This is a genomic window from Paraburkholderia sp. JPY419, from assembly GCF_050435705.1.
GTDB classification, from domain to species: Bacteria; Pseudomonadota; Gammaproteobacteria; order Burkholderiales; family Burkholderiaceae; genus Paraburkholderia; species Paraburkholderia youngii.
In genome coordinates this window covers 3,435,536-3,493,206 of sequence record NZ_JBNDKV010000002.1, presented here as the reverse complement: position 1 = coordinate 3,493,206, position 57,671 = coordinate 3,435,536, and the positions used below count along the sequence as shown (strand labels likewise).

At 64.3% G+C, this 57,671-nt stretch carries 47 protein-coding genes and 1 pseudogene (2 of these 48 running past the window's edge); 9 read left to right on the top strand and 39 right to left on the bottom strand.

Translation table 11 applies throughout. The features are described 5' to 3' along the window. Both QFZ91_RS22235 and QFZ91_RS22230 read right to left on the bottom strand, forming a co-directional pair. Positions 1-112 carry the beginning of an electron transfer flavoprotein subunit alpha/FixB family protein gene (locus QFZ91_RS22235; protein ID WP_429568431.1) on the bottom strand. Its footprint begins 836 nt before the window's first position, so 112 of the gene's 948 nt are visible here — the first part of the coding sequence; the start codon lies at positions 110-112; the stop codon falls past the left edge of the window. Between the two features lie 24 nt (positions 113-136). Next, a complete protein-coding gene (locus QFZ91_RS22230) occupies positions 137-886 on the bottom strand; it encodes an electron transfer flavoprotein subunit beta/FixA family protein (RefSeq protein WP_429568430.1) in 750 nt (249 codons plus the stop codon). A gap of 266 nt (positions 887-1,152) precedes the next feature. On the opposite strand from QFZ91_RS22230, the gene QFZ91_RS22225 reads away from it, so the two are divergent. After that, a complete protein-coding gene (locus tag QFZ91_RS22225) occupies positions 1,153-3,921 on the top strand; it encodes a LuxR C-terminal-related transcriptional regulator (protein ID WP_429568429.1) in 2,769 nt (922 codons plus the stop codon). Positions 3,922-3,933: 12 nt separating this feature from the next. On the opposite strand, the gene QFZ91_RS22220 is transcribed toward QFZ91_RS22225, so the two are convergent. The 6 genes from QFZ91_RS22220 to QFZ91_RS22195 all read right to left on the bottom strand — a co-directional run bounded on the left by QFZ91_RS22220 (position 3,934) and on the right by QFZ91_RS22195 (position 10,569). Continuing rightward, positions 3,934-5,256 (bottom strand): DUF445 domain-containing protein, encoded by a 1,323-nt coding sequence (locus QFZ91_RS22220; protein ID WP_429568428.1) that lies wholly within the window; start codon positions 5,254-5,256, stop codon positions 3,934-3,936. Further along, positions 5,253-6,104, bottom strand: a complete 852-nt coding sequence (phaZ, locus tag QFZ91_RS22215) for a poly(3-hydroxyalkanoate) depolymerase (RefSeq protein ID WP_429568671.1) — start codon at positions 6,102-6,104, stop codon at positions 5,253-5,255. Before phaZ ends, QFZ91_RS22220 begins: the two co-directional genes overlap by 4 nt. 78 nt (positions 6,105-6,182) lie before the next feature. Continuing rightward, the gene (phaP, locus tag QFZ91_RS22210) at positions 6,183-6,605 is read right to left on the bottom strand and encodes a TIGR01841 family phasin (RefSeq protein ID WP_176365821.1); all 423 of its coding nucleotides are present in this window, start codon (positions 6,603-6,605) and stop codon (positions 6,183-6,185) included. A 65-nt stretch (positions 6,606-6,670) separates the two neighbouring features. After that, positions 6,671-8,377 (bottom strand): alpha/beta fold hydrolase, encoded by a 1,707-nt coding sequence (locus QFZ91_RS22205; protein ID WP_429568427.1) that lies wholly within the window; start codon positions 8,375-8,377, stop codon positions 6,671-6,673. 46 nt (positions 8,378-8,423) lie between these two features. Further along, entirely contained in the window at positions 8,424-8,888 is a 465-nt protein-coding gene (locus QFZ91_RS22200; protein ID WP_429568426.1) for a MaoC family dehydratase, read from the bottom strand. A 37-nt stretch (positions 8,889-8,925) separates the two neighbouring features. Next, complete coding sequence (locus QFZ91_RS22195) at positions 8,926-10,569, bottom strand: fatty acid--CoA ligase (protein WP_429568425.1); 1,644 nt, start codon at positions 10,567-10,569, stop codon at positions 8,926-8,928. A gap of 260 nt (positions 10,570-10,829) precedes the next feature. On the opposite strand from QFZ91_RS22195, the pseudogene QFZ91_RS22190 reads away from it, so the two are divergent. Together QFZ91_RS22190 and QFZ91_RS22185 are read left to right on the top strand one after the other, a co-directional pair. After that, a pseudogene (locus QFZ91_RS22190) lies at positions 10,830-11,009 on the top strand (integrase); the annotation flags it as partial. 150 nt (positions 11,010-11,159) lie between these two features. After that, entirely contained in the window at positions 11,160-11,429 is a 270-nt protein-coding gene (locus QFZ91_RS22185) for a DUF1488 family protein (protein ID WP_368716122.1), read from the top strand. A gap of 1,822 nt (positions 11,430-13,251) precedes the next feature. On the opposite strand, the gene QFZ91_RS22180 is transcribed toward QFZ91_RS22185, so the two are convergent. The 5 genes from QFZ91_RS22180 to QFZ91_RS22160 all read right to left on the bottom strand — a co-directional run bounded on the left by QFZ91_RS22180 (position 13,252) and on the right by QFZ91_RS22160 (position 18,940). Then, positions 13,252-14,535 carry a tyrosine-type recombinase/integrase gene (locus tag QFZ91_RS22180; RefSeq protein WP_429568424.1) on the bottom strand — a complete coding sequence of 428 codons (1,284 nt, stop codon included), beginning with the start codon at positions 14,533-14,535 and terminating at the stop codon, positions 13,252-13,254. A gap of 221 nt (positions 14,536-14,756) precedes the next feature. Further along, the gene (gene guaA / locus QFZ91_RS22175) at positions 14,757-16,340 is read right to left on the bottom strand and encodes a glutamine-hydrolyzing GMP synthase (protein ID WP_429568423.1); all 1,584 of its coding nucleotides are present in this window, start codon (positions 16,338-16,340) and stop codon (positions 14,757-14,759) included. Between the two features lie 215 nt (positions 16,341-16,555). After that, entirely contained in the window at positions 16,556-17,275 is a 720-nt protein-coding gene (locus QFZ91_RS22170; RefSeq protein WP_429568422.1) for a hypothetical protein, read from the bottom strand. Between the two features lie 6 nt (positions 17,276-17,281). Next, the gene (gene guaB / locus QFZ91_RS22165) at positions 17,282-18,742 is read right to left on the bottom strand and encodes an IMP dehydrogenase (RefSeq protein ID WP_176368962.1); all 1,461 of its coding nucleotides are present in this window, start codon (positions 18,740-18,742) and stop codon (positions 17,282-17,284) included. A 51-nt stretch (positions 18,743-18,793) separates the two neighbouring features. Beyond that, positions 18,794-18,940, bottom strand: a complete 147-nt coding sequence (locus QFZ91_RS22160; protein ID WP_429548423.1) for a hypothetical protein — start codon at positions 18,938-18,940, stop codon at positions 18,794-18,796. A gap of 98 nt (positions 18,941-19,038) precedes the next feature. On the opposite strand from QFZ91_RS22160, the gene QFZ91_RS22155 reads away from it, so the two are divergent. Beyond that, positions 19,039-20,025, top strand: coding sequence for a DMT family transporter (locus QFZ91_RS22155; RefSeq protein WP_429568421.1), 987 nt, complete (start codon positions 19,039-19,041; stop codon positions 20,023-20,025). Positions 20,026-20,095: 70 nt separating this feature from the next. Here QFZ91_RS22155 and QFZ91_RS22150 read toward each other — a convergent pair whose 3' ends face one another. Beyond that, positions 20,096-20,428, bottom strand: a complete 333-nt coding sequence (locus QFZ91_RS22150; RefSeq protein ID WP_018435533.1) for an RnfH family protein — start codon at positions 20,426-20,428, stop codon at positions 20,096-20,098. Then, complete coding sequence (locus QFZ91_RS22145) at positions 20,425-20,862, bottom strand: type II toxin-antitoxin system RatA family toxin (protein ID WP_013089685.1); 438 nt, start codon at positions 20,860-20,862, stop codon at positions 20,425-20,427. Before QFZ91_RS22145 ends, QFZ91_RS22150 begins: the two co-directional genes overlap by 4 nt. 100 nt (positions 20,863-20,962) lie before the next feature. Between QFZ91_RS22145 and smpB the strand changes: the two genes are divergently transcribed. Beyond that, entirely contained in the window at positions 20,963-21,409 is a 447-nt protein-coding gene (gene smpB / locus QFZ91_RS22140; RefSeq protein WP_013089686.1) for an SsrA-binding protein SmpB, read from the top strand. 102 nt (positions 21,410-21,511) lie between these two features. On the opposite strand, the gene QFZ91_RS22135 is transcribed toward smpB, so the two are convergent. The 3 genes from QFZ91_RS22135 to ppsA form a co-directional block, all read right to left on the bottom strand. Continuing rightward, the gene (locus QFZ91_RS22135; RefSeq protein WP_176379224.1) at positions 21,512-22,459 is read right to left on the bottom strand and encodes an SPFH domain-containing protein; all 948 of its coding nucleotides are present in this window, start codon (positions 22,457-22,459) and stop codon (positions 21,512-21,514) included. 147 nt (positions 22,460-22,606) lie between these two features. Then, complete coding sequence (locus QFZ91_RS22130; RefSeq protein ID WP_176124981.1) at positions 22,607-23,062, bottom strand: NfeD family protein; 456 nt, start codon at positions 23,060-23,062, stop codon at positions 22,607-22,609. A 117-nt stretch (positions 23,063-23,179) separates the two neighbouring features. Continuing rightward, positions 23,180-25,582, bottom strand: coding sequence for a phosphoenolpyruvate synthase (gene ppsA / locus QFZ91_RS22125; RefSeq protein WP_176108300.1), 2,403 nt, complete (start codon positions 25,580-25,582; stop codon positions 23,180-23,182). A gap of 498 nt (positions 25,583-26,080) precedes the next feature. Here ppsA and ppsR point away from each other — a divergent pair, with 498 nt between their 5' ends. After that, positions 26,081-26,896, top strand: coding sequence for a posphoenolpyruvate synthetase regulatory kinase/phosphorylase PpsR (gene ppsR, locus QFZ91_RS22120; RefSeq protein WP_013089690.1), 816 nt, complete (start codon positions 26,081-26,083; stop codon positions 26,894-26,896). Between the two features lie 57 nt (positions 26,897-26,953). Here the strand turns inward: ppsR and QFZ91_RS22115 are convergent, their stop codons facing one another. From QFZ91_RS22115 to rpsB, 16 genes are all read right to left on the bottom strand, one after another. Further along, positions 26,954-27,742 (bottom strand): TrmH family RNA methyltransferase, encoded by a 789-nt coding sequence (locus tag QFZ91_RS22115; protein WP_429568420.1) that lies wholly within the window; start codon positions 27,740-27,742, stop codon positions 26,954-26,956. Between the two features lie 116 nt (positions 27,743-27,858). Continuing rightward, positions 27,859-28,608 (bottom strand): ribonuclease HII, encoded by a 750-nt coding sequence (gene rnhB, locus QFZ91_RS22110; RefSeq protein ID WP_429568419.1) that lies wholly within the window; start codon positions 28,606-28,608, stop codon positions 27,859-27,861. Beyond that, positions 28,605-29,774: a lipid-A-disaccharide synthase gene (lpxB, locus tag QFZ91_RS22105; RefSeq protein ID WP_176124977.1), complete on the bottom strand. Its 1,170-nt coding sequence runs from the start codon at positions 29,772-29,774 to the stop codon at positions 28,605-28,607. Before lpxB ends, rnhB begins: the two co-directional genes overlap by 4 nt. Before the next feature lie 3 nt (positions 29,775-29,777). Then, entirely contained in the window at positions 29,778-30,566 is a 789-nt protein-coding gene (gene lpxA / locus QFZ91_RS22100; RefSeq protein WP_176108295.1) for an acyl-ACP--UDP-N-acetylglucosamine O-acyltransferase, read from the bottom strand. 96 nt (positions 30,567-30,662) lie between these two features. Next, on the bottom strand, positions 30,663-31,127 hold the full coding sequence (gene fabZ, locus QFZ91_RS22095) for a 3-hydroxyacyl-ACP dehydratase FabZ (protein WP_176108294.1): 465 nt from the start codon (positions 31,125-31,127) through the stop codon (positions 30,663-30,665). 185 nt (positions 31,128-31,312) lie between these two features. Beyond that, complete coding sequence (gene lpxD / locus QFZ91_RS22090; RefSeq protein ID WP_429568418.1) at positions 31,313-32,425, bottom strand: UDP-3-O-(3-hydroxymyristoyl)glucosamine N-acyltransferase; 1,113 nt, start codon at positions 32,423-32,425, stop codon at positions 31,313-31,315. 85 nt (positions 32,426-32,510) lie between these two features. Continuing rightward, positions 32,511-33,032 carry an OmpH family outer membrane protein gene (locus tag QFZ91_RS22085; protein WP_026225318.1) on the bottom strand — a complete coding sequence of 174 codons (522 nt, stop codon included), beginning with the start codon at positions 33,030-33,032 and terminating at the stop codon, positions 32,511-32,513. An 89-nt stretch (positions 33,033-33,121) separates the two neighbouring features. Then, on the bottom strand, positions 33,122-35,434 hold the full coding sequence (gene bamA / locus QFZ91_RS22080) for an outer membrane protein assembly factor BamA (RefSeq protein ID WP_176108292.1): 2,313 nt from the start codon (positions 35,432-35,434) through the stop codon (positions 33,122-33,124). 67 nt (positions 35,435-35,501) lie between these two features. Further along, positions 35,502-36,896 carry an RIP metalloprotease RseP gene (rseP, locus tag QFZ91_RS22075; protein ID WP_429568417.1) on the bottom strand — a complete coding sequence of 465 codons (1,395 nt, stop codon included), beginning with the start codon at positions 36,894-36,896 and terminating at the stop codon, positions 35,502-35,504. Positions 36,897-36,903: 7 nt separating this feature from the next. Continuing rightward, positions 36,904-38,109 carry a 1-deoxy-D-xylulose-5-phosphate reductoisomerase gene (locus tag QFZ91_RS22070; RefSeq protein WP_429568416.1) on the bottom strand — a complete coding sequence of 402 codons (1,206 nt, stop codon included), beginning with the start codon at positions 38,107-38,109 and terminating at the stop codon, positions 36,904-36,906. 11 nt (positions 38,110-38,120) lie between these two features. After that, positions 38,121-38,942, bottom strand: a complete 822-nt coding sequence (locus tag QFZ91_RS22065; protein WP_176124972.1) for a phosphatidate cytidylyltransferase — start codon at positions 38,940-38,942, stop codon at positions 38,121-38,123. Continuing rightward, positions 38,936-39,718, bottom strand: a complete 783-nt coding sequence (gene uppS, locus QFZ91_RS22060) for a polyprenyl diphosphate synthase (RefSeq protein WP_176108288.1) — start codon at positions 39,716-39,718, stop codon at positions 38,936-38,938. The genes QFZ91_RS22065 and uppS overlap by 7 nt, the downstream gene beginning before the upstream one ends. Before the next feature lie 61 nt (positions 39,719-39,779). After that, a complete protein-coding gene (frr, locus tag QFZ91_RS22055) occupies positions 39,780-40,340 on the bottom strand; it encodes a ribosome recycling factor (RefSeq protein WP_013089702.1) in 561 nt (186 codons plus the stop codon). A 97-nt stretch (positions 40,341-40,437) separates the two neighbouring features. Continuing rightward, a complete protein-coding gene (pyrH, locus tag QFZ91_RS22050; RefSeq protein ID WP_013089703.1) occupies positions 40,438-41,151 on the bottom strand; it encodes a UMP kinase in 714 nt (237 codons plus the stop codon). A gap of 222 nt (positions 41,152-41,373) precedes the next feature. Beyond that, a complete protein-coding gene (tsf, locus tag QFZ91_RS22045) occupies positions 41,374-42,255 on the bottom strand; it encodes a translation elongation factor Ts (RefSeq protein ID WP_176108287.1) in 882 nt (293 codons plus the stop codon). 217 nt (positions 42,256-42,472) lie between these two features. Next, positions 42,473-43,225, bottom strand: coding sequence for a 30S ribosomal protein S2 (rpsB, locus tag QFZ91_RS22040; protein WP_013089705.1), 753 nt, complete (start codon positions 43,223-43,225; stop codon positions 42,473-42,475). Between the two features lie 482 nt (positions 43,226-43,707). Between rpsB and map the strand changes: the two genes are divergently transcribed. The 3 genes from map to QFZ91_RS22025 are packed head-to-tail and all read left to right on the top strand — an operon-like array spanning position 43,708 to position 49,232. Further along, on the top strand, positions 43,708-44,592 hold the full coding sequence (gene map / locus QFZ91_RS22035) for a type I methionyl aminopeptidase (protein WP_368595108.1): 885 nt from the start codon (positions 43,708-43,710) through the stop codon (positions 44,590-44,592). Positions 44,593-44,621: 29 nt separating this feature from the next. After that, entirely contained in the window at positions 44,622-47,201 is a 2,580-nt protein-coding gene (locus QFZ91_RS22030) for a [protein-PII] uridylyltransferase (RefSeq protein WP_429568415.1), read from the top strand. Positions 47,202-47,207: 6 nt separating this feature from the next. Then, the gene (locus tag QFZ91_RS22025) at positions 47,208-49,232 is read left to right on the top strand and encodes a pseudouridine synthase (RefSeq protein ID WP_429568414.1); all 2,025 of its coding nucleotides are present in this window, start codon (positions 47,208-47,210) and stop codon (positions 49,230-49,232) included. 96 nt (positions 49,233-49,328) lie between these two features. Here the strand turns inward: QFZ91_RS22025 and def are convergent, their stop codons facing one another. From def to QFZ91_RS22000, 5 genes are all read right to left on the bottom strand, one after another. After that, the gene (gene def, locus QFZ91_RS22020) at positions 49,329-49,862 is read right to left on the bottom strand and encodes a peptide deformylase (RefSeq protein WP_429568413.1); all 534 of its coding nucleotides are present in this window, start codon (positions 49,860-49,862) and stop codon (positions 49,329-49,331) included. Further along, complete coding sequence (ligA, locus tag QFZ91_RS22015; RefSeq protein WP_429568412.1) at positions 49,862-51,925, bottom strand: NAD-dependent DNA ligase LigA; 2,064 nt, start codon at positions 51,923-51,925, stop codon at positions 49,862-49,864. Before ligA ends, def begins: the two co-directional genes overlap by 1 nt. Positions 51,926-52,092: 167 nt before the next feature. Next, positions 52,093-53,409: a cell division protein ZipA C-terminal FtsZ-binding domain-containing protein gene (locus QFZ91_RS22010; protein WP_429568411.1), complete on the bottom strand. Its 1,317-nt coding sequence runs from the start codon at positions 53,407-53,409 to the stop codon at positions 52,093-52,095. A gap of 113 nt (positions 53,410-53,522) precedes the next feature. Beyond that, positions 53,523-57,041 (bottom strand): chromosome segregation protein SMC, encoded by a 3,519-nt coding sequence (smc, locus tag QFZ91_RS22005; RefSeq protein ID WP_429568410.1) that lies wholly within the window; start codon positions 57,039-57,041, stop codon positions 53,523-53,525. A 179-nt stretch (positions 57,042-57,220) separates the two neighbouring features. After that, positions 57,221-57,671, bottom strand: the end of a protein-coding gene (locus QFZ91_RS22000; RefSeq protein ID WP_429568409.1) for a DMT family transporter. It continues 599 nt past the right edge of the window; the window shows 451 of its 1,050 coding nt (coding positions 600-1,050); the start codon falls outside the window, past its right edge; the stop codon is at positions 57,221-57,223.

The following is a 57,671-nucleotide window of genomic DNA, read 5'->3' as shown; positions in this document are numbered from 1 at the left end:
CGGCCACGAGCACATGGATGTCGTCTGAGAGACGCGCGGCGGCGGTCACGGCGTTCAGAGTCGCTGCCTTGAGCACCTGATTGTCGTGCTCTGCAATGATGAGGACTGTCATTTCTGTTTCCTTTTCCTTGGCGTATCAGATCACTTGGGCCACGCTGCGCAGCTTCGCCACGAGTTCCGCGGCGTCGGCCACGCGCACGCCGGGTTCGCGCTTCGGCGGTTCGGTGACCTTCAGTGTTTGCAGTCGCGGCGCGACGTCCACGCCCAGCGCGTCGGGCTTCACCACGTCGAGCGGCTTCTTCTTCGCTTTCATGATGTTGGGCAGGCTCGCGTAGCGCGGCGTATTCAGACGAAGATCGGTGGTAATGACCGCGGGTAGGTCGACCTCGATCGTCTCCAGCCCGCCGTCGATCTCGCGCGTCACGACAGCCTTGCCGTCGCCGATTTCCACCTTCGAGGCGAACGTCGCCTGCGGCCAGTCGAGCAGCGCAGCCAGCATCTGGCCGACCTGGTTCGCGTCGTCGTCGATGGCCTGCTTGCCGAGCATCACCAGCTGCGGCTGCTCCTTGTCCACCAGCGCCTTCAGAAGCCTGGCGACGGCGAGCGGCTGCAGCTCCACATCGGTTTCGACGAGGATGCCGCGGTCGGCGCCCGTCGCCATCGCCGTACGCAGCGTTTCCTGGCAGCCCTGCACGCCGCAGGACACGGCGACCACTTCCGTCGCGGCGCCGGCATCTTTCAGGCGAACGGCCTCCTCCACGCTGATCTCGTCGAAGGGGTTCATCGAGAACTTCACGTTTGCGACATCCGCACCGCTGCCGTCGGCTTTCACGCGCACTCTCACGTTTGCATCGACGACGCGCTTGACCGGTACAAGTACTTTCATTGCCTGCTCCGCTCCTTTAGATCATCCAAATGGTCCGGAGAACGAACTGTTCTCCCTGCTTCCCAAGCTGAGGCCTTGTGCGCTGCAACGTAATTCGTCGCGCTCAACCGCACCAGGTTCGTATCAGTTGGGCTATCATTTTTCCGTCCGCTTCATTAGATGCCATGGTCTCTCAGGCTGACGCGGTGCAATATCCCCCATACAGGGGTGACCCATCGAAAAAAAGGGGACGCAGCCGGGGCGAACCCGCTGACACGGAGCAGCCCATGCACGTGACCGAAGCGTCAGGAGCGGTGACTGGAGGGGCATTCGCGGCCAGACCTCCACTTTTGCTCGCGACGAAGATCTATCCGCCCCGGCTTCCCGCGGGCCTGATTGACCGTCCGCGCCTTGTCTGTCTCGCCGGGGAGGCCGAGAACAAACGTCTCACCGTCATCAAGGCCCCGGCGGGCTTCGGCAAGACCTCGCTTGCGCTGACCTGGCTCGAGCGCTTGCGCAGGGAGGGTGTACTGGTGGCGTGGCTGTCGCTCGACAGCGAAGACGACGAGCCCGCGCGCTTCCTCTATCACCTCGCGCAGGCCCTGCAGCAGGCGTGCGACAACGTCGGCGCGTCGGCCATCGGGCTCACGACAGCGGCGTCGCTGGTGCCCGCGCAGGCGATCGTCTCGACGCTCATCAACGAGCTCGTCGAGGTCGCCGACGAGGTCTGCATCTTCCTCGACGACTTCCATCTGATCAGCCTGCCGGCCATCCACGACGCGGTATCGTTTCTGGTCGAAAACGCGCCGTCGCACGTCCACGTGGTGATCTGCACCCGCACCGACCCACCGCTGCCGCTCGGCCGCCTGCGAGCCCGCAACAGCCTGCTGGAGCTCGACGCCTCCACGTTGCGCTTCGACTTCGACGAAACGCGAAGCTTTGTCGAGCACGAATGCCCGGGCAAGCTGCATCCATCCAGCATCAAGTCGCTCTTTACCCGCACCGAGGGATGGGCCGCCGCATTGCGCATTTCCGCATCGGTGCTGGCGCGCGCCGCTCATAAGCCGTATGCGGAGGTCGCGCCGGCCTCGGGCGCATCGCGCCCGTTTGCGGCTTATCTGGAGGACATGGTCAAGCGCCTGCCGGGCGGCATGGTCGAGTTCATGCTGCGCACCTCGATACTCGAGCGGCTGAGCGCGCCGCTGTGCGAGGCGCTCACCGGCGTCAGGACGAGCCAGGCCATGCTGGAGTCGATCGCCGCGCGCCAGTTGCTGCTCGAACCGCTCGATCTCGACGGCAGCTGGTTCCGCTTCCATCATCTGATGGGCGAATACCTGCACCGTCGCCTGCAAACGCAGCACCGCGACGAGGTCGCCGACCTGCATCGCCGCGCCTGCCAGTGGTACGCGCAGGAGGCGCAATGGACCGACGCGGTCAGGCATGCCATCGCCGCGGGAGATACGGAAGAGGCGGTCTCGCTGATCGGCCGCTGCGCCATGGCGCTGGTGACGAAAGGCGACCTGCTCACGCTGCTCGGCTGGCAGCGGCAGTTCCCGGCGCACCTGATGCGCTCGCAGATCAAGGTCACGCTCGCTATCGCCTGGGGCATGGCGCTCGCCATGCGCTTCGACGAAGCGCTCGCCATGCTCGACACGATCGAGAAAGACGCCGATGCGTCGGGCGCCGATGCATCGACCGATTCCGCGCCAGTTCATTGGGAATGCCAGGCAATCCGCTCCGTCGTGGCCGCCCTTCAGGACGACGCGCACGCGTGCCTCGCGCTTGCGCAAACCTGCCTCGAGCGGCCATCGACCGATATCTGGACCACCAACGTGGCCTCCAACGTCGTGCGCTTCGCGCACTGGAAAACGGGCAATCTGGAAGCGCTCTACGCGGTGCCATGGGTTCCGTATTCGATCGAGGAAGATTCGCGCAACATGTTCGCGTCGGTCTACCGGCTCACGCTGCTGGGCCACGTGGAGATGCAGCAACTGCATTTCCCGCTGGCCGAGCGCTATTTTCAGGGAGCCATGCGGCTCGCGGAGCAGCATGCCGGCCCAAAGTCCATCGCCGTCGCACAGGTCGCGCCGATGATCGGGCAGCTGCGCTACGAGCAAGGCCGGCTGGACGAAGCCGAGGCGCTGGTGAGCGACCTGATGCCCGTGATCGACGCGGCCGTGCTGCTCGACAGCGCCCTGATGGCCTACCGGATGCTGATCCGCACCGCCGGGGCGCGTTCGGAAACCGTGCAGGCCTATGCGTTGATCGATCGGGCGCAGGCATTGGCCTACGCGCGCAAATGGGACCGCCTGAGCGCCGGCGCCCTCGTCGAACGCACGCGGCTCAACCTCGCCGAAGGCCGCATCGTGGAAGCCGCGGCCAGCGTGGCGCAGCTCGACCGGCTCGCGGATGCGGCCAGCGCTGCCGCAACGTCCGCGGCTCCCGAGATCGCCACCTACCGTGGGCTCGCGCGCGCGTATCTCGCGATGGAACAGGGCCGCACGCAGGACGCCGCCGACACATTGACGGCCTCGCTGCAAGCCATCGAGTGCCGGCACGGCTGCTATCTCGCGCTGCGCCTGCGCACGGTGCTCGCGCTCGTCTGGATGGCGGCAGGCGAGCGCGCGCGGGCCGTCGAGACCTTCCGCCAAGTCTTGAAGGCCGCGGCGCCCGCGGGGCTCTACCAGTCCATCGTCGATCAGGGGCCGCAGATCGTGCCGTTGCTACAGGCCGTGCGCGACGCGCTGCGCGGCGAGGCGCAAGCGAAGGCGCTGCTGGCCTACGTCGATCGTCTGCTGGACGGCAGCCGCGCACTGTACCAGCCAGGCGACACGCGGGCGCGCAATGCGGAGCGCGAGGCGCTCAGTGCACGCGAGCGCGACATCATCGGGCTGATTGCGCACGGCCAGTCGAACAAGGAAATCGCACGCACGCTCGGCATCGCGCCGGAGACCGTCAAGTCGCACGTGAAGAGCATCTTCGTAAAGCTCTCGGTGGACAAGCGCGCGCAGGCGGTGGCGCGGGCACAATCGCTGGGACTGGTGGGGACCGTCTGAATCGCACCGGCGTCACCTCACGATCACGAGCGCGAGCCCATGCAGCAGCACGCCGACCATCCCGTCCACCAGCGTGCCGTTGATCCGCACGTATTGCAGATCGTGGCCGATCTCCGCCTCGATCTTGCCGCTGACCTCCCGCGCGTTCCAGCCCTTCACGACGTCGGTGATCAGCGCCGAGAGTCGATGGCGATAGCGCACCACCAGCTCGCGCGCCAGTTCCAGCCACCACGCGTTGAGCTTGTGCTGGATCGCGCTCTCCTCGCTCACGCTCTTGCCGAGCGTTGCGAGCACGCCTGCCAGCGCGCCGCGCACGATGGAATCGTCACGTTCGACATCGGCGATCACGCGCGCGCGCACGTGGTCCAGCAAGCGCTGTGCATAGGCCTCGTTTCTGAAATGGCGGAGACAGTCGCGCATCAGCGACCGGCCAAAACGCCGGTACACGGGCGAACGCTGTAACTGGACGATCAGGTCCTGCACCGCTGCGTCAAACTGGTGTCGAAGCGCGTGCTCCCGGCTCGCCGCCACTTCATGCAGCAGTGCGACGATGCCCTCGACGAACTTCCTCACGATATACGCGTCGAGCGGCGCGGGCGTGTAGCGCGACGCTTCGCTGAACTTGGCCTTGATGAGGTCCACGTTGGCGGCGAGCCATTGCTCCAGTCCTGCCAGCCCCCGGTCCAGCAGCGGCTGATGATGATTGCCTTCGGTCAGGACCTCGAGGACTTCGCCGATGGCGCGGGAAACGTCGAGCGTGCGCAGTTGCGGCATGGCCACGCGCTCGAAGAATTGGTCGACCTGTGTGTCGTCGATGCCGTTCAGCAGGCGCGGCAGCGAGTCGGCCACCACATCGCCGACGGCGCGGCTATTGCGCGGCTCGGCGAGCCACAGGGCCAGCGCCTGCGCGGCGTTATGACCGCTCAGGCGGCCTGTGATGAGCTCGGGCGCAAGGAAATTGGCCTCGACGAACTTGCCGAGGCTCTCCGCAATGCGCTGCTGGTTTTGTGGAATGATCGCGCTATGCGGAACCGGCAGGCCGAACGGCCGCCGGAACAGCGCGACCACCGCATACCAGTCGGCGATGGCACCCACCGTGCCGGCTTCAGCGAATGCCCTGAGCCAGGGAAGCCCGGCCAGCCACGGATATTTCGCCTGCAGGAAAACGCATGCGAGCAGCACCGCGAACACGACCGCGAGCAGACTTGTCGCGGTGCGCTGCATGCGTTTGAGACGCCGCGTCTTGCGTGCTGCCAGCGCCCGGTCAGCCGCATTCAGCGGGCTTTCGTCGCCGTCGGTCATCGCGCTGACTTGTTCGCTGATTGACTCGTTCACGCCAGTTCCTCGCGCAGGAAACGGCGCACTACGGGCGCGACTTCCTTCGCACGCGCGATCAGGAACAGGTGACCGTCGTCGATCACGTAGAGCGTCGAGTTGCGGATGCGGGCCGCCAGGATTTTCGCGTTGGTCAGCGGCACGACGGGGTCGTCGTTGCCGTGCATCACGAGCGTGGGCTGACGCAGCGCACCGAGCCACGGCAAGCTGGTCCAGCCGGACGCGGCCAGCAGCTGATAGAGGTAGCCGCGGCCGCGCGGCGGATGGATATGCCGGCTATGCTCCTCCAGCAACCTGGGATCGCGCCGGTAAGCACCGCCATAAATTTCGGCGCCCACCTGCTTCATATAGCTGCGGTCGGTGTAGCGGCGCGGTCCGATCATCTTCGCGAGCACCGAGAGCCGCGCCGGCACCATGATGACGCCCGGCGACGTCGCCGCAAGAATGAGCCTGCGGCAACGCGTGGGGTAGAGACGCGCGAACTGCTGGGCGAGCGCCCCGCCCCACGAGACCCCGAGCACATCGACCGGACCGTCGTAGCCGAGCCGCGTCAGGAGCTTGTCCGCAAGCACGGAAAGCGTCGAGAAGCGGTACGGCACGAGCGGCACGGGCGACCCGCCGACACCGGGCACGTCGAAGATGACGACGCCCACGTCCCCCAGCGCCTCGACGAACGGCTCCACCAGCTCGAGATTCGCGCCGATGCCGTTGAAGAGGAGCAGCGGCGGGGAAGCGTCGCTGCCGTGACGGACGCCCACGCGCAGGACCTGACCGTCAATGTCGACGGTCTGGATCTGCATGCTGGCCGAGCCACCGCTCGAATCGGGACTGCAAGCCGCTGCTCTCATCTGCTCGACCTCTTGCACGGGTGTCTCGCTGCGGGGCGCGTCATTGGAAACATCGGCGTTTTGCATCGCCGTACCCTCTTACTTCTTCGGCTGCAGGAGCGCCTTCAGCTCCTCGACGTGCTCGGCCACACGCTTCGTCACGACCGCGATGCTGTCCGACTGCGCACGGTAAGCCGTATCCGCGAGTTCCTGCATGTCGACGAGCGCCTTATGCAGCGCCTGCTGCACGACTTCGCCGGCATTCGCACCGGGCGCCGCGCCTTGCGCGCCCAGCTTCGCCACGAGCGATTGCAGCTCGGTCATGGTCGTGCGCAGGATCTCGGCCTGCTTCAGACCAAGCGACTGCACGCCCGCGAGCGCCGCGCTGTTGGCCTGGGCCAGCGCCTCGATGTCCTTGCGGCGCGATTCGAGAATAGCGGCCACATCGACACCCGGCAGCTTGAACTGGCCGAGAACCTTCGTGTATTCGGCGAAAAGATGAGTCGGATTGGTAGATTCCACGATTAAAGCTCCATTAGTACTACGTTGAAAAAACAATGCACAGCGTAAGAACGACGGGTCGTATATCAGGCCTCGGTCACGTACGTTCCCGGTGCGTCGGCGAGCGCAGCGTGACGCTCGTTGCCGAGCGATGCCGGCGCGCTGCGGCGCTCGCCCGAGCGGCTGGCCAGCCACTCGCGCCAGTTGCCCCACCACGAGTCCTTTTCGGGCGTGGCGCTTGCGAGCCACGCATCCGCCTCCGCAGGCAGTTCCGGGTTCATGAAGTACTTCGCCTTCGGATTGCCCGGCGGGTTGATCAGGCTCTGGATATGACCGCTCGAGCTGAGCACGAAGCGCGTCTTGCCGCCGAACGTCCGCGCCGTGTTGTAAACACCCTTCCACGGTGTGATGTGATCCGTCATGCCCGCCACCACGTAGGTGTCGCACGTGACATCGGAGAGATCGATCGGCGTATCGAGCACCGTAAGCGCGTGGCGCTTGCTGAACAGGTTGCCCGTGAAAATGTCGAGCAGCTGGCCGTGAAAGCGCGCGGGCAAGCGGGTCGTATCGTTGTTCCAGTAGAGGATGTCGAACGCGGGCGGCGCCTTGCCCAGCAGGTAATTGTTGACCCAGTAATTCCACACCAGATCGTTGGGCCGCATCCACGCGAACACGCGCCCCATCTCCTCGCCCGCGAGCACGCCGCGCGCAAGGCTGTTCTGCTTGGCCGCCGCGATCGCTTCGGGCGTGCAGAAGAGGCCAAGCTGGGAATCGGCGGTGCTGTCCAGCACGGCGACCATCAGCGTGGTGGCGTTGACCGTATTTTCGCCGCGGCTCGCGAGATGGCCGAGCAGCGCCGAGATCGTCATCGCGCCGGAACATGCACCGTGCAGGTTCACGTCTTCGCTGCCGGTGATGTCGCGCACCGCTTCGATCGCTTCCAGCAGCGCAGAGACGTAGGTATCCATGTCCCAGTGGCTCTGGGCTGCCGTGGGATTGCGCCAACTCACCGCGAACACCTGGAACTCGTTCTTCACGAGGTAGTCGACCATGCTCTTCCCTTCAGAGAGGTCGAACACGTAGAACTTGTTGATCTGCGGCGGCACGATCAATTGCGGGCGGCCATAGACCTGCTCCGTGGCCGGCTTGTACTGAATCAGCTCCAGCACTTCGTTGCGAAACACCACCGCGCCCGGCGAAGTGCCGAGGTTCTTGCCCACCTCGAAGGCGCTCTTGTCCACCTGAGCGGGCATGCCCTGATTCTTCAGCATGTCGAACATGGCGTTCTTCAGGCCACCAATCAGGCTCGCGCCGCCCGAATCGACGACCTTCTTGAGCGCAGCCGGGTTGCCGAGCAGCGTGTTCGTTGGCGAAAGCGCATCGGTGAAGAGCGACATCACGAATTGCGCGCGTTCCTTGCTCTTCGGGTCCAGTGCAGAGCGGTCGACAAACCCGCTCAGCGCGTCGCGCCATACCAGATAGCCCTGCAGCGCCATGCGATACCACGTGTTGTCCTGCCACGCAGGGTCGGCGAAACGCTTGTCGCCTGCGGGCGGCGTGCTTTTCGCATTGCCGCCCAGCACGGCCAGCAGATTACGCACGAGCGCCGCTTCCTGTTCGACCAGCAGCGCGGGCTGCCGCACGGCCTGCGCGCCGATCTGCTGCGCCGTGGCCAGGATATCGCACGGCCGCAGCCCGACAAACGGATTGGGGCCGAGCATGCCTTCCGTTGCCGACGCCGAGATATCGTCGATCTGTTCGTTATGCGAATTGTCTTTCGGGGTTGCAGCCATTTTCCTGCTCCTTATCCGACGCATGGTGCGTCCCTGAACGCCCGAATTACGCCACGAGCATCGCGAGGGTTTCGGCGACCAGCGCGGGCTTGCCTTCGCCTTCGATCTGCAGTTCGTTCATCGTCTTGACGATGATGCGCCCGCCGCCCTTCTTCTCCACCGACACCAGGCTCACGCGGTTGCGCACCCGGGCGCCCGCCTTCACCGGCGTCATGAAGCGCACCTTGTCCAGCCCATAGTTCAGGCCCGCCGACGCGTCTTCCGGAATCAGGCCGATCTCCATGGCGAGCGCGGCCAGCAGCGAAAGCGTCAGATAGCCGTGCGCGATCGTGCCGCCAAACGGACTCTCGCGTCTGGCGCGCTCGACGTCCACGTGAATCCATTGCCGGTCGCCCGTGCAGTGTGCAAATGCGTCAATGCGTGCCTGATCGACGACGACCCATTCCGATACGCCCAGCTCGCGGCCCACGAAGTCGTCGATCGTTGCGATGCTGTATCCCTTGATGCTCATTGCGAATACTCCTTTTTGTTCCTTGGTGAATGACGTGTCAGGCGAACTGCTCGCGCAGCCATTTCTTGTCGATTTTCCCGACGCTCGTCTTCTTCAAGGCATCGACGAACTTGACGATTTGCGGCACTGCGTACTTCGAGATGTGGCCTGACGTGGCGAACGTCATGACGTGCTGCTTGATCTCGTCCGCGCTCGCTTTGGCGCCGGGTTTGAGCACTACGAGCGCCACCGGGCGCTCGCCCCACTTCTCGTCCTTGATGCCGATGACCGCCACTTCGGCCGCCGCGGAATGCAGCGAAATCAGGCTTTCAATCTCGAGTGACGACACCCACTCGCCGCCCGACTTGATCACATCCTTGATGCGGTCGGTAATCTGCAGATTGCCGGTCGGGTCGATATTGGCGATGTCCTGCGTATGCAGATAGCCGCCGGCCCAGAGCTGCTCCGATGCCTCGGGATTCTTCAAGTAGCCCTGCGTGAGCCAGGGGGTGCGCACGACGATCTCGCCACTGGCCTTGCCGTCGCGCGGGAGGTCGTTCATCTCCTCGTCGACGATGCGCAGATCGACGAGCGGAACCGGGAAGCCCGTCTTGCAGCGCAGACGCACCTGCTCGTCGAGATCGAGCGCCTCGCTGCCCATCGGCAGTTGTGCGAGGCTCAGCACGGGGCCCGTCTCGGACATGCCGTAGCCGGCAAAGATGTCAATGCCGCGTTCGAGGGCGCTGCGCGCAAGGCCCTGCGGCAAGGCTCCGCCGCCAATCACGATCTTCCACTTGCTCAAGTCGACCGACTCGGACTCGGCGTTGTTGAGCAGCATGTGCAAAATCGTGCTCACGCAGTGCGAGAACGTGACGCCTTCGTCGCGCACCAGGTGCAGCAGGCGGTCCGGCATGTAGCGGCCCGGATAAACCTGCTTCACGCCCATGACCGTCGCGATATAGGGCATGCCCCACGCGTGCACATGGAACATCGGCGTGAGCGGCATGTACACGTCGCCGCGATGGAAGCGCTGACCGGACACGGGACTCGCCAGCGCCGCCATCAGCGTGAGCGTATGCAGCACGAGTTGACGATGCGAAAAGTAGACGCCTTTCGGCAGGCCGGTCGTGCCCGTCGTGTAGAACGTCGTGGCGCGGGTGTTCTCGTCGAAGTCGGGAAAGTCGTAGTGCGCTTCGCTCTGCGCCAGCATCGCTTCGTATTCCGCCACGAAGTCGATCGAATGTGCGGCGGCCACACTGTCCGGCTCGTCGATATAGACGAAGGTGTGCACGTTCTCGAGCTTGTCCTTGATCGATTCGACGACCGGCAGAAAGTCGGTGTGCACGAGCAGCACCTCGGCGCCGGCATGGTCGATCGTGTACGCGATTTCATCGGGCGAAAGACGCACATTGACCGTCTGCAGCACGGCGCCCATCATCGGCACGGCGAAGTAGCACTCCAGATAGCGATGGCTGTCCCAGTCCATCACAGCGACCGTGGTGCCATGCTGCACGCCGAGCCCCTTCAGGCCGCTGGCGAGGCGCGAGATGCGCTCACGAAGCGTCGAATAGGTCATCCGCAGTTGCCCGCGGTAGACGATCTCCTGGTCCAGCGCCTGAACGCATGGCGTATGCAGCAGTTGCTTGATCAACAGCGGATAGCCATGGGCCGAAGTCGCCGCTTTCTGCGCGTCGTCCTGCATAAATCTCTCCTTGAGTCTGAAAGTGGATGGCGGGCTGGCACAGATTTGTCGTACTACTTGGTGGACAGTGACATCCCGAATGACGTCATCTTCGGCTCAGACAAGGGGGCGGAACATCCCCTGAACGGGGGAGCGAGGGTTGAGGCGAGAAAGGAAAGGGGCGGACGAGGGCGTCCCACGGGGGACGCGTGCGCAGACGTGCCGCTGTGCTTGCGGCACCCGCGTGCGTTGTAGCCGAAATTGTTGGTGCCTTGCGCCACCCGCACTGGATGCGCCACACCCACGCGACGCATGCGCTCGGGCGCGGTGTGGAACTGACCACCGTGCGGGACAATCTGCGGAACGCGTGGGTATCGACGACGTCGATCTATCTGCACAGTGATGACGTGAAACTGGCCCGACAGATCGGGGAGGCTTTTATTTCCGACAGACGCCGGTAGCGAGGACGCAACCGGCGCTGAGAACCACGGCTTCCACGCAGTTCGAAGCGACGCGCCATCACATGAGCACGCCCGCTTCGCCCAGACCCGAGACGCATAACCTGTGCAAAAATCCTCGTGATCCGGTCAGAAGCGCAGTCCTTTCCAACCATGGAAACCGTCGAACTTGAACCGCAGGTGCTCGCCAGTCGCCTTGGCGTGACATTTTCTCTCGTCTTCCAGAACCGCCCGGTCGAATGCATTGTCACGAAAACTGCGCTGGAAGCGTATTTCTGGCTCGAGGCACGTGCGGACGACGAGCGCATCCTCAAAACCTTTCGCAATGGGTACGGCCGCATCCGGGCGATCGCCGAACGTAAACTGCTCGCCCATCCCGCGGCACCACTTCAGCTGACGCCGGACGATTTCTCGCGCCCCTGAGACTCCTTTTTTCGACTCAGGGGCAATCTTCGGCTCGCCCCAGAATTGACTCCCACCGCGCGTGCATTTCGCCGGAAGTTGGCTGAGCGGTGGATTCGCGGCTTACCCGAAAACCCCTTTTCATCGGGGCGTGACAGCAGGTGCGCGAATCAAGTGCCTCGCGTTGCGACGGCAATCCGGCGTGGCGATCTCTTGCCAGCTGGTTTTTGGGCGAAGCTCCGAGTGGGATGGCGGGCGTGCATGACCGTTAGTCGCGTCGTGAGCGGAACACGTTCAAAGACGGGCCCCGATGCGCTCAGCACCCTCGCTCTTCAGACGCAACGGCCGACGCGCTCGAGGGAAGCAACACCTGCGATCGTGACGAAACCTCCACGGTGTTTATGGATACGTCGCAGCGGACCGGGATCGCACTGCATGCGATGGGCGGCTAAGGGTCGTCATCGAGCACAAGGGTGATTGACTGGCTGCGACGCGCCGCCGCCTCCCGGTGCTCGAAATTGCCAGATTTTCGCCTTTCGCGTGTCTGAAAGATGTGTGATCGGCGGTAGCCGTAGCGGCAACAGCGACCGTCACATGAACTCTACCTGTGCGCTTTACCGGCGCTATCTGCCTTTAACATAGATCAGTACAAAAAACGCACAGCCTATGGCTGTACCACGCGGAGCCCCGACAGTCATTCGTTGGTGTCGTCGACGTGACGCTCTGGTGTCGGATTCGGTCAGCTTCCGGTCGTTCGCTCGACCAAGGAAGACGCTGGGACGCGTCCTCGTCCTTGACTTCACACGACACAATGCAACGGTTTGCACGTTCCGCCTGGAGGGTCGTGGCCCTTGGCGGAGCGATGACCGCGCACCTCGGTTTTCTGCATCGTGCAGCAGGCGCTCACCAACATCAGCCGCCATGCTGATGCAACGAATGATGGGGGGCGTCCTGAATTGCGTACACACCCATATTGAACTCGAGGTCCACGACGTGGTGAACGACTGTCTGCCGGAGGCAAAGGGTTGCCTTCACGCTCGTTACGCGGAATTCGCTGGTCGTGTGCGTTCGAAGCGAATCATGTGGTTGGTGCGTTCCACGGTCGATTCGCGGTGCGCTCGGAGCGGCCCGTCAAAAGCCTCGAAGAGGTTGTTGCCACAGACGTCTTCAAGGTATGGCACGACGCGTATGGCGGGCCGCGTCGCCGTCCAAGGCGAATCTGGCGTAGAGATCCAGTGTCTTTCGCCCTTTTCGATCGCGACATTTGCAGCGCAAGGAGACTATGAAAATAATCCTTCCTATCACAAGCAAGCAACGTGGCAGAGATTCAGTTCGCACTACCTAGAGGCCGAAAGCCGCTGCGGCCTAACTTCGATAAGGCTATTCGCTAGCTTAGTGATTCAATCTTCGGAAAACTGAGGGTGAGCTCGTCGCAAGCGAAATATCGGAATCGTTCCACGCAAGCGATAATGAGCCGCTGCAGTCCTAGGCTTTTTGCGTATACAAGTGCATATACCGCTGTGACCGAGCGTAACTTTCTTGCGACTTGTCAGAAGACTACCCGTTCGATTCGAGTCCTCTCCTGCTCCCACCTAACCAACGCCTGTTATCACTATGCATAACGAACTGTTTGTGACGCGACATTTCCACCAACGACGACTGTTGAAACGATTCGTCAGGAAGTGATGGTCATACCGCGCGACGGACCGACTACGTAGCCAGTCAGCACACACGAAACGCGCCGTATGCGCTTACCGAGATAGGGACTGAGGCAATCCGCGTGCACGCTAACCCAAGTTATGCCTGTTGTAGTCCTATCTATCGCCATGAGATATCTGGCAAACTAAGCCACACCCTCGGCCCTCAACGCAGTAAAGGTCGCACACGCCCCATCTTTGATCCAACGATCCAGCATATCGGCCCAAGCTTGTAGCATCACCCTTCTCTGCTCTGCATATTCGGCTTTGTTGTAAATTGCGCGAACGCCACGCTGCTCATGGGCGAGGCACTTCTCGATCCAGTCCGAGTTGAAACCGGCTTCGTGGAGATGTGTGCTAGCCGTGCGGCGCAGATCATGCACAGTGAGCGGCTCAAATACTTCACCCCTAGCACAGATCAGCTTCACCGTACTGTCAATGACCCGGTTCAGCGTAGCCGCACTGATCGGCGACGCAGTTTCATACCGTCCGGGATGCAGGTACAAGCTCGAGCCAAAACATGTCTTGAACGCAACCAGGATGTCTAGCGCTTGTTCGCTAAGGTAGACGTGATGAGGACGCCTCGCCTTCATGCGCTCCTTGGGAATGGTCCAGGTAGCCGTCTTGAAGTCCACCTCATCCCATGTCGCGTCGATGAACTCTGATTTGCGCACAAGGGTCAACAGCATGAATTTAATGGCGAGCCGCAACGTCGGTGTCGTAGCAGTCTGATCCAACGCATTGAAGAATATGTGTATCTCCTCCGGACTCAGTGCCCTGTCACGCGCCTTGAACGTCGCAATAGCGCTTGGACGAATTGGGACCGCAGGATTGTCGACCTTAATTCCCCGAGCCTCAATGAACCGGAAAACCTGCAGTACGATTTCCCTCGCGTGAACCGCTTGTGCAGCCGCTCCGCGCTCCTTGATTTTTTCGCAGCGCGCCATCAGTCGTGCGGGCGTGATCTCTTCCAACTTCAGTCGCCCAAACTCCGACGCGAGATTGCGGTCGTACACTGATTTACGCATCGCCCTTGTGGAATCCGCAAGGGCGATCTCAGCAAAGTATTTCCCCGCCCATTTTCCAAACGTCAGCGCCTCGGCCGCCTCGACCCGCCGCTCGACTTTCGCACGTGACGGACTTTGTCCGTGCTGGACGCTTCCGTAAGCGTGGTCGCGCAGTAGCCTGGCTTCCGGGAGGCTGACCGCCATTCCAAATTCGAGCTCGCCTGGCTTGCGTACTTTTCGCGCAGAAAGTGATGGATCGTATCGGCCGATAACCAGGGTTTCCCGACGACCGTTTACCCGGTAGTCGTACCGGAAGCTCACCGCGCCTGACGGCATCACCGCCGCATATAGCCCCCGTTGATCGGTGACCTTATAGATTTTTTCGGCAGGCTTTAATGCTCGCAACTGCAGGTCGGTGAGCATAAGAACTCCTCGAACGTGTACCGTCAGCCGATACCGTCACACTGTCGTGACGGTATCGGACGAGGCCGTCCGATGAGGGAATCTCAATACCGTCAACAGTACCGACAATTCCTTCGGGCACTGTCCGGATCACCGCGGATCACGTCGGACAGCAACCATCTGTTTTTAAAGGAGAAACAGGGAAAACCGGAACTCCCGGAACGACTTGGGAGCAGTCTAAATCATTCCCACTCGATCGTCGCAGGCGGCTTGCCCGAGACGTCATAGACAACCCGGTTGATCCCGCGCACTTCGTTGATGATCCGGTTCGACACATGCCCAAGCAGTTCATGCGGCAGATGCGCCCAATGCGCGGTCATGAAGTCGAGCGTTTGCACCGCGCGCAGCGCGACGACGTACTCGTAGGTGCGGCCATCGCCCATCACGCCGACGCTCTTCACCGGCAGGAACACCGCGAACGCCTGGCTCGTCAGGTCGTACCACGACTTGCCGGTTTCCTTGTCGATCGTGTTGCGCAGCGTCTCGATGAAAATCGCGTCCGCGCGGCGCAGCAGGTCCGCGAAATCGCGCTTCACTTCGCCGAGAATCCGCACGCCCAGACCCGGGCCCGGGAACGGATGGCGATACACCATCGAGTGCGGCAGACCGAGCTTCACGCCAAGCTCGCGCACTTCGTCCTTGAACAGCTCGCGCAGCGGCTCGAGCAGCTTCAGGTTCAGCGTCTCCGGCAGACCACCGACGTTATGGTGGCTCTTGATGGTTTGCGCGGCCTTCTTGCCCTTGCCCGCCGATTCGATCACGTCCGGATAGATCGTGCCTTGCGCCAGCCATTTCGCGTCGGTCAGTTTGCCGGCTTCGGCCTGAAACACTTCGACGAACTCCGCGCCGATGATCTTGCGCTTCGCTTCCGGATCGGTCACGCCCGCGAGCTTGCCGAGGAATGCTTCGCTCGCGTCGACGTGAATCACCTTCACGCCGAGGTGATCGGCGAACAGCGCCATCACCTGCTCGGCTTCGTTCAGGCGCAAGAGGCCGTGATCGACGAACACGCAGGTCAGCTGATCGCCGATCGCGCGATGCAGCAGCGCCGCCGCCACCGACGAATCCACGCCGCCCGACAAGCCCAGAATGACGTGCTCGTTACCGACCTGCTCGCGAATCTTCGCGACGGCTTCGTCGATGTAGTGGCCCATTTCCCAATCGGCCTTCGCGCCGCAGATCTGCAGCACGAAGCGCTCGAGCATCGCGCGGCCCTGCACCGTGTGCGTGACTTCCGGATGCCATTGCAGGCCGTAGAAGCGGCGCTGTTCGTCGGCCATCGCGGCGATCGGGCACGATTCCGTCGATGCCATCAACGCGAAGCCCGGCGGCATTTCCAGCACCTTGTCGCCATGGCTCATCCACACCTTGAGCATGCCGTGGCCTTCGGCCGTGGTGAAGTCGCTGATGCCTTCGAGCAGGCTCGTATGGTTGCGCGCGCGCACTTCGGCGTAGCCGAATTCGCGCAGATGGCCGATGTCGACCTTGCCGCCGAGCTGCTGCGCCATCGCCTGCATGCCGTAGCAGATGCCGAGCACCGGCACGCCGAGTTCGAATACGGCTTGCGGCACGCGCGGCGTGTCTTCCTCGGTGACCGAGCTCGGGCCGCCAGACAGAATCACGCCCTTCGGCGCGAAGTCGCGGATGAACGACGCGTCGACGTCGTACGGATGGATTTCCGAATACACGTTGGCTTCGCGAACGCGACGTGCAATCAGTTGGGTGACTTGCGAACCGAAGTCGAGAATCAGGATCTTGTCATGCATGGCAGCGGACGGAATCAGAAGTGAGCGGATACGGAATGCCGCGCACGAGGCGCGGCGATGAATTCAAAGCGGTCCACGCGGCGACGGTCTCGGCGCGGCGCGGACAGCAAACATTACGATGAAGCACAAAGGCGCGACCAATGACGGAACTTGCCGCCTGCGATGCGCGCGAACGAAACCGGGTAGCTTCGGCAAACGGCCTGGCGCGCGGCGCTTCAGCCATGAAACGGCGGGCGCGGTGCGCCGGGCACGTCGTTGCTGGTGTCGCGCGCGGCGCGTTCGGATTCGCTCAGGCCAGGCTCGCTTGCAGCCGGACCAAGCGGCGCGGCAGTGGCAACGGGAGCCGCGCCAGCCGGATTGACGGGTCGCGTGACCGGCACGACGGGCTCTGGCACCGGCTCGGCCTGATAGATCGGAAAGCCCGCTGAGGCACGTGGCTCGCGCTTCTGTACGGCATCCTTTTCGGCTTCTTTCGCGGCACGCCTATCAGCCCGGCTGTCGGCCTTGCTCGACGAGGACTTAACCACGCCCCCCTTCTCGCGCCGCCCCACCACACCCGACAGTCGCACGCCGCCAAGCCCGACCACCACCAGCGCGACACCGGCCAGCACCGCCACCATCTGCCCGAAGCCAGTCAGCGACGGCGTATGCAGCCCCAGCAGCCAGACCAGCATCAGCACGCCGATCAGCCAGTGCACATGACCGACCACCTTCGCGACCGTCGAAGTCAGCGCCCCGTCGAACGACGCATGCAGCGCGAGCCATGCGAGCCCGATCAGCGCGACGCCGAACGCCTGGCCGACCAGCATCGGCTCCGTTGGCACCAGTTGCAGCGCGTCGTACAGTGAGGTCCACGGCGTCAGCACGAACAGCAGGCCGAACGCCAGCAACACCAACGCATCGAGGATCAGTACAACGCGCAGCAGTGGCTTCATGGGCGTTTAGTCCACGTGGTAGTTGGGCGCTTCCTTGGTGATTTGCACGTCATGCACATGCGACTCGCGCAGGCCCGCGCCGGTGATTTGCACGAACTCGGCCTTCTCGTTCATTTCGGCGATGGTGCGGCAACCGCAGTAGCCCATGCTCGCGCGCACGCCGCCGATCAGCTGGAACAGGATCGCGTTGACCGAACCCTTGTACGCGACGCGGCCTTCGATGCCTTCCGGCACCAGCTTGTCGATGTTCGCTGAGTTGTCCTGGAAGTAGCGGTCCGCGGCGCCGTCCTTCATCGCGCCGACGGAGCCCATGCCGCGGTACGACTTGTACTGGCGGCCCTGGAACAGGAACACTTCGCCCGGCGACTCTTCGGTGCCGGCGAACATGCTGCCCATCATGACCGCGCTCGCGCCCGCCGCGAGCGCCTTGCTGACGTCGCCCGAGAAGCGCACGCCGCCGTCGGCGATGACAGGCACGCCGGTGCCGTTCAGCGCTTCGGACACGTTGGAGATCGCGGTGACCTGCGGCACGCCGACGCCGGCGACGATTCGCGTCGTGCAGATCGAGCCCGGGCCGATACCGACCTTGACGCCGTCCGCGCCGTATTCGACGAGCGCCTTGGCAGCCGCGGCGGTCGCGATGTTGCCGCCGATCACCTCGACGTGCGGGAAGTTCTGCTTGACCCACTTGACGCGCTCGAGCACGCCCTTGCTGTGGCCATGCGCGGTATCGACGACGATCACGTCGACACCGGCCTGCACGAGCAGTTCGACGCGCTCTTCGTTGTCCGCGCCGACGCCGACCGCCGCGCCCGCGCGCAGCTTGCCGTGCTCGTCCTTGCACGCGTCCGGATGTTCGGTCTGCTTGGTGATGTCCTTGACGGTCATCAGGCCGCGCAGCTCGAACGAGTCGTTGACGACCAGCACGCGCTCGAGGCGGTGGCTGTGCATCAGCGCCTTCGCCTCGGCGAGCGGCGTGCCTTCCTTGACGGTGACGAGGCGTTCGCGCGGCGTCATGATGTTGCGCACCGGCTCGTCCAGACGCTCTTCGAAGCGCAGGTCGCGGTTCGTCACGATACCGACGAGCTGCGCACCCTCGACGACCGGGAAGCCCGAAATGCCATGCTGGCGCGACAGTGCGATCACGTCGCGCACTTTCATTTGCGGCGGCACGGTGATCGGGTCGCGCACGACGCCCGACTCGAAACGCTTGACCTTGGCGACTTCACGCGCCTGCTCGGCCGGCGTGAGGTTCTTGTGGATGATGCCGACGCCGCCCATTTGCGCCATGGCGATCGCCAGACGTGCTTCGGTGACCGTGTCCATCGCGGCGGACACGAGCGGCATGTTCAGGGAGATGTTGCGGGTCAGCCGGGTCTTGAGGCTGGTGTCGCGCGGCAGAACATCGGAGAAGGCCGGGACGAGGAGCACGTCATCGAACGTGAGTGCTGTTTGGATCAGACGCATGGCAAATCCTATAGGCGCAAAAGCGAATTATACGCGATACCACCCCGGTTTTCACTGCGCGAACAGCAGCTTAGCGAATTTCAGACGATTTTTTACCGCTCCGGCACGCGCCGATTTCGCTTCGCTTTTCGCGTCGAGTTCGATCGGGTTTCGTTTGCGCGTTCGCAGGCAAACGCTGGACCCTTGGCCGGCGGCCATTGGCGATCGAGCGACGCGAATGCAGGATCGAACAAGACGCCCCGTCCGCGAACCCGCTATTCTGCCGCCCATTCCAGTTTATCCAGCAGGGGCAGTCGATGCAGCGCGGTGTCATATATGGGGTCATGGCCGGAGCCTTGTGGGGCATGGTGTTTCTGGTGCCGCGGGTGCTGCCCGACTTCTCCCCTCTGCTGCTCGTCGCCGGCCGCTATTCGATGTACGGCGTGGTGTCGCTCGCCGCGGCGTTGCCAATCGCGCGCTCGCTCGCCAAACGGCTGAGCCGCGAGGACCTGATCGCGCTCGTCAAGCTCGCGCTGGCCGGCAACATCGTCTATTACCTGCTGCTGACGGCCGCCGTGCACCTGATCGGGATCGCGCCGGCCTCGCTGATCGTCGGCGTGCTGCCAGTCACCGTCACGCTGATGGGCCGGCGCGATCACGGCGCCGTGCCGCTCGCGCGCCTCGCATGGCCGCTCGCGACCGTGATGGCGGGCATCGTGTGCATCAATATCGACGTGTTTACGGTGGCCGGTGCGGCGCCGGTGAGCATCGCGACGCGCTTGCTCGGCGTCGCCTGCGCGGTGGGTGCGCTCCTTTGCTGGAGCTGGTTCGCGGTTGAAAACGCCCGCTACCTGCAGCGTCAGACGCATTTCAGCGGCAACGAGTGGTCGGTGCTGTGGGGCGTCGTGACGGGCGCGCTCGGCGGCGCGTTGTGGCTGGTGGTCGCGGTGCTGCCGGCCGGCGGCCAGCAGGGCCAGCTGGCCGATGCCCGCTGGCACACGTTCTGGCTGCTCAACCTGGTGCTCGCGATCGGCGCGTCGTGGCTCGGCAACGGTCTGTGGAATGCCGCGGCAAAACGGCTGCCGCTGACGCTGTCCGGCCAGATGATCGTGTTCGAGACGCTATTCGCGCTGCTCTACGCGTTCATTTACGACGAGCGCCTGCCGCGCCCGCTCGAACTCGCGGCGATCCTGCTGCTGGTGGCGGGGGTCTGGTGGTCGGTGCGCCGACATTCGGACGAAGATTCGTCGGGTACGGCGCGCATCGAGGGCATGGACGAGACGGCGCAAACGGCGGCGCCTTGAGGTGATGTGACGTGATGATGTGACACGGGCGGCGGGCGAAAAAATTCACCGCCCCGCCGACTCGCGCCGCCTAGCGCGAATCCTTGTTCAACCAGCGCCGCCCCTCGATCGACCCAGCCTTGCGCGTCTTTTCGACGCGCCGTTGGCGCGACACCTTCGGATCGACCAATAAAGGCCGGTAAATCTCGACGCGATCATGGTCGGCCAGCACCGTATCGAGCGGCTTGAGCTTGCCGAACACACCCACCTTCTGCGTGTTCAGATCGATAGACGGAAAACGCTGCAGAATCCCGCTTGCGTCGATCGCCTGCTTCAGCGTCGCGCCCGCGGGCAACTCGACCGCAATCAACGCCTGCTCGCCGGCGAGCGCATAGCAGACCTCAACCGTTAGCCGCGCGCTCATGCCTGACCATAGCGCTGATTGGCGCGCTTCACGAAAGATTCGACGAAGGTATTGGCGATGTGATTGAACACCGGCCCGATGATCTTCTCGAGCAGGATGCTGGTGAACTCGTAGTGCAGCGCGAATTCGATCTTGCACGCATCCGCGCGCAGCGGCGTGAAGCGCCAGAAACCGGTGAACTTGCGAAACGGACCGTCGGCGAATTCCATGTCGATGCGCGTGGGGCGCTCCATCGAGTTGCGCGTGGCGAAATGCTGCTTGATGCCCTTGAAGTTGATATCGATCCGCGCCTCCATGCTGGTGTCGTCCCGGTGACGAATTTCGATGCCGCCGCACCATGGCAGGAAGTTGGGGTAATCGTCGACGTCGGTGACGAGGTCGAACATCTGTTCCGCCGAATGGCGAATCAACACGGTTTTCTGGACATCTGCCATAAATTGAACAGCGCGTGGCAAGGGTGGATGAGCGCGGCGGGCTTTCCTTGTCCCGCTTTGCTAAAATCGTAATTTTAAACGAGTTGGGCACTTTCCATTCATGAGCATCATCGACAACAGAAAAGCCTTCTACGACTATTCGGTCGAGGAACGCTATGAGGCCGGCCTCGTGCTCGAAGGATGGGAGGTCAAGGCGTTGCGCGCGGGGCGCGGCCAGATCAAGGAAGGCTACGTGGTGATCCGCAACGGCGAGTTGTTTCTGATCGGCACGCACATCAGCCCGCTGCCCGAAGCGTCGACGCACATCCATCCCGATCCGGTGCGCACGCGCAAGCTGCTGCTGCATAGCGAGGAAATCAGCAAGCTGATCGGCAAGGTCGAGCAGCGCGGCTACACGCTCGTGCCGCTGAATTTTCACTACAAGAACGGTCGCGTCAAATGCGAGATCGGCCTCGCAAAGGGCAAGAAGATGCACGACAAGCGCGAGACTGAGAAGAAGCGCGACTGGGAGCGCGAGAAGGCGCGTTTGATGCGCTCGCCGACGTAAGCGCCATTCGTTTGCGGCTCACGCAGAAAAATGGCCCGCACATCGATGTGCGGGCCATTTGCTTTTTGTCACGCGCTCATTGCGCGCCGATTGCTGAGTTCGTCAGCGCAGGTCGCTTCGCGGCGGCTCCGCTGCCGCCCTTCCCTTGTTCACGATCGTCAGCGCAGACGCGATCATCGAACTAATGTTCGACATGTCGCCCGGCACGATCAGTGTCGTGCCCTGCTTCGCGAGGTTCGAAAACGCGTTCACATACTGTTCGGCCACCTTCAGATTGACCGCGTCCATGCCGCCGTTCAGTTGGATCGCCGCGGCGATCTTCTGGATCGCCTGCGCGTTCGCCTCGGCCACCGCCAGAATCGCCGCGGCCTGGCCCTGCGCCTGGTTGATCGCCGCCTGCCGCTCGCCTTCGGACGTCTGGATCGCCGCCTCGCGGCCGCCCGACGCGATATTGATCTGCTCCTGCTTGCGCCCTTCCGAGGCCGCGATCAGCGCGCGCTTCTCGCGCTCGGCGGTGATCTGCGCCTGCATTGCGTGAAGGATTTCCTTCGGCGGCGTCAAATCCTTGATCTCATAGCGCAGCACTTTTACGCCCCAGTTAGAGGCCGCCTCGTCGAGCGCGGACACGATGCTGTGATTGATGAAATCGCGCTCTTCGAAAGTCCGGTCGAGCTCCAGCTTGCCGATGACCGAGCGCAGCGTGGTCTGCGACAACTGCGTGATCGCGAACACGAAGTTGCTCGATCCGTACGATGCCTTCATCGGATCGGTGACCTGGAAATACAGCACACCGTCGACCTGAAGTTGCGTGTTGTCGCGCGTGATACAGACTTGACTCGGCACTTCGAGCGGAATTTCCTTCAGCACGTGCTTGTACGCGACCCGATCGACGAACGGAAACGCGAAGCTCAGCCCCGGCGTCAGCGTCGCGTGATAGCGGCCGAGGCGCTCGAGCACCCACGCATGCTGCTGCGGCACGATCTTGATGGTCTGCGACGCGAGCACGATCACGACGATCAGCAGCACTGCCCCGACGATGGTTGAATCCATATCGCTACCCTCCGCTTCTGCTTCGAATTGTTGTGCGCAGGTTGGTCGGGCCTGCGTGTTCAGATTAGGCTCTGGTGCTTCACTTTGTGAAGGGACATCGATGAGCGCGTGTGGCGAACACCGCACCCAACACTCGGGTTCAGATCGTCAGGTCGCGCTCGCGCGCGCCTTCGGCTGCCGGCTCGCGACGACGACCAGACAACTACCGCGCAACTCCCTGATCTCGTAGACCTGTGCGTCTTCAGGCTCGCCCGCGGCCAGCTCGACGTCCCATGCGGCGCCACGATAGGTCGCGCGTGCTTTGCGGCCCTGCCAGGCCGGCACGTTCAACGTCTGCCCGATGTCCAGATTGACATCGGGATTGCGCGACGCCTGCTCGCGCCTGCGACGGGCAAAGCGCGAGCGTCTGAGCGCCACGACCGCCGCAAGCGCGACCAGCGCCGCCACCACGAACTGCAGATCGGGCCCGGCGCCGGCAATGCGCGCAAGCGCGGCCGCGACGAAGCCGAACGCGATCATCAACAGATAGAAGGTGCCGCTCATCAGCTCCAGCACGACAAGCACACCCGCCCCGATCCACCAGAACAGTCCACCAGGCGCCACGTCGACCTCCATAAAGCAAAACACCCCGGATCTACCGGGGTGTTTATAGCACGAAGCGGACGTGCCTTTAACGCGTGCTAAATGCCGCTTGCGAAGCGGCATTCGATACCTCGCGAGTTACGCCTTTGCCTTTGCCAGCTGCTGCCACGTATCGATGATCGTGTCGGGGTTCAGCGAGATCGACTTGATGCCTTCGTCCGTCAGCCACTGCGCGAAGTCCGGGTGATCCGAAGGACCCTGACCGCAGATACCGACGTACTTGTCCAGACGCAGACAGGTTTCGATTGCGCGCTTCAACATGAACTTGACCGCCGGATCGCGCTCGTCGAAATCGACGGCGAGCAGTTCCATGCCCGAGTCGCGGTCGAGGCCGAGCGTGAGTTGCGTCAGGTCGTTCGAGCCGATCGAGAAACCGTCGAAGTACTGCAGGAACTCTTCGGCGAGGATCGCGTTCGACGGCACTTCGCACATCATGATCAGGCGCAGGCCCTTCTCGCCGCGCTTCAGGCCGAACTTTGCGAGCAGCCCGACAACGCGCTCCGCCTGCTTCAGCGTACGCACGAACGGCACCATGATCTCGACGTTGTCGAGGCCCATCTCTTCACGCACCTTCTTCAGCGCGACGCATTCCATCTGGAACGCCTCGGCGAAGTCTTCGGCGATATAGCGCGATGCGCCGCGGAAGCCCAGCATCGGGTTTTCCTCGTCCGGCTCGTAGCGCGAACCGCCGATCAGCTTCTTGTACTCGTTCGACTTGAAGTCCGACATACGCACGATGACGGGCTTCGGATAGAACGCCGCCGCGATCGTCGCGATGCCTTCGGTCAGCTTGTCGACGTAGAACGCGCGCGGCGACGCGTGACCGCGAGCGACGCTTTCGACCGCCTTCTTCAGGTCCTGATCGACGTTCGGGTACTCGAGGATCGCCTTCGGGTGCACGCCGATGTTGTTGTTGATGATGAACTCGAGACGCGCGAGACCCACGCCTGCGTTCGGCAGTTGCGAGAAGTCGAACGCGAGCTGCGGATTGCCGACGTTCATCATGATCTTCACCGGAATCGGCGGCAGTTCACCGCGCTGCACTTCGGTGACTTCCGTTTCGAGCAGGCCGTCGTAGATCTTGCCTTCGTCGCCTTCCGCGCACGACACGGTGACGAGCGCGCCGTCCTTCAGCACGTCGGTCGCGTCGCCGCAGCCGACCACCGCCGGCACGCCCAGCTCACGCGCGATGATCGCCGCGTGGCAGGTGCGGCCACCACGGTTCGTGACGATCGCCGACGCACGCTTCATGACCGGCTCCCAGTTCGGGTCGGTCATGTCGGCGACGAGCACGTCGCCCGGCTGCACGCGGTCCATCTCCGACGGATCGTGGATCACGCGCACCGGACCCGCGCCGATCTTCTGACCGATCGCACGGCCCGTTGCCAGCACGTTCGACTGGCCCTTCAGCTTGAAGCGCTGCTCGGCCTTGCCGCCGCCCTGGCTCTTCACCGTTTCCGGACGCGCCTGCAGGATGAAGATCTTGCCGTCGCGGCCGTCCTTGCCCCACTCGATGTCCATCGGACGCTGGTAGTGCTTTTCGATGATGACCGCGTACTTCGCGAGTTCAATCACGTCTTCGTCGGTGATCGAGAAACGGTTGCGCTGCTCGTGCGCGACGTCGACGGTCTTCACGCGGCCCGGCTCGCCCGGCTTCGTGAACTCCATCTTGATCAGCTTCGAGCCGATCGAGCGGCGGATGATCGGGTACTTGCCCTGCGCGAGCGTGGTCTTGAAGACGTAGAACTCGTCCGGATTCACCGCGCCCTGCACGACGGTTTCGCCGAGGCCATAGCTCGACGTGATGAAGACCGCGTCCTTGAAGCCCGATTCGGTATCCAGCGTGAACATCACGCCGGCGGCGCCGACGTCCGAGCGCACCATGCGCTGCACGCCCGCCGACAACGCGACTTCAGCATGCGTAAAGCCCTTGTGGACGCGATAGGAGATAGCGCGGTCGTTGTACAGCGACGCGAATACGTGCTTCATGCGATCGAGCACGTCGTCGATGCCGACCACGTTCAGATAGCTTTCCTGCTGACCGGCGAACGATGCGTCGGGCAGGTCTTCCGCGGTCGCGGACGAACGCACCGCAAACGACAGCTCTTCGGGCGAGCTCTTTTGCAGCGTGTCGAACCCCGCGCGAATGTCAGCCTCGAGCTGCGGCTGCAGCGGCGCGTCGACGATCCATTGACGGATCTCCTTGCCCGCTTCGGCGAGCGCCTTCACGTCGTCGACGTCGAGCGTCTCGAGACGTTTGGCGATGCGTTCGGTCAGATTGTTGTGCTGCAGGAAGTCACGGAACGCGAGCGCGGTGGTCGCGAAGCCGGTCGGCACGCGCACACCGGCTTCCGCGAGCTGGCTGATCATCTCGCCCAGCGACGCGTTCTTGCCGCCGACGATTTCCACGTCGGTCATCCGCAACTGCTCGAACGGAACTACATACGCCTTGTCCTTTGCGCCGGTAACTGCGTTAGTCATACAAGCCCCTAAGTGTGAAAGAAATTCACGACTGTGCAAGTGGGCTTGAACACGGGCAGCCCATTAGAAGCTCGACCCCGTGTCTTGCACAACCTGTTAGATAAGCCCAATCGCCGTTAAGGCAGAGATGCGTTGCATGGAGACGCCGGCCGCGAGCGTGACCGAGACGGCGGCGGCGAAGAACGCCAATCAACGCACTTACCGCCCGATCTCTTACGTTCAACGCATATCTACGCCAGATGACGTGAGGTTGAACGACCGTTCGCGGTAATTTAGCGACCAATCGCCTGCAATTGCTTATCCAACAGGTTGCCGCTATTCTACCGTGCCGACTCCCCAAATGTGGCAGTCGGTCGAGAATTGCGTCTCGAATCGCGACCCGGCCCAGCCAGCCGGCTTTTGCGAGGCCGGCCGCGCGCCGCTGCGCGGTTTGATCCAAGCGCGTTCCAGCGCCGCGCTTTGTTTGTTCATTTGCCTTTCACGTTCACAGCCCCACTGATGCCGCCCACCGTATTCATCGTCTCAGACGGTACCGGGATCACTGCCGAAACCTTCGCGCATTCGATCCTCTCCCAGTTCGACCAGAAATTCCGCCTGGTCCGCGTGCCATTCGTCGACTCGACCGAGAAGGCCTACGCAACGCTCGAAAAAATCAACGAGGCGGTCGTGCAGGACGGCCGTCGTCCGATCGTGTTCACCACGCTCGTCGATAGCTCGTCGAATCAGATCGTGAAGGATTCGAACGCACTCGTGCTCGACATGTTCCAGACCTTCGTCGAGCCGCTCGAGCAGGAGCTGGAACTGAAGTCGAGTCACGCGATGGGCCGCGGCCACCAGAACGCGGACACCGAGGAGTACAAGAACCGGATCGAGGCCATCAATTTCTCGCTCGCGCACGACGACGGTCAATCGAACCGCAATCTCGCGGACGCCGACGTGATCCTCGTCGGCGTGTCGCGCAGCGGCAAGACGCCGACGAGCCTTTATCTGGCGATGCAGTACGGCGTGAAAGCGGCGAACTATCCGCTAATTCCGGAAGATTTCGAACGCGGCAAGCTGCCCACGCCGCTGCTCGAGCATCGGCAGAAGATGTTCGGGTTGTCGATCGATCCGCAGCGGCTGTCGGAGATCCGCAACGAACGGCGGCCGGGCAGCAAGTACGCGGCGCTGGAAAACTGCCGCTATGAGATCAACGAAGCGGAAGCGATGATGCGGCGCGAGGGGATCAAGTGGCTGTCGTCGACGCACAAGTCGATCGAGGAGATCGCGACGACGATCCTGCAGGAGATCAAGCTGGATCGGCCGTCGTATTGAGCGACCGCCGAGCAGGCGTAGCGTTGCCGGCCAGCGCCCGCGCAACGCCACTGACGTCTACTTTTTACGGCCGCGCTGCTGCCGGCACTGCTCGAACACGCAGACGGCCGCCGCGGCCGCCACGTTCAGCGATTCCATGCCGCCAGGCTGCGGAATCGTCACCCGCAACGACACGGCATCGCGCCACACCTGCGACACGCCCGCCCCTTCGTTGCCGAATACCCACGCGAGCGGCCTGCTCAGGTCGCACTCATAAATCGCTTCGGCGCCGTGCGAATCGGTGATGACGATCGGGACCGCGAGACGTTCGATCAACGCACTCGCGTCGACATCCTCATGAATCTGCAACAGGAAGTGCGCGCCCATGCCGGAGCGCAGCACCTTCGACGACCACGCGTACGCGGTGCCCGGCGCGCAGAACACGTGCTCGATACCCGCGGCCGCCGCGCTGCGCAGAATCGAGCCGACGTTGCCCGCGTCCTGCACACCGTCGAGCACCAGACAGTTTTGCTCGACGCGCTCGGGCAGCGGCGCATCCAGCTTCTCGACGAGCAGCAGAATTCCGACGCCATGCACGACATTCGACAACTGTCCGAATAACGCATCCGGCAGTGTCACTAGCCGATGCTCGTCGATGCGCGAAACGATCGCCTGCGCTTCGTCGTGACGCAGCGCGCCGTCGGTGACGACGCAGAGCTCCGGCTGACCGGCGACGTCGAGATACGCGCTCGCGAGATGGAAGCCCTCGAGCAGCGCGTGGCCGCTGCGGCGCTGTTGATGCGTCGAGCCGGCCAGTGCCTTCAGGCGCTTGTAGAGCGGATTGTCCCGCGAGGTGATGGCTTTCACAGGCAGCGAAGGCGGTGAGAAATGGAAATGGGAGCAGCGACGAATCAGTGGCAAATCAGTGGCAAATCAGCGGCGCTCGAACGCGAACCGCGTTCGAGCCGCGCTGATGGGGTCGATCACGGGAGCCCGGCCTCGCCGAATGCATCGTCGTCGAGCAGCAGCGCCTCGGCCACGATGACGGCGTCCGCCGATGGCAACGGCACGCCTGTGCCGAACCGCAGATGCGCTTCGCGCACCGGCGCGAACGAGCGCCGATGATGCTCGCACGGCCCATGATCGCGCAGCGCCGCGAGATGCTGCGGCGTGCCGTAGCCGGCATGCGCGTCGAAGCCATACACGGGATACGCCTCGTGCAGTTCGAGCAGCATGCGGTCGCGCGCGACCTTCGCGAGAATCGACGCCGCCGAAATGCTCTTCACGAGCGCGTCGCCGCCGATCACCGCCTCGCTACGGATGCTGAGCGTCGGGCAACGGTTGCCGTCGACCTTCACGAGCGTCGGCACGACCGACAGGCCCTCGACCGCGCGCTTCATCGCGAGCATGGTGGCGTGCAGGATGTTCAGCGAATCGATTTCCTCGACCGTCGCCGATGCGATGCAATACGCGAGCGCGCGATCGACGATCTTGTCGTACAGCGCTTCACGCTTGAGTGCGGTGAGCGCCTTCGAATCGTCGAGGCCGCGGATCATCGGTTTGGTCGGATCGAAAATCACCGCCGCCGCGACGACCGGTCCGGCCAGCGGTCCGCGCCCTGCTTCGTCGACGCCGCAGACGATGTCGTCGGCGCTCTCGAAGTTCAGGCCGGCTTGCGCGACCACCCGAACGGCGGCCGCGGTCTTGCGGCGAGGCGCGCGCGGGGGGGTCATGGCCGCCCCGCCCGTTGCTCGACGACGCTTGCCACGACTTCGGCCGCGCGCTGCGCGGTGTTCTGCTTCAGCACGTGGTGCATCTCCGTGAAGATTTCCTTCAGCGTGCGCCGGTTCGCTTCGTCGCGCAACTGTTTCAGCGTCGCCTCGGCGAGCGCCTGCGGCGTCGCGAAGTGCTGCAGGATCTCCGGCACCACGAAACGCCCGGCCAGGATGTTCGGCAGGCCGACGTACGGCAGATAGCCCTGGCGGCGCATGATCTGACCGGTCAGCCAAGGCACCTTGTACGAAATCACCATCGGCTTTTTCAACAGCGCGGCTTCCAGCGTGACGGTGCCGCTCTTCACGAGAATCGCGTCGGCGGCGGTCATCGCGAGTTGCGACTGGCCGTCGATGATGGTCAGCGCGAGGCCCGGGTGCGCATCGACGAGCGGCTGCAGGAGCGCGCGCAACGCGGGCGTCGCCGCCGGCATCACGAAGCGCACGCTGGGCTCCTGGTGCTGCATCATCTCCATCGCCGCGAAGAACGTCGGGCCGATCAGGTCGATCTCGGAGCGCCGGCTGCCCGGCAGCACCGCGATCACCGGCCCGCCTTCCGCCAGACCGAGAGCGCGGCGCGCGCCGAGCGTGTCGGGTTCGAGCGGGATCTGATCGGCCAGCGGATGCCCGACGTACGACGCCGCGACGCCCGCCTTTTCGAGCAGCGCGGTTTCGAACGGGAACACGCACAGCATGTGGTCGACCGCCTTGGCGATCTTCTTGATGCGCCCGCCACGCCACGCCCAGATGGACGGGCAAACGAAGTGCACGGTCGGAATGCCGGCGTCGCGCAGCGCATGCTCGAGCCCGAAGTTGAAGTCGGGCGCGTCGACGCCGACGAACACGGACGGCGGCTCGGCAAGCAGCTGACGCTTGAGCTCGTTGCGGATACCGAGGATTTCGGGGATGTGCCGCAGTGCTTCGACATAGCCGCGCACCGTCAGCTTTTCCATCGGCCAGTGGGCGTCGAAGCCGGTGGCGATCATGCGCGGACCGCCGATGCCGTAGTACTGCGTGGCGGCCGGCAGCCGGCTGGCGAGACCGTCGAGCAGCGACGCGGCGAGCAGGTCGCCGGACGGCTCGCCGGCCACCATCGCGATGCGCGGCGGACTGGGTTGCAACGTCATCGGTTAGCGGATGATGCCGCGCTGCGACGCTTCGACGAATGCGAGCAGCGTCTGCACCGGGGCGTCGCCGTCACCGCCGGCCGAACCGAGTTCCTTCAATTGCACCTTCGCTTCTTCGAGCGACAGGCCGTTCTTGTACAGCACGCGATATGCGGAGCGCAGCACCGAGATCGCGTCAGCCGAGAAACCGCGGCGGCGCAGCCCTTCGACGTTGATGCCGTGCGGCTCGGCCTTGTTGCCCGCGGCGATCACATAGGGCGGCACGTCCTGCACGAGCGCCGACGCCCCGCCGAGCATCGCATGCGCGCCGATGCGCACGAACTGATGCACGCCGGACATGCCGCCGATGATCGCATGGTCGCCGATCGTCACATGGCCGGCCATTTGCGCGTTGCTCGACAGGATCACGTTGCTGCCGACGTGGCAGTCGTGACCGATGTGCACGTAGGCCATGATCCAGTTGTCGTCGCCGAGCGTGGTGACGCCCGCATCCTGCACCGTGCCGGTGTGGATCGTCGTGAATTCGCGGATCGTGTTGCGGTTGCCGATCACGAGCCTGGTCGGCTCGTCCCGGTACTTCATGTCTTGCGGACGGCCGCCGACCGATGCGTAATGGCCGATGCGGTTGTCTTCGCCAATCGTGGTATAGCCTTCGATCACGCTGTGCGAGCCGACCGTGCTGCGCGCACCGATCGTTACGTGTGCGCCGATCACCGCATAGGGCCCGACTTCGACGGATTCGTCGAGCTGCGCTCCCGCTTCGATGATCGCGGTGGGATGGATCCTGCTCATGCGTCCTCGCTTCTGATTCTGTTGCGTTGTGTGGATGGCCTTGCCGCCGGGGCGCGCACCTGCCGTGCCACGCCGCGACCTGCCCGGACGCCAGCTTTACGCGTCTTTGTCCGTGTGGCGCACCGCGCACATCAGATCGGCTTCCGCCGCGACGACGCCATCCACTTCGGCGCGCGCCTTGAACTTCCAGATGCCGCGCATGTGACGCTCGAACGTGCAGTTCAGGATCAGCTGATCGCCCGGTTCCACCACGCGCTTGAAGCGCGCGTTGTCGATGCCGACGAACAGATACAGCGTGTTCGACGGATCGCTCGGCTCTTCCGAGAACGTCAGCAGCGCCGCGGTCTGCGCGAGCGCTTCGAGGATCAGCACGCCTGGCATCACCGGCCGCGTCGGGAAATGTCCCTGGAAATACGGCTCATTGATCGACACGTTCTTCAGCGCTTTGATGCTCTTGTGCGGTTCGAGTTCGAGCACCCGGTCGACCAGCAGGAACGGATAACGATGCGGCAGCAGCGTGAGAATCTTATGAATGTCGAGATTGATTTTTTCGGTGCTCATGGTGTTTCTGCTCACGCATTGACTGCGCGATGATGACTGCGGATGCTGGTGCAGGTGGGTTGAAAACGCGCGCGACCGGCGCCTTGGATGACCGGTGGCCGTGCCACCCGGTCACGGCCACTGGCTTTGCGTCCTGATGCTCGACCGCTATTTTACGCGGTGCCGGTGGGTCGCCGGGACAACTATCAGATCTTGTTGCCTGCGGGTTGACCTCCAGCACCGTCAGTGGCACTGCCGGCCTTGTCGGCGGCGGCGCTCTCCAGCGCCTTGATGCGATCGCGAAGCTTGTCGATATTACGCAGCAGCGCGGCGCTCTTGTTCCAGTCCGCGTGGTTCACGGCCGGGAACGCACTCGTATACATGCCGGGCTTCAGCAGCGATTTCGACACGCCCGACTTCGCGGTGACGATCACGTTATCGGCCAGCGTCACGTGTCCGGCAATGCCGACCGCGCCGCCGATCATGCAGTGACGCCCGATGGTCGTGCTGCCCGCGATGCCCGCACAGCCCGCGATCACCGTGTAGGCGCCGACCTTGCAGTTGTGGCCGATCTGCACGAGGTTGTCGATCTTCACGCACTCCTCGATGATCGTGTCGGCCATCGCGCCGCGGTCAATCGTAGTGTTCGCGCCGATCTCGACGTCGTTCGCGATCGACACGCCGCCGACCTGCGGAATCTTCACCCAGCTGCCGGTGCGCGCGTCGCCCTCGCCGACGAAGTCGGGCGCGAAGCCGAAGCCATCCGAGCCGATCACCGCGCCCGCGTGCACGATCACGCGCTCGCCGAGCTTGCAGCCGTGGTACACGGTCACGTTCGGATACAGATGCGCGTTCGCGCCGACACGCGTGCCGCGGCCGATCACAACGTTGGCGTCGAGCCGCGCATGCTCGCCGATCACCGCGCCCGCTTCCACGGTGACACGCGGACCGATCACCGCGCTCGCGGCGACCTGCGCGGAAGGGTCGATGGTTGCGCTCGGATGCACACCGGGGACGGGCTTCGGCGCGGCGAGGTCGATGAAGGTTTGCGCGATGCGCGCGAAGTAAGCGTAGGGATTCGGCGTGACGATGAAGTTTCGACCTTCGCGCGAGGCGAGCTTCGCGAGGTCGCCGGCATTGATCAGCACCGCGCCGGCGCGGGTCGTTTCGACTTGCGACAGATATTTCGGATTGGCGAGGAACGCCAACTGGTCCGGGCCTGCCTGGTCGAGCGGCGCGAGACTGCTCACGCGCTGCGACCCGTTACCGACAACCTCACCGCCGAACCGCTGGACGATGTCCTCGAGCTTAAATGCCATGCCTATCCTGTCTCCAACCTGTTCAATCATTGCGAGGGCGCGCGCCAACGCGCGCGGGGCGACCGTGCGCCGCCCTTGGTTGCCCTTAGTTGCCCGATGCCGCCAGTGCCTTCAGCACCTGGTCGGTGATATCGATGCGCGGGCTCACATACACCGCTTCCTGCACGATCAGATCGTAGTGCTGCGTTTCGGCGATCTGCTTGATGACCTTGTTTGCGCGATCGAGCACCGCCGCGAGTTCCTCGTTGCGGCGCTGGTTCAGGTCTTCGCGGAACTCACGCTGCTTGCGCTGGAAGTCCGAGTCGAGCTGCGACAGGTCGCGCTGCTTCTGCGCGCGATCGGTCGCCGACATTGTCGCGCCATTCTTGTCGAGTGCATCGGACATCGACTTGAGCTTTTGCGCCATGTCGGCGAGATCCTTGTCCCGCTTCGCGAATTCGGCCTCGAGCTTCAGCTGCGCGGCTTTCGCCGCAGCCGATTCGCGCAGGATGCGGTCGGAATTCACCGCGGCGATTCTCGCCTCCTGCGCGTGCGCCATGCCGACCCCGAGGGTCATTGCCAGCGCCAATGCGCACGCTACACGTTTCGAAAACATACCGGTTAGCAAAGTCATCCTCTCGATACTGTAGTTTGGCCGGGCTCGCCGCCGGGAGCGCCCGCCGCCGCAGCCGGCCGCCGGGAGCGCCCGCCGCCCAATCAGAACGCGGTCCCGATCTGGAACTGGAACTTCTGATACTGGTCGCCCGTGTGCTTCGTGAGCGGGAAGCCAAGGCTCAACTTGAGCGGACCGATCGGCGAGATCCACGCGAGACCCACACCGTAGCCGTAACGCAGACCGTTCGCGCCAGTCGACGTCGCTGCCGTGCTCGCGTCCGCCCAGACGTTACCAGCGTCCAGGAAGGTGAACACACGCAGCGTGCGGTCATAACCGGTCCCGGGCAGCGGGAACGTCAACTCGATATTGCCCACCAGCAGCTTCGAGCCGCCGATCGGGTCGCCGGTCGTTTTGTCACGCGGACCCAGTGAGCTCGGCTCGTAACCACGCACCGAACCGATACCGCCCGCGTAATAGTTCTTGAAGATAGGATAAGGCTTGCCAGCAAGGCCGTTACCATAGCCGCCCTGGAAGTTGAAGCCCAGCACAAAGCCGCGCGCAAACGAGTAATAGTACTGCGCGTTGATGTCGGCCTTGTAATACTGGGTACCGCCGATCGGCGTGCCGTATTCTGCGTTCGCCTGCGTGAAGTAGCCGCGGCTTGGCACGAGCGCGCTGTCGCGCGCATCACGCGACCAGCCAATCGTAAGCGGCACGTTGTTCGACACCCGGCCGAAGTCATTCACGTATTGCTTATATGAAGCCGGGGTATTTGCATCGACGTCCAGCTGGTTCTGTTCGAAGCCCGCGCCGAAGTAGACGGTATCGACTTCGGAGAACGGAATGCCGAACTTGAGGTCACCGCCCATCGTGACGATCTTGAAGCTCGAATCGGTCGAGTAGTACAGCGGCTGGTAGGTACGGTAGTAGACGTCGGTGATCCGCTTGATGCCGTCCACCGTGAAGTACGGGTCGACCTGCGTGACCGTCAGCGTACGGTACGTCTTCGCTGTATTGATGTTCACCGCGAGGCTCGTGCCGGAGCCGAACACGTTGTCCTGCGAGATACCCGCCGACAGCACCACCTTGTCCGTCGACGAGAAACCTGCGCCGAGCGTAATCGCGCCGGTCGGCTTTTCGGCGACCTTCACGTCGATGTCGACCTGGTCGGGCGTGCCTTCGACCGGCACCGTGGTCACGTCGACGTCGGTGAAGTAGCCGAGACGATTGATGCGGTCCTTCGACAGCGAGAGGCGGTTCGAATCGAACCATGAGCTTTCGAGCTGGCGCATTTCGCGGCGCACCACTTCGTCGCGCGTGCGCGTGTTGCCGACCACGTTGATGCGGCGCACGTACACGCGACGGCTCGGGTCGACCTGCAGGGTCAAGTCCACCGTGTGGTTGTTCTGGTCGATCTGCGGCTGGGCATTGACGGTCGCGAACGCGTAACCGTATTCGCCGAGCTTGTCGACGATCGCCTTCGTGGTGGCCTGCAGCTTTTCGGCCGAGAAGCGGTCGCCCGGCTTGATCTTGATGAGCTTCTTCAGCTCCGCTTCGCGGTCGAGCAGATTGCCGGCGAGGCGGATGTTCGAAATCGTGTACGGCTGGCCTTCATGCAGCGTGATGGTCAGGTACATGTCCTTCTTGTCCGGCGAGATCGACACCTGGGTCGATTCGATGCTGAACTCGAGGAAGCCGCGATTCAGGTAGAACGAGCGAAGGTTCTCGAGGTCGCCGGTGAGCTTGTCTTTCGCGTACAGGTCGTTCTTGGTGTACCACGAGAACCAGTTCGGCGTGGACAACTGCATTTCGTCGCGCAGCGTGCCGGTGCTGAATGTCTTGTTGCCGATGAAGTTGATCTGGCGGATCTTCGCGCTCGGACCTTCGGCCACCGAGAATAGGATGCCGACGCGGTTGCGGTCGATCGGCGTGATCGTCGTGGTGACTTCGGCCGCGTAGAAACCGCGCGTCAGGTACTGGCGCTTCAATTCCTGCTCGGCCTTGTCGACCAGCGCCTTGTCGAAGTAGCGGCCTTGCGACAGCCCGACCGCGCGCAGCGCCTTGATCAGGTTATCCTTTTCGAACTCGTGAATGCCGGCGAAATCGATCGTGCCGATGGCCGGGCGCTCCTGCACCTGCACCACCACCACGTTACCTTCGGTTGCGATCTTGACGTCGTTGAAGAAGCCCGTCGCGTACAGCGCGCGAATCGCTTCAGAAGCCTTGTCGTCGGAAAAGGTATCGCCCTGTTTGATGGGCAGGTACGCGAACACCGTACCCGGTTCGACGCGTTGCAATCCCTCAATGCGAATGTCTTGCACCACGAAGGGCGTCGTTGCATGAGCAACCAGCCCATGCGCGGCGAACGCCGCGGCTATAACCGTCTTTGGACCAAAGCGATGAGGTTTGAACAACGTGCTTCCCCAGTGTGTATAGCTGCATCAGGCCTGGCGGCCGCCCTCGAGAACGCCGCCGGACACTTTAAAAATGGATTAAACGAGCCAGATCGTTGAACAGCGCAATCGCCGACAACGCGACGATGCAGGCAAGACCCGCCCTCTGAAAAACGAGTTGCCAGCGATCAGAGACAACTTTACCGGTCACAGCTTCAACCAAATAATATAACAGATGACCCCCGTCCAATACCGGAATTGGTAGCAGGTTCAGCACGCCAAGGCTAATGCTGACAAGGGCCAGGAACGACAAAAACGCGGAAGGACCCAGACGTGCGCTCTTTCCCGCGTAGTCGGCGATCGTCACTGGACCGGACAGGTTCTTCAGCGATGCCTCGCCGACGATCATCCGGCCAAACATCCGCACCGAGTACACCGCGAGATCCCACGTGCGGCGCGCGCCGAGGCGCAGGCTGTCGAGCGGGCCGTAGCGCACTTCGATCGACGGCACCTGGGTCGCCAGCTCCGCGCCGATGCGGCCGATCTGCTGCCCGCTCGCCGCATCGCGCTGCAGTTGCGGCACGATCGTGATCTCTTCGAGCGCGCCCGCCGTATGTCCGCCGCGGCCGCCGCGCTCTACCCGCAGCGTGACCGGCACGCCGGCGTGCGATTTTACAAAGGCGATGAAGGCCGCGGCATTATCGGTCGGCGTACCGTTGATCGCACGCAGCCGGTCGCCCGCGACGAGCCCCGCCTTCTGCGCGGCGCTGCCCGCCTGTACGCCGGCTACCGTCAGCTTGCCGCCACCTGGCTCGAAGCCGAGGCGCGACAACAGATCGTCGTCGATGTCTTTCTCGCCGATGCCGCGCAGGTCCATCGGAAAATCGGAGGTGCCGTGCCCGTCTTTTGCACTGAGCACGATGCGCTGCTGATCGAACGCGGCACCGAGCAGCTTCCAGCGCAGATCCGACCACGAGCGCACTGGCTCGGTCTCGTCGCTATGGCCGGTGCGCACACCGACGATCGTCTCGCCGCCCTCGAAGCCCGCCAGCGCGGCGGGTGTATTCGGCGCGGGCGTGGCGATCACGGCCGCCGGTTCGGTCACGCCAGTGGCGAACACGAGTGCGAACAGCACGATCGCAAGCAGGAAATTCGCGACGGGACCGGCCACGACGATCGCAAAGCGCCGCCACACCGACTGGCGATTGAACGCATGCGGCAGATCCGCGTCGGCAACCGAGCCGGGGCCGGCCTCGCGCTCGTCGAGCATCTTCACGTAGCCGCCTAGCGGCAGCGCGGCAATCGTCCACTCGGTGCCCGTCTTCCGACTGACCCACTGAACCAGCGGCTTGCCGAAGCCGATCGAAAAACGCAGCACCTTCACGCCGCACAGACGCGCGACGCTGTAGTGCCCGTACTCGTGGACCACCACGAGTACGCCAATCGCAACCGCGAAAGCGAGCAGTTCGATCAGCAGATTCATAAACGCCTCACTGGACGGCGCGTTCCGTGCGACGGACGCCGTCGGGCAGACGCGCGATGAATTCGGTAGCAGCACGGCGCGCCGCAGCGTCCGCTTCGATGACGTCGTCGAGCGCGTGCGCGCTGCGGTTCGGCAATCCGTTCAGCACCGAGTCGACCACCTGCGCAATCGCCATGAAGCCGATGCGGCGCGCGAGGAACGCCTCCACCGCGATCTCGTTGGCGGCGTTCAACGCCGCGCTCGCGACACCGCCTGCGGCCAGCGCCTTCATCGCGAGCGCGAGGCACGGGAAGCGCGCGTAGTCGGGTTTTTCGAACGACAGCGACGCAATCTCCGCGAGATCGAGCTGCGCAACGCCGGAATCGACGCGATCCGGAAACGCGAGTGCATGCGCGATCGGCGTGCGCATGTCGGGGTTGCCGAGCTGCGCGAGCACCGAGCCGTCCGCGTACGACACCAGCGAATGAATCACGCTCTGCGGATGGATCAGCACGTCGATGCGCTCGCCGGGCAGATTGAACAGCCAATGAGCCTCGATCACTTCGAGGCCCTTGTTCATCATCGTCGCCGAGTCGACCGAGATCTTGCGGCCCATCACCCAGTTCGGATGCTTGCAGGCTTCGTCAGGCGTCACGTCGACGAGCGTGGCCGGTTCGCGCGTGCGGAAGGGGCCGCCCGACGCGGTCAGGATGATCTTCGAGACGCCGCCATGCAGCGATGCTTCGCGCGGCAGGCATTGGAAAATCGCGTTGTGTTCGCTGTCGACCGGCAGCAGGACCGCGCCGTTGTCGTGCACCGCGTCCATGAAGATCGCGCCGGACATCACCAGCGCTTCCTTGTTCGCGAGCAGAATGCGTTTGCCGGAGCGCGCCGCGGCGAGGCTGGGCGCGAGACCCGCTGCGCCGACGATCGCCGCGACCACCGTGTCGCAGCCCTCGCTCTTCGCGACGTCAACGAGCGCCTGCGGTCCGTACGTGACCTCGGTCTTGCTGCCCGCATCGCGCAGCTTCGCGGCGACCTTCGCGGCCGTGTCGGCGTCGCCGACCACCGCCACTTCGGGCGCGAAGCGCAGGCATTGCTCGACGAGCTTGTCGCCGTTGCGATGCGCGCTCAGCGCGTAAATGGAAAAACGCTCGGGATGGCGCGCAACCACGTCGAGCGTACTGTCTCCAATCGAGCCCGTGGAACCGAGCAATGTCAGACGTTTTTGCATATCTCTTTTCTCTAGCCGAGCAGCAGCATCGCGAGCGGCAGCACCGGCAACAATGCGTCGATGCGATCGAGCACGCCGCCGTGCCCCGGCAACAGGCCGCTCGAGTCTTTGACGCCGGCCTGGCGTTTCATCATCGATTCGAACAGATCACCGACCACGCTGAAAACCACCAGCAGGGTCAGCGCGAGCACCGTGCGTAACGCGCCCAGTTGCGCCAGCAGCGCAGAATACAGGGTCGGCTCGAACGCGTGCAAAAAGATCGCCGCCGCCGCGACGATCATGACCAGCAACCAGCCGCCGATCGCGCCCTCCCAGGTTTTACCCGGACTGATGGCGGGTGCCAGCTTGTGCTTGCCAAACGCCTTCCCGGAGAAGTATGCGCCGATATCGGCGAGCCATACCAACAGCAGCAGCGACAGAACGAACGGCACACCGAGCATGCGCGCGGCGACGAGAGCATGCCAGCACGCGATGAAACCGACGATACCGGCAAGAAACAGAAAGGCGCGCCACGCGCCCTGCGCGAGCACCGGCTTGCGCAGCAGCACGAAAGGACCGCCGATCACCCAGAAAATCGCCGCCGCCTGGAAGAATGGCCGCGCATGCTCGGTGCCAATGCCCAGCCGCGTGCTGGTGACGAGCCCGAGCGCCGCGACGAGCGCGTACAGCACCGGACCCGCGCCGCCGAGCTTCAGCAGGCGCGCCCACTCCCACGCGGCGAACACGACTACGAACGCGATCAGCGCGCCGAACGCGCCGACCGGCGCGAACAGCGTGACAGGCAGGAACACTGCCAGCAGCACGATCGCCGTGATGACACGGGTTTTTAGCATGGAAGCGAATCGACGTTCTGCGATTGCGGCTCGAGCTGAGCACTGGTGCGGCCGAAGCGGCGTTCCCGCTCGGCGTACGAAGCGATGGCGTGACCGAGCGCGTCGGCGTCGAAATCCGGCCAGAACGTGTCGGTGAAATAGAACTCGGTGTAGGCGAGCTGCCACAGCAGGAAGTTGCTGACGCGGCGCTCGCCGCCGGTGCGGATGAACAGGTCGGGCTCGGGCGCATAAGCCATCGACAGATGCTCAGCGAACGCGTCCTCGTTGACCTCGACCGGTTTACCGGCCGCAGCCGCCTGCTCGACGAGCTTGCGGGTGGCCTGCATGATGTCCCAGCGACCGCCGTAGTTCGCGGCGATGGTCAGCGTGAGACGGGTATTGCGCGCGGTCTTGGTTTCCGCCCGCTTGATCAGATCACGGATCTTGTCGTCGAAACGCTCGAGATCGCCGACCACGCGCAAACGGATGCCATTCGCGTGCAGCTTGCCGATCTCGCGCTCGAGCGCGGTGACGAACAGGCGCATCAGGAACGACACCTCCTCGTTCGGACGGCGCCAGTTCTCCGAACTGAACGCGAACAGCGTCAGATATTCGACGCCCCGCCGCGCGCACGCCTCGACGGCCGCCCGCACCGCGTCGACGCCGCGCGTATGGCCCGCCACGCGCGGCAGACGCCGCTGGGTGGCCCAACGGCCGTTGCCATCCATGATGATCGCGATATGTCGCGGCACCGCGGCGACTTCAGGCACGCGCACGGTTGAGCTGGTATAGGTCATGGCCGTCGGGACAGTAATGCCAGTAAAGAAGTGGAAATCAGAAAGACTGAGCCGAACGGCGTCAGACCGTCATGATCTCGGCTTCTTTCGTCGTGACGAGCTTGTCGATTTCAGCGACGAACTTGTCCGTCAGCTTCTGGACGTCGTCGCCGGCACGACGCTCATCGTCTTCTGAAATTTCCTTGTCCTTGACGAGCTTCTTCAGTTGCTCGTTGGCGTCGCGACGCAGGTTGCGCACGGCCACCTTGGCCGTTTCGGCTTCGCTGCGCACGACCTTGGTCAGCTCGCGGCGACGCTCTTCGGTCAGCGCGGGCATCGGAACGCGAATCACGTCGCCGTGCGTAGCCGGGTTCAGACCGAGGTCCGACTCGCGGATCGCCTTTTCGACGACCTGAACCATCTTCTTTTCCCACGGCTGCACGCCGATCGTGCGAGCGTCGATCAGCGTCAGGTTCGCGACCTGCGAAATCGGCACCGGCGAGCCGTAGTAGTCGCACTGGATATGATCGAGCAGGCCCGTGTGCGCACGGCCAGTGCGGATCTTCGACAGGTCGTTCTTGAACGCGTCGATGGAGCGCTGCATCTTCTGTTCAGCGCCCTTCCTGATATCAGCCACAGACATTTTTAAACCTCCGAACCTTCAAAACGGTGCGAGCCGCCCGGCACGCGCGATGCGGCGGCCCGGGCTCGCGTCAAAGCCCATGTAATGTAAACGAAGTTTACACGTGGACGAGTGTGCCCTCGTCCTCACCTAGCACGATGCGCTTCAGCGCACCGGGTTTGACGATCGAAAACACGCGGATCGGCAGCTTCTGGTCGCGGCACAGCGCAAAAGCCGTCGCGTCCATCACCTGCAGATTGCGGCCGATTGCCTCGTCGAAACTGATCGTGGTGTAACGGGTCGCGCTCGAATCCTTCTTCGGGTCGGCTGAATAGACGCCGTCCACCTTGGTTGCCTTCAGCACCACTTCCGCGCCGATTTCCGAGCCGCGCAATGCAGCGGCCGTGTCGGTCGTGAAGAACGGGTTGCCGGTACCGGCCGCGAAAATCACGACCTTACCTTCCTCGAGCTGGCGGATCGCGCGGGGCCGGATATACGGCTCGACGACCTGGTCCATGCGCAGCGCGGACTGCACGCGCGCCTCGATGCCAGCATGGCGCATCGCGTCCTGCAGCGCCAGCGCGTTCATCATCGTGGCGAGCATACCCATGTAGTCGGCAGTCGCGCGGTCCATACCCGCCGCGCCGCCCGCGACGCCGCGAAAGATATTGCCGCCACCGATCACCACGGCCAGCTGCGTTCCGAGACGGACCACTTCGGCCACGTCCGCCACCATTCGTTCGATGGTCGCGCGATTGATGCCGAAGGCATCGTCGCCCATCAGAGCTTCACCGGAGAGTTTGAGCAGGACGCGTTTATAGGCAGTGGGCATAGAGGTATCCAGATCGCGCAGAACAGGGCAACAACAAGGGACTAATGTAGGGGTGAAATACTGATTCGGGCAAGCTCCGCCAAATTGGCGAACCCAAGGGTTCGCCAGCGGCGGCCGCGCGGCGAGGGTCAACCCGTGCGCGGCCTTGCGGTGCTGCCGACCGCGGCGAGGTCTTGCCTCGCCGCGGGTCAAAACGGTACGGCTGTGAAACTTAGCTAACGCTTATTGTTGCTTTGCAGCAGCGACCTGAGCGGCCACTTCCGCAGCGAAGTCGTCCTGCTTCTTCTCGATGCCTTCGCCGACCACGAACAGTGCGAACTTCTGCACGCTCGAGCTGGCCGCCTTCAGCATCTGCTCGATCGTCTGCTTGTCGTTCTTAACGAACGTCTGGTTCAGCAGCGACACTTCCTTCAGGTACTTCTGCACGCTGCCATCGACCATTTTGGCGACGATTTCAGCCGGCTTGCCCGATTCGGCAGCCTTCTGTTCAGCGATGCTGCGCTCCTTGGCGATCAGGTCCGCCGGAACGTCGTCCGACGACAGCGAAACCGGCTTCATCGCGGCGATGTGCATTGCCACGTCCTTGCCGACCTGCTCGTCCGCGCCGGTGTACTCGACCAGCACGCCGATGCGCGTGCCGTGCAGGTACGCGGCCAGCTTGTTGGCGGTTTCGAAGCGCTCGAAACGGCGGATCGACATGTTTTCGCCGATCTTGCCGACCAGCGCGAGACGGACTGCGTCGACGGTCGAGCCGTCGAGCGGGAGCGCCGACAGCGCGGCGACGTCAGCCGGGTTTTGCGTCGCGACGAGCTCGGCGACCTTCTTCGAAAACGCGAGGAAGTCGTCGTTCTTCGAGACGAAGTCGGTTTCGCAGTTCAGCTCGACGAGCGAACCAGCGTTGCCGCCGATGAACGATGCGACCACGCCTTCAGCCGTCACGCGCGATGCCGCCTTGCTCGCCTTGTTGCCGAGCTTCACACGCAGCAGCTCTTCAGCGCGCGCCAGATCGCCGTCGGCTTCCGTCAGCGCCTTCTTGCATTCCATCATCGGCGCGTCGGTCTTCGCGCGCAGTTCTGCAACCATGCTTGCGGTAATTGCCGCCATCATTTGCTCCTTGAGTTCTGTCTGTCACACGCCGCCCGCACTTCGATGCCGGCGGCAGGAATTCGTTTCAGCGTTTTCGCGTATTTTTGCGAGCGACGCGTGTCACGCCACCTTGGACACTCTGCCAGATGTCCGTTACAACATCTGTTACAAGCGTCGCGGCTTAAAAAAAGGGGGCCTGTAGAAAGCCCCCTTTTATGTCGGACACTGGGCAGCCTTACGCTTCCGGGTTGACCTCGACGAACTCGTCGCCGTCGCCGCCACGTGCTGCCTGGACCACTTCGTTGACCGCATTGGCACGGCCTTCGAGGATCGCGTCGGCCACACCAGCCGCGTACAGGGCGACGGCCTTGCTGGCGTCGTCGTTACCCGGGATCACGTAGTCCACACCTTCCGGCGAGTGGTTCGTATCGACCACGGCGATGACCGGAATGCCGAGCTTGTTCGCTTCGGTCACGGCAATCTTGTGGTAGCCGACGTCAACCACGAAGATCGCGTCCGGAATGCCGCCCATGTCCTTCACGCCGCCGATCGACTTCTGCAGCTTGGCCATTTCGCGCTCGAACAGCAGCGCTTCCTTCTTGCTCATGCGCTCGGTTTCACCGGCTTCCAGCGCCGCTTCCATGTCCTTCAGGCGCTTGATCGATACCTTCAGCGTCTTGAAGTTGGTCAGCATACCGCCGAGCCAGCGTGCGTTCACGAACGGCATGCCAGCGCGCTGCGCTTCCTGGGCGATCGTGTCGCGTGATTGACGCTTCGTACCGACGAACAGGATCGTGCCGCGGTTCGATGCCAGCTGACGCGCGTACTTCAGCGCGTCGTTGTACATCGGCAGCGTCTTTTCGAGGTTGATGATGTGAATCTTGTTGCGATGACCGAAAATGAAGGGAGCCATCTTCGGGTTCCAGAAGCGGGTCTGGTGACCGAAGTGGACACCTGCTTCCAGCATTTGACGCATCGTAACTGCCATGAAATTCTCCACGAGGGTTGGGTCTTAAGCCGGCTGCCGTATCGGCCGCGCCCGCCTTTGTTTTGGCTGGAACGCGGCGACACCCTGGGTGCACCGGTTTGCGAATTGGTTGCCTGACACTGCTTTCTCCAGCTCACGACGTCAGCAACCGGATTGCCGCGAGAAGCCGGTTCCGCCCAGTTGCCATGCGCGAATTTGCGGACTCGCGAATAAAAGCGGACTAGGACCGACTTAGCCAAAGAGTATAACACGCGACTATCGACCGACTCAACCGACCCAACCACCGGCGGATAGCCATGCGCACTGGAGCGCACAGCCGGGCTCCGAATCCGCGCTTGGCGCCCTGTGGCCCACCAATTGGCCGATTTTGATCACTTTTAGCCCATTACCGCCTGATCCAGCGCAACGAGCCCGCCCCCACTGCTGTAAAATGGCTCGATTCCGCCACCCGCGGGGGATCGTCAAGGATCGACCGGCATTCCGTGTGCACCAGACGCCCTCCGCCAGGCCACCGCAACACCCAGCAAGCCTTATCCAGCAAGGCTTCCGAGGAAACCATGGCTATCACCATCAAAAACGAAGACGACATCGCGAAGATGCGCGTCGCCTGTCGGCTCGCGAGCGAAGTGCTCGACTACATCACGCCGTTCGTCAAGGCCGGCGTCACCACTGGCGAGCTCGACCGCCTGTGCCACGAATACATGCTGAAGGACCAGGGCACGGTCCCCGCGCCGCTGAATTACCAGCCGCCCGGCTATCCGCCGTACCCGAAAGCCACCTGCATTTCCGTCAACGACGTAATCTGCCACGGCATTCCCGGCGACAAGGCCCTGAAAAACGGCGACGCGCTGAACATCGACATCACGGTCATCAAGGACGGCTACTTCGGCGACACCAGCCGCATGTTCATCGTCGGCGAAGGGTCGATCATGGCGAAGCGCCTCGTGCAGGCTACCTTCGAGTGCATGTGGCTCGGCATCGACCAGGTGCGCCCCGGCGCGCATCTCGGCGACATCGGCTATGCGATCCAGAAGCACGCCGAAGGCCTCGGCTACAGCGTGGTGCGCGAATATTGCGGCCACGGCATCGGCACCGTGTTCCATGAAGATCCGCAGATCCTGCACTATGGCCGCCCCGGCACCGGCCTCGAATTGCAGGCCGGCATGATTTTCACGATCGAGCCGATGATCAACGCCGGCCGCCGCGACATCCGCACGATGCCCGACCAGTGGACCGTCAAGACCAAGGACCGCAGCCTGTCCGCGCAGTGGGAGCATACCGTGCTCGTCACGGAGACCGGCTACGACGTGCTGACCGTGTCGGCCGGTACGCCCGCGCGTCCGCCCGTGGTCGCGGCTACCGCCTGACCGATTCCGACCTCACCTTCCGTCTGCCAATGAGTAGCGTTCCAGCCGTCGCCCCCTCCCATGCCTCGTCGCTCAAGGCGGACTACAAAGTGGCTAAAGCCCAGTTGCTGGAACGCTTTCGAACGGCCACCAACGTCGACGCGTTGATGGCCGCGCTCGCGCGCGCCACGGACCATTCGCTGCGCGCCGCCTGGGACACCTGCGAACTGCCCGACGATCTCGCACTCGTCGCGGTCGGCGGCTACGGGCGCGGCGAACTCGCGCCGCACTCCGACATCGACATCCTGGTGCTGTTGCCCGACACGCGGCTCGAGCATCTGGAGGCGCGCATCGAGCGCTTCATCAGCCTCGCGTGGGATCTCGGGCTGGAACTCGGCAGCAGCGTGCGCAGCGTGTCGCAATGCCTCGAGGAAGCGGCCAACGACGTCACGGTGCGTACCTCGCTGCTGGAAGCCCGTCGCATCACCGGCAGCCCCGCGCTGTTCGACGATTTCGCCCAACGCTACCGTGCAGCGCTCGACCCGAAGGCGTTCTTCCAGGCTAAGGTGCTCGAAATGCGCCAGCGTCACGCGAAGTTTCAGGACACGCCGTACGCGCTCGAGCCGAACATCAAGGAAAGCCCGGGCGGGCTGCGCGACCTGCAGCTGATCCTGTGGATCACGCAGGCGGCCGGGTTCGGCAGCAGTTGGCGCGAGCTCGAAGCGCGCGGACTGATCACCGAGCGCGAGGCGCGCGAGCTGCGCCGCAACGAGAGCTTCCTGAAGGCGCTGCGCGCGCGGCTGCATGTGATCGCCGGGCGCCGTCAGGACATCCTGGTGTTCGACCTGCAAACGCCGGTCGCCGAAAGCTTCGGCTTCAAGCCGACCGCGACCAAGCGCGCGAGCGAGCAACTGATGCGCCGCTACTACTGGGCCGCGAAAGCAGTCACGCAGCTCGCGACGATCCTGATCCAGAACATCGAGGCGCAGCTGTTTCCGAACACAAGCGGCATCACGCGCGTGCTGTCGGATCGCTTCGTCGAAAAGCAGGGCATGCTCGAAATCACGTCCGACGACGTGTTCCAGCGCGAGCCGAACGCGATCCTCGAAGCGTTCCTGCTTTACGAGCGCACCCCCGGCGTGAAGGGTCTGTCGGCGCGCACGCTGCGCGCGATCTACAACGCTCGTGACGTGATGGACCAGCATTGGCGGCGCGATCCGGAGAACCGCCGGCTTTTCATGGAAATCCTGAAACAGCCGGCCGGCATCACGCATGCGTTCCGGCTGATGAACCAGACCAGCGTGCTCGGGCGTTATCTGCTGAATTTCCGGCGCATCGTCGGGCAGATGCAGCACGACCTGTATCACGTGTACACCGTCGATCAGCACATCCTGATGGTGCTGCGCAATCTGCGCCGCTTCGCGATCGCCGAGCATGCGCACGAATACCCGTTCTGCAGCCAATTGATTGCCAACTTCGACCGGCCGTGGGTGCTGTACGTGGCCGCGCTGTTTCATGACATCGCCAAGGGGCGCGGCGGCGATCATTCCACGCTGGGCATGGCCGACGCGCGGCGCTTCTGCCGGCAGCACGGCATCGAAGGCGAGGATGGCGAACTGGTCGTGTGGCTCGTGCAGCAGCATCTGACGATGAGCCAGGTCGCGCAGAAGCAGGACACCAGCGACCCCGAAGTGATCAAGCGCTTCGCCGAACTGGTCGGCACCGAGCGGCGTCTGACCGCGCTCTATCTGCTGACCGTCGCCGACATCCGCGGTACCAGCCCGAAGGTCTGGAACACGTGGAAAGGCAAGCTGCTCGAAGACCTCTACCGCACCAGCCTCGCCGTGCTGGGCGGCGCTCAACCGGACGAGCATTCGGAACTGAAGTCGCGCAAGGAAGAAGCGCTCGCGCTGCTGCGTCTGGAAACCGTGCCGGAAGGCGCGCAACGGGCGCTGTGGGACAAGCTCGACGTCGGCTACTTCCTGCGCCACGACGCGGCGGACATCGCGTGGCAGACCCGCGTGCTGTATCGCCACGTCGAAACGCCGACGCCGCTCGTGCGCGCGCGGCCGTCGCCGATCGGCGAGGCGCTGCAGGTGCTCGTTTACGTGAAGGACCAGCCCGATCTGTTCGCGGGCATCTGCGCGTATTTCGACCGCAACGGCCTGTCAGTGCTCGATGCGCGCGTCAGCACGACGCGCCACGGCTACGCGCTCGACAACTTCCTCGTCACGCACACCGAAGAGGACGTGCACTATCGCGACATCGCCAATCTGGTGGAGCAGGAACTGACCGCGCGGCTCGCGGGCCACGGCACCTTGCTGCCGGGACCGTCGAAAGGCCGGCTGTCGCGGCTGTCGCGCACCTTCCCGATTACGCCGCGTGTCGACCTGCGGGCCGATGAGCGCGGCCAATACTACATCCTGTCCGTGTCGGCGAACGACCGGCCGGGCCTTCTTTATTCCATCGCGCGCGTGCTGGCCGAGCACCGGGTCGGCGTCGCCTCGGCGCGGATCAATACGCTCGGCGAACGCGTCGAGGACGTGTTCCTGCTCGAAGGACACAGCCTGTCGGACAACCGCCTGCAAATTCAGGTCGAGACCGAACTGCTGCGCGCGATCGCAGTGTGAGATTTCATGCGAATCAAATTAACAGCGAAGCATCCGCGGCCGGCGTCGTCCGAACGCGCCCCTGTCCGCCCCGGCAGCGCGTCGGCGCGTAAGCCGACCCGTCCAGCGCGGCCGAAGCCTTTCGAGGCCGAGGGTGGCGCGAAGCGGCCGGTCGGCGCGAAGCCGGCGGACGCCGGTGCACGCGCGCCGCGTGCCGAAGGGTCGGGGCCGCGCGAACGGGGTGCGGCTGCCGCGAGCGCACCGCGCCGCTTTGAAGGTGCGGCTGAGCGTGGCGAACGTGCCCCCCGGCGCGAATTCGGCGAGCGGACTGAACGCGCGCCGCGTCGCTTCGAAGGCGGCGCTGAGCGTGGCGAGCGCGCTCCACGGCGCGAATTCGGCGAGCGGACTGAACGCGCGCCGCGTCGCTTCGAAGGCGGCGCTGAGCGTGGCGAACGCGCCCCCCGGCGCGAATCCGGCGAGCGGAGTGAACGCGCGCCGCGTCGCTTCGAAGGCGGCGCTGAGCGTGGCGAACGCGCCCCCCGGCGCGAATCCGGCGAGCGGAGTGAACGCGCGCCGCGTCGCTTCGAAGGCGGCGCTGAGCGTGGCGAACGTGCTCCACGGCGCGAATCCGGCGAGCGTGGCGAACCAGCACGGCGTCGCTTCGAAGGCGGCGCTGAGCGCGGCGAACGCGCGCCCCGTCGCGAATTCGGCGAGCGCACAGAACGCGCGCCGCGTCGTTTCGAGGGCAATGCGGAGCGCGGCGAGCGCTCACCGCGCCGCGACGACGGCGAACGCCGTCCGTTCAGCGGTCCACGCGCAGGCGCAGGCAGGCCGTCGGAAGGCAGCGCGCGTGGCGACCGCCCGGTGCGCCCGGAGCGCGATGCCGCCCACCGTCCGCGCTTCGGTAGCGATCGCCGTGAGCCGCAGCAGCGTCGCGGTAGTGATCGAGGCGAGCGCAACTTCGCGAAACCCGTAAAAGGCGCCCACGGCGAGCGCACCGAGCGTCCGGCGCGCGCCACGCGTGAGGACCGCGGCGACCGCGGTGCACGCGGCGACTGGACGCCCTCGCGTCGTGAGTCCGGCGACCGCGCCGCACGCGGCGGTGAACGTACCGAGCGTCGCGAGCGCCCTGCGCGCAGCTTCGACGACACACTGCCAGCCGCAAACCGCCGCTTCGGTGACGACCGGCCAGCCCGCGCCGCCAAGCCGCGAGCCGCGGCATCGGCAACGGCCCAACCCGTCGACACCATCATCGACACCCCGCACCCGCCCCGCCGCGATCGCGAAGATGCGCCGGGCATGCTGCGTCTGTCGAAGCTGATGTCCAAACTCGGCCTGTGCTCCCGCCGCGAGGCCGACGAGTGGATCGAGAAAGGCTGGGTCATGGTCGACGGCGAGCGCGTCGACACGCTCGGCACCAAGGTGTTCCCGGATCAGCGCATCGACATCGATCCAGCCGCCGAAGCCTTTCAGTCGAGCCAGGTGACCGTGATCGTCCACAAGCCGGTCGGCCTCGTATCGGGACAGGCGGAGGACGGCTATCAGCCGGCCATCACGCTCGTCACGCCGGAAAATCGCTGGGAAGGCGACCATTCGGGCATCCGCTTCTCGGTGTCGCATCTGCGTCAGCTCGCGCCGGCCGGACGTCTCGACATCGATTCGACCGGCCTGCTGGTGCTGACGCAGGACGGCCGCATCGCGAAGCAACTGATCGGCGGTCACTCGGACGTGGACAAGGAGTATCTGGTGCGCGTCGCCTACGGCGATCACACGGTCGACGTCGAAAGCCATTTCCCGGCCGAAAAACTCGCGCTGCTGCGCCACGGCCTGTCGCTAGACGACGTCGCGCTCAAGCCCGCGCAAGTCAGCTGGCAAAACGGCGAGCAGCTGCGTTTCGTGCTGCGCGAAGGCAAGAAGCGTCAGATTCGCCGCATGTGCGAACTGGTCGGTCTCGAAGTGGTCGGCCTGAAGCGCGTGCGCATGGGCAACGTGATGCTCGGCGCGCTGCCGCCGGGACAGTGGCGCTATCTGTCTGAAGACGAGTCGTTCTGAAGTCCGTCCAATGCGCCTCGTTGCTCAGAGCGGGCGCATCGGCATAACAAAAAACCCACGCACTCAGGCGTGGGTTTTTTGTTGGCGGCAGCCGTGTCAGTCGTCGCTATTCGGATCCAGATGGGGGAACAGGACCTCGGTAAAGCCGAACTTCGAGAAATCGGTAATGCGCATCGGATACAGCTTGCCGATCAGATGATCGCATTCGTGCTGCACGACCCGTGCATGAAAGCCCTCGGCGACCCGGTCGATCGGATTGCCGAACTGATCGAAGCCGTGATAGCGGATCATCGAAAACCGGCTCACCACGCCGCGCAGTCCCGGCACCGACAGGCAGCCTTCCCAGCTCTCTTCCATGTCCTGCGACACCGGCGTAATGGTCGGATTGATCAGTACCGTCTCCGGCACCGGAGGCGCGTCCGGATAGCGCTCGTTCGAACCGAAGCCGAAAATCACCACCTGCAGATCGACGCCGATCTGCGGTGCCGCAAGACCCGCGCCATTCGCCGCGTGCATGGTCTCGAACATGTCTTCCACGAGCCGGTGCAGCTCGGGCGTGTCGAAGTGATCGACCGGCTCGGCGATTCGCAGCAGGCGCGGGTCGCCCATCTTCAGAATGTCGTGAATCATCAGTGCCCCTCCAGGAGCTTGCGCATACCATCTTCGTCGAGTACGGGGATGCCGAGTTCCTCGGCCTTCGCGAGTTTGCTGCCCGCGTCGGCGCCCGCCACCACGTAACTGGTTTTCTTCGAAACCGACCCCGCCACCTTCGCGCCGGCCCCTTCGAGCATTTCCTTCGCATCCTCGCGCGACAGGTTCGGCAGCGTGCCGGTCAGCACGACCGTCTGGCCGGCCAGCACGCCCTGCGGCGCCTTCGGCGCGGGCGGCCCCTCGGGCCACGTGACTCTGCCCGGCGCGCGCAGCTGCTCGATCACCGTGCGGTTGTGGTCCTCGGCGAAGAACTGGTGGATCGATTCGGCGACGACCGGCCCAACATCGTTGACTTCGAGCAGCGCTTCCAGCGACGCATCCATGATCGGATCGAGCGAGCCGAAGTGCTTCGCAAGATCCTTCGCGGTCGATTCGCCGACATGGCGAATCCCCAACGCGTAGATAAAGCGCGCGAGCGTCGTGTGCTTGGCTTTTTCGAGCGAGTCGAGCAGGTTCTGCGCCGATTTATCGGCGAAGCGGTCGAGCTCCGCGAGCGTCGCGAAGCCGAGATTGAACAGATCGGCCGGCGTGCGGACCAGGTTCTGTTCGACCAGCTGATCGATGATCTTCTCGCCGAGGCCGTCGATATCGAGCGCGCGGCGCTGCGCGAAGTGCCACAGTGCCTGCTTGCGCTGCGCCGGACAGAAGAGCCCGCCCGTGCAGCGGGCAATCGCCTCGTCGGGCAGCCGCTCGATCGCCGAGCCGCACACCGGACACTGCGTCGGCATCACGAACTCGCGAGCGTCGGCCGGACGACGCTCGAGCAGCGCGCTGACCACCTCCGGAATCACGTCGCCGGCGCGCCGCACGATTACCGTGTCGCCGATGCGGATGTCCTTGCGGCGCACTTCGTCTTCGTTGTGCAAGGTCGCGTTCGTGACCGTCGCGCCGCCGACGAACACCGGCTCCAGCCGCGCGACCGGCGTGATCGCGCCGGTGCGGCCGACCTGCACGTCGATCGCGACGAGCCTCGTCAGCGCTTCCTGCGCGGGGAATTTGTGCGCGAGCGCGAAGCGCGGCGCGCGCGACACGAAGCCGAGCCTGTCCTGCTCGTCGCGCCGGTTGACCTTGTAGACGACGCCGTCGATGTCGTACGGCAGTCTGTCGCGCTTCTCGCCGACCGCGTGGAAGAAGCCGAGCAGGCCTTCGGCGCCCTGCACGACCGCACGCTCGCCATTGACCGGCAAGCCCATCTCCTTGTACCAGTCGAGCAGTTCGCTATGCGTGGCCGGCATCTCGATGCCGTCGAGCACGCCGATCCCATACGCGAAAAACGACAGCGGCCGCTGCGCGGTGATCTTCGAATCGAGCTGGCGCAAGCTGCCGGCCGCCGCGTTGCGCGGGTTCGCGAATTCGCGTTGCCCGGCGGCGCGCTGGCGTTCGTTCAGCCGCTCGAAGTCGCGCTTGAACATCAGCACTTCGCCGCGCACGTCGAGCACGTGCGGCACGCGCTTGCCCTTCAGCTTCAGCGGAATCGAGCGGATCGTGCGGACGTTTTCGGTGACGTTCTCGCCAGTCGTGCCGTCGCCGCGCGTGGACGCCTGCACGAACACGCCGTCGACGTAGCGCAGCGAGATCGCGAGACCGTCGAATTTCAGCTCGGCCGCGTAGTCGACGGGGACCGGCGGCTCGCCCGCGTTGTTGCCGAGCGCGTCGCCGATGCGCTTGTCGAACGCGACGATGTCTTCGTCGGCGAAACCGTTGTTCAGCGACAGCATCGGCTGATCGTGCACGACCGGCTCGAAACCGCTCGCGGCCTCGCCGCCGACGCGCTGCGTCGGCGAATCGGGCACGATCAGATCCGGATGCTCGGCCTCGATGCGCTCCAGCTCCTTGAACAGCTTGTCGTACTCGGCATCCGGCAGATCCGGCTGATCGAGCACGTAGTACGCGTAGTTCGCGCGTTCGAGTTCCGCGCGCAACCACGCGGCCCGTTCGGCCGGAGCGCTGGTTGCGGAAGAAGGGACGGAGGATCGGGCCATGCTGTCGGAAGCTTCTCGAGATGAAAGTCGGACATCGGATTATCGCAGGAAGCGTGCCCCTTTACATCGGTGAATACCGGGCGAGCCATGCTGCAATGCAAGCCTGAAACGACGACGGCCGCACATCGTGCGGCCGTCGTCAAAACGCGTAGAACGCTGCAATGGACTTACTGGCTGAACAGGCGCCGCGTGGCCGGCGAACCCGCCGGAATGCCCGCCTGTTCGAGCTTCGCGTACAGCGTCATCAACTGTTTTTCGATCGCGAGCAGCGCGCTTTCGGGCAACGGCCGGCGGCCGTCGTCGACCACGCGTCCGCCGATACGCTCGGCCAGCGACTTCGCGTAATCGCACATCAGACGGAACGGCAGAATGTCTTCGTCGGCGACCGGCACGTCGAGCACCAGCGTGATCATCTCGCCGCCTTTATACGTGAGGTCGTCGCGCAGGAAGTTGGTGTCGCCGAACTGCAGCATGAATACCGGGTTTTGCCGCGAATCGAGCTTGACGAAGCGCGTGCCGTCACGCGACAGCAGCAGACCGTCCTGCGACGCGACCGCCTGCACGTAGTTGGCCGACCACGGTGCGCCGTCCGACAGCACGTTGATCGACAGTTGCGCGTCGCACTGGGCGGCAAAGCCATCGAGCTCGCGCGCCATCGCGACGGTTTCGAGCATGTCGGGGAATTCCGGCGCGGCGTCGAGCGCGTCGGCGAACTGCTGCACGCCGGTCACGAACTCGGAAAATTCCAGCTCGTTGAGCGCGCCGCTGCGGTTCGCGAGCTGCGCGGCCGCGCGCAGTTCTTCGTAGCGCGCGCCGTTCTGCAGCAGCTCCCATGCGCCGCCACCTTCGGGCTTGCCTTCGATATGCACGGGCTTGCTGCCCGCGCGGCGCAAGCGCTGCGCGAGCGGCAGCACCTTGTCGCCGGCCACGGGACCGTTCAATCGGATCGGCACGATACAGTCGATGCGCCGATCGACGATGGCCGGTGGCGCCGACGAGATCGTCGTGGCAGCCGGCAGGATCGGTTCGACCCGCTCGTGCTCGGCGGGCGCCGGCTGGGCCGCGGGCGCTTCGGCCGCGGGTCGCTCCACATCGGCGTCCGAAGCCGCCGCATGCTCGCCTTCGCCGGCGGTATCGGAATCCGCCAACGGATAACCGTTCGGCGACGTCATCTCGGCCTGGATATCAGCCGGTGTATCGAGCGGCGCCGCGCCCGCGCCGAACGTCGGCTCGACGCGCGCGGCGCTCGGGTGCGCGGTCGGCTCGGCGCTCACGCTCGGCTCGCGCCGCGTGGTCGGCCGGGCCGGCTCGATGAACGGACTCTGCTCCTCATGCTCGTCCCGCGCAAAGCTCTCGGCGGTGTCGGCCGGCATCGGCCGCGGCATCTTGCGACGCACCTTCGCGCCCTGCCACGCGTTGTACACGACCACGCCCCCCACCACCACGGCACCCGCGCCGATCAAACCGAGTGTCAACTCGTCCATGCATGCTCCATCAGCAATTCTTCTATCCACGCGGGCCTGTCGTCCGCTCCACGTACCGCGCGGCTCTCATCGAGGCCGCTGCGCTGGATGCGGATGCCCGCGAAGGCGTTAACTCAACCGATATTCTGGGCGAAACCCGCCGCCGTTTCCATGTCGACCGCAACGATCCGCGAGACGCCCTGCTCCTGCATCGTGACGCCGATCAGCTGCTGCGCCATCTCCATCGCGATCTTGTTGTGCGAGATGAAGAGGAACTGGGTTTTGTCCGACATCGCCCGGACCAGATTCGCGAAGCGTTCGGTGTTGGCGTCGTCGAGTGGCGCGTCCACCTCGTCGAGCAGACAGAATGGCGCCGGATTCAGCTGGAACATCGCGAACACGAGCGCGGTCGCGGTCAGCGCTTTCTCGCCGCCCGACAGCAGGTGAATCGTCGAATTCTTCTTGCCCGGCGGCTGCGCCATCACCTGCACGCCGGCGTCGAGGATTTCGTCGCCGGTCATGATCAGCTTCGCCTGGCCGCCACCGAAGAGACGCGGGAACAGTTCGCCGAAATGACGGTTCACTTCATCGAACGTGCTTTGCAGCAGCGTGCGCGTTTCGGCGTCGATCTTGCGGATCGCGTCTTCGAGCGTTTCGATCGCGCTCGTCAGGTCGGCCGACTGCGAATCGAGGAAGCTCTTGCGCTCGGTCGCGGCCTTCAGCTCGTCGAGCGCGGCCATGTTGACCGGCCCGAGCGCGATGATCGCGTTGTTGATGCGCGTGACTTCGCCCTGCAGGTACGACGGCTTCATGTCCGGCGTCAGCTTCGCTTGCAGCTCGGCTTCATCGACCCCGGCTGCCGTCAATTGCTCGACGAACTGCTCGCCGTTGATGCGCGCGGCCTGCTCCTTCAACTGCAATTCGTTGATGCGGTCGCGCAGCGGCTGCAGCGCGCGCTCGGCGGTGAGACGCGTTTCGTCGGCCGAGCGCAGCTTCGCGGTCAGGTCGTCGAGCTCGACGCGCGCGGCGCGCAGCGCCTCTTCCTTGACGGCGCGGATATCGAGCGCGTCCTGCAGACCCGTGTGCGCGGTCTGCTCGTTGATCGTTTCGAGCTCGGCGCGCGCGTCTTCGAGCGAGCCCGCAACGCGCTCGCTCTGCTCGTGCGCGACCTGAATGCTGCGCTTCAATTCGTCGATGCGGTTCGCCATGTTGCGCGCGGCAAAGCGCGCGTCGGTGGCGGCGCGGTCGAGGTCGCGTGCTTCGCCGCGGGCGGTCGTCAGTTCTTCGTCGAGTGCTTCGAAGGCGAGCTGATGATCTTCGAAGCGCGCCTGCAGTTCGGCAAGCTCGCCGTCGTGACGCTCGAAGTTCGCTTCCGATTCCGCGCGCAGCGCACGCTGCTCGTCGACCTGGGCGGCGATCTCTTCGAGTTCCTCGCGAATCTGCGTGCTGCGCTGTGTGTAGCGCTCGTGCGCCTGGGTGAGCTTCAGCACGTCCATCTGCAACGCGTGGACCCGCTGCGTCGCGCGTTCGGCTTGCTGACGCATTTCGGCGAGCGCCTGCGCCGCCTGCGTGTGAGCGGCTTCGGCGCGGATCGCGGCGGCCTTCGCCTCGTCGGCGAGCAGCGCCTGCGCACGCACCTGGCGGCCGAGATTTTCGATTTCCTGCTGACGGGCGAGCATGCCGGCCTGTTCGGAATCGGCCGCGTACAGTTGCACGCCGACGCGCGTGACCACGTGCCCCGCCTTCACCACGAATGCGCCGCCCTCGGGCAGCTGCGCGCGCATCGAAAGCGCCTGCTGCAGATCGTCGGCGACGAACGCAAGGCCGAGCCAGTCGGTCAGCACCGCGCGGATACCCGCGTCCTCGATGCGCACGAGCGACAAAAGCGAGCGCAGCGCGCCGGCGGACGGGGCCGGCTGACCGGCCGCGGGCGGTGCGTAGAACGCGAGCTTGGCGGGGGGCGCGTCGGTTGCGAACGCCTTGACCCAGTCGAGATTCGACACTTCGAGCGCGGCGAGGCGCTCGCGCAGCACTGCTTCGAGCGCGGTTTCCCAACCGGCCTCGACATGCAGCTTCTTCCATAGACGCGGCAGGCTGCCCAATTCGTGCTTGTCGAGCCACGGCTGGATCTTGCCTTCGGTCTGCACGTTTTCCTGCAGCTGCTTGAGCGCGGCGAGGCGCGCATCGAGCTGATGAATCTGCGCGCTTTCGGCCTGCACGCGCTCCTGCGCGGCGCGCCGTTCGCCGTCGAGCCGCGGCAGGGTTTCCTGCGCGTCGGCGAGGCGTCCCTGCGCGTCGTGCAGGATTTCCTCGTGCTCGGCGAGCTGCATGCGCAACTCCTCGAGCTGCGCTTCGTCGGGCGCGTCGAGGCCGCCCTCTTCCGATTTCAGCCGCTCATGGCGCTGCTGCAACTGCTGCAACTGCTGATCGGCATTGCGCTGATGCGCGGCTTCGAGCTTCAGCGCCTGCTCGGTCTGCGCGATGCCGGCGCGCTCGGTGTTCAGCTCCGCCTGCGCGTCGCGCCAGCGCGCTTCGAGCGCGGGCAGCGCGTCGTGCTTAGCGGCGGCGTTCTCTTCGGCCAGCACGGCTTTTTCTTCGGCGACGGCCAGTTGCTCTTCGGCGTCGGCGATATCGTCCTGCGCCTTGTCAGCCTGCGATTGCCACTGTTCGCGCTGCGCGGTCAGCGCGGCGATCTGCGCCTGCACGCGGTTGCGCGATTCGACGATGAAGCGGATCTCGGCTTCCAGCCGGCTCACTTCCGCGTTCGCCTCGTACAGCGCGCCCTGAGCGCCCTGCATCGCGTCGCTCGCCGAGTAATGCGCGACGCGCAGCGTTTCGAGTTCCGCCTCGACTTCGCGCAGCTTCGCGGTTTGCGCCTCGAGGTCGATCTGCGCCTGTTCGATCGCGCGTTGCTGACGCTGCTGCTCGCCAGCCGCCTCGTTCTTGCGCAATAGCCACAAGAGACGCTGCTTTTCCTCGCCATCGCTTTGCAGCTCGCGATAACGCGTCGCGACGACCGCCTGCCCCTCCAGCTTCTCAAGGTTCGTGCCGAGCTCGCGGATGATGTCCTCGACGCGCGTCAGGTTCTCGCGCGTGTCGTGCAGACGGTTCTCGGTCTCGCGGCGGCGTTCCTTGTACTTCGACACGCCGGCGGCTTCTTCGAGGAACACACGCAGCTCTTCGGGCTTCGCCTCGATCAGCCGCGCAATCATGCCCTGCCCGATGATCGCGTACGCACGCGGACCCAGGCCGGTGCCGAGGAAGATGTCCTGGATGTCGCGGCGGCGCGCCGGCAGATTGTTGATGTAGTAGCTCGAGGTGCCGTCGCGCGTCAGCACGCGCTTCACGGCGATCTCCGCATACTGGCCCCACTGGCCGGCGGCGCGGCCGTCCGCGTTGTCGAACACGAGTTCGACGCTCGCGCGGCTGCCGGGCTTGCGGGCGGTCGAGCCGTTGAAGATCACGTCCTGCATCGACTCGCCGCGCAATTCAGAGGCGCGCGATTCGCCGAGCACCCAGCGCACGGCGTCGATGATGTTGGATTTGCCGCACCCGTTCGGACCGACCACGCCAACCAGCTGGCCTGGGACCTGGAAATGCGTGGGATCGACGAAGGATTTGAAGCCAGCGAGTTTGATCGAGGTGAGCCGCACGGCGATTTCGCTGTTTGAAAAGAGAGTGTGATAGGTGGCTCGCGAGGTTGCGCCAGTCGTTCACCGCCGCGGCGGGACGGCCCCACGCAACCTCGCGAGCCTTCGCAATTTGTTGCCGGCTGCGTGCGCCCATGCACATCGGAGGCACAGGTGCGCATGCGCCGGCTAATGAGGGGCAATCATACCATCGCGCGTGGACGATTCTTACCACCCTTTCGGTGGTCGTCGCTGTCGCCGTCACGGCCGTGTCCGTCACCGCGTTGCTCACCGCACGGGCCACCGCGTCCATCGTCGCCGCTCGGCCCGTCCGTGTCGCCGATGGCCGGATCGGGGGGCGCCGTCCTCGTCCGATGCACCCAGCTCGACAACGCCGATGCGAGCACGATGCACGCGCCGCCGGCCCATTCGCGCGGCCCCGGTACTTCGCCGGCGAACAGCCACGCCGACAGCGCCGTCACGACCAGCTCGAACAGCATGATGATCGAAGCGCGATTGGCCGGCACGCGCGAGAGCCCGTACTGCACCAGCATATTGTTCGACGCGAGCAGCAGACCGAGACCGAGCACCAGCAGCGCCGCGGTATCCAGATGCGCGCCGGTGGGCGGCGCGGGCATCGGCTCGATTAGCGAC

Bases quoted from the DNA above. Each gene is read 5' to 3' on its own strand.
- QFZ91_RS22230 (WP_429568430.1), bottom strand. From the start codon at position 886: ATGAAAGTACTTGTACCGGTCAAGCGCGTCGTCGATGCAAACGTGAGA.
- QFZ91_RS22225 (WP_429568429.1), top strand. From the start codon at position 1,153: ATGCACGTGACCGAAGCGTCAGGAGCGGTGACTGGAGGGGCATTCGCG.
- phaZ (WP_429568671.1), bottom strand. From the start codon at position 6,104: ATGAGAGCAGCGGCTTGCAGTCCCGATTCGAGCGGTGGCTCGGCCAGC.
- QFZ91_RS22205 (WP_429568427.1), bottom strand. From the start codon at position 8,377: ATGGCTGCAACCCCGAAAGACAATTCGCATAACGAACAGATCGACGAT.
- QFZ91_RS22200 (WP_429568426.1), bottom strand. From the start codon at position 8,888: ATGAGCATCAAGGGATACAGCATCGCAACGATCGACGACTTCGTGGGC.
- QFZ91_RS22195 (WP_429568425.1), bottom strand. From the start codon at position 10,569: ATGCAGGACGACGCGCAGAAAGCGGCGACTTCGGCCCATGGCTATCCG.
- QFZ91_RS22185 (WP_368716122.1), top strand. From the start codon at position 11,160: ATGGAAACCGTCGAACTTGAACCGCAGGTGCTCGCCAGTCGCCTTGGC.
- QFZ91_RS22180 (WP_429568424.1), bottom strand. From the start codon at position 14,535: ATGCTCACCGACCTGCAGTTGCGAGCATTAAAGCCTGCCGAAAAAATC.
- guaA (WP_429568423.1), bottom strand. From the start codon at position 16,340: ATGCATGACAAGATCCTGATTCTCGACTTCGGTTCGCAAGTCACCCAA.
- QFZ91_RS22170 (WP_429568422.1), bottom strand. From the start codon at position 17,275: ATGAAGCCACTGCTGCGCGTTGTACTGATCCTCGATGCGTTGGTGTTG.
- guaB (WP_176368962.1), bottom strand. From the start codon at position 18,742: ATGCGTCTGATCCAAACAGCACTCACGTTCGATGACGTGCTCCTCGTC.
- QFZ91_RS22160 (WP_429548423.1), bottom strand. From the start codon at position 18,940: ATGGCCGCCGGCCAAGGGTCCAGCGTTTGCCTGCGAACGCGCAAACGA.
- QFZ91_RS22155 (WP_429568421.1), top strand. From the start codon at position 19,039: ATGCAGCGCGGTGTCATATATGGGGTCATGGCCGGAGCCTTGTGGGGC.
- QFZ91_RS22150 (WP_018435533.1), bottom strand. From the start codon at position 20,428: ATGAGCGCGCGGCTAACGGTTGAGGTCTGCTATGCGCTCGCCGGCGAG.
- QFZ91_RS22145 (WP_013089685.1), bottom strand. From the start codon at position 20,862: ATGGCAGATGTCCAGAAAACCGTGTTGATTCGCCATTCGGCGGAACAG.
- smpB (WP_013089686.1), top strand. From the start codon at position 20,963: ATGAGCATCATCGACAACAGAAAAGCCTTCTACGACTATTCGGTCGAG.
- QFZ91_RS22135 (WP_176379224.1), bottom strand. From the start codon at position 22,459: ATGGATTCAACCATCGTCGGGGCAGTGCTGCTGATCGTCGTGATCGTG.
- ppsA (WP_176108300.1), bottom strand. From the start codon at position 25,582: ATGACTAACGCAGTTACCGGCGCAAAGGACAAGGCGTATGTAGTTCCG.
- ppsR (WP_013089690.1), top strand. From the start codon at position 26,081: ATGCCGCCCACCGTATTCATCGTCTCAGACGGTACCGGGATCACTGCC.
- rnhB (WP_429568419.1), bottom strand. From the start codon at position 28,608: ATGACCCCCCCGCGCGCGCCTCGCCGCAAGACCGCGGCCGCCGTTCGG.
- lpxB (WP_176124977.1), bottom strand. From the start codon at position 29,774: ATGACGTTGCAACCCAGTCCGCCGCGCATCGCGATGGTGGCCGGCGAG.
- lpxA (WP_176108295.1), bottom strand. From the start codon at position 30,566: ATGAGCAGGATCCATCCCACCGCGATCATCGAAGCGGGAGCGCAGCTC.
- fabZ (WP_176108294.1), bottom strand. From the start codon at position 31,127: ATGAGCACCGAAAAAATCAATCTCGACATTCATAAGATTCTCACGCTG.
- lpxD (WP_429568418.1), bottom strand. From the start codon at position 32,425: ATGGCATTTAAGCTCGAGGACATCGTCCAGCGGTTCGGCGGTGAGGTT.
- rseP (WP_429568417.1), bottom strand. From the start codon at position 36,896: ATGAATCTGCTGATCGAACTGCTCGCTTTCGCGGTTGCGATTGGCGTA.
- QFZ91_RS22070 (WP_429568416.1), bottom strand. From the start codon at position 38,109: ATGCAAAAACGTCTGACATTGCTCGGTTCCACGGGCTCGATTGGAGAC.
- QFZ91_RS22065 (WP_176124972.1), bottom strand. From the start codon at position 38,942: ATGCTAAAAACCCGTGTCATCACGGCGATCGTGCTGCTGGCAGTGTTC.
- uppS (WP_176108288.1), bottom strand. From the start codon at position 39,718: ATGACCTATACCAGCTCAACCGTGCGCGTGCCTGAAGTCGCCGCGGTG.
- frr (WP_013089702.1), bottom strand. From the start codon at position 40,340: ATGTCTGTGGCTGATATCAGGAAGGGCGCTGAACAGAAGATGCAGCGC.
- pyrH (WP_013089703.1), bottom strand. From the start codon at position 41,151: ATGCCCACTGCCTATAAACGCGTCCTGCTCAAACTCTCCGGTGAAGCT.
- tsf (WP_176108287.1), bottom strand. From the start codon at position 42,255: ATGGCGGCAATTACCGCAAGCATGGTTGCAGAACTGCGCGCGAAGACC.
- rpsB (WP_013089705.1), bottom strand. From the start codon at position 43,225: ATGGCAGTTACGATGCGTCAAATGCTGGAAGCAGGTGTCCACTTCGGT.
- QFZ91_RS22030 (WP_429568415.1), top strand. From the start codon at position 44,622: ATGAGTAGCGTTCCAGCCGTCGCCCCCTCCCATGCCTCGTCGCTCAAG.
- QFZ91_RS22025 (WP_429568414.1), top strand. From the start codon at position 47,208: ATGCGAATCAAATTAACAGCGAAGCATCCGCGGCCGGCGTCGTCCGAA.
- def (WP_429568413.1), bottom strand. From the start codon at position 49,862: ATGATTCACGACATTCTGAAGATGGGCGACCCGCGCCTGCTGCGAATC.
- ligA (WP_429568412.1), bottom strand. From the start codon at position 51,925: ATGGCCCGATCCTCCGTCCCTTCTTCCGCAACCAGCGCTCCGGCCGAA.
- QFZ91_RS22010 (WP_429568411.1), bottom strand. From the start codon at position 53,409: ATGGACGAGTTGACACTCGGTTTGATCGGCGCGGGTGCCGTGGTGGTG.